The sequence below is a fragment of the Micromonospora sp. CPCC 205558 genome, assembly GCF_036902955.1.
Lineage (GTDB): Bacteria > Actinomycetota > Actinomycetes > Mycobacteriales > Micromonosporaceae > Micromonospora.
Map to the genome: position 1 here is coordinate 1 of NZ_JBAKHR010000005.1, position 57,671 is coordinate 57,671.

Consider the following 57,671-nt stretch of genomic DNA (forward strand, 5'->3'; position numbering starts at 1 on the left):
GCCCGGGCGCGCCGAACCTGTTGCCCTACGTGGGCACCGGCAGCACCCCCCCGCCGCCCACCGCAACCCGGCCCCAGCGCCCCCAGAACGAAGACAAACTCAGCCGACGACGGCGAACAACCGCCGCCGCGCCCCCAGCAACGCGACGGAGGCCAGCACCAGCCCGACCCCCATGGTGACCAGCAGCGGGCTGGGGTTCCCCGGCAGCAGCCCGGCCACCGACCGGGACGCGGTGCCCAGGGCGAGGTAGAGACCGGCCCAGGCGGCCGCGCCGAGCGTCGCGCAGCCGAGAAATCGACGGTACGACATCCGCAGCCCGCCGGCGGCCAGTGGCAGCAGCGCGTTGAAGACGGGCAGGAACGGCGCGACGAGCATCATCCGACCGCCTCCGCGGCGCAGGATTCCCTCTGCCGCAGCCCAACGAGGCTCGCCGATCCAGCCGCCGACGCGGCTGTGGCGCAGCCGGTCGGAGTAGCGACGGCCGATCAGGAAGCTCAGCGACCAGCCGGCCAGGCAACCGACCAGCACCGCGGTGAACGTGGCCAGCCCGGTGCTCGGGCGGCCGACTCCGACGGCGGCGAGGATCGCGACGTCGCCGGGGATGAGGACACCCAGCAGAGGTACGGCGTCGAAGAGCATGACGAGCCCGAGCGCGCCCATCAGCAGCAGAACCGGTAGTTCTCCGATCTGGGCCAGCCATTGCGTCATGCGTCGACGCTATGGCCGTCGCGCCACTTCGGACATCGGGTCGTAGCCCCCAGCGACCCCTGGTATCCGTCTCGGGGTCGCCCCTGAGTCGAGGGCCGCTCAGTCGGGGCGCAGCACCTGCACGTGGCGTAGCGACGAGTCGACCGAGGGCTCGGTGGTGGGCACCGGGTAGTCGGCCAGCACGGTCAGGCGGTCAGCCGGTAGGTGTCCACGGCCGGGGTCGCCGACCAGCACGTCGGCGCCGGTGGCGGCGGCCCGCTGCAGGAAGGGCAGCATCCGGTCGGCCATTGTGCGGTCGTAGAAGACGTCCCCCGCGACCACCAGGTCGACCTTCGGCTCGGCGCTGTCGAGCAGGTCGTCCCCGGTGGCGCCGACGGCGACGTGGTTGGTCCGCGCGTTGAGGGTGACGGCGGCGACGGCGTACGGGTCGATGTCGTTGGCGATCACCTCCGCGGCGCCGGCCAGCGCGGCGGCGATGGCCACCAGCCCGGACCCGGCGGCGAGGTCGAGCACCCGACGACCGGCGACCAACTCCGGGTGGTCCAGGAGGTGGCGGGCCAGAGCCTGCCCTCCGGCCCAGGCGGACGCCCAGTACGGCGCCGGCAGCGGATGCCCGGCGGCTGCCTCCATCCTGGCCCACCAGACGATCGCGTCCTCGGCCAGGTGCAACCGCACCTCGGGGACGAACGGAGTGGGCGTCAACCGGAGCCGGTCCAGACCGGAGCCGGGCGTGGCGACCTCGCGTTCCAGCTCGGTCAGCGCGTCGGCTTCGGCACCCTTCATCGGCGCAAGCATGCCCCAGCGGCGGTCGGTCGGGGCGGGTTTCGCATGCCGCCGCGCAGAGTTCACCCGAGTTCGACCGAAGACCTACGGCACTTCGGCCAGCGGATCGGGGTTTTGCCCGTTACTGTCGAACAGGTACGGGCGATCATCGGCCAGAGGCCGAGGGTCAGCCGCTTTGAACAGGGAGAGATGCATGGCAACCGGCACGGTTAAGTGGTTCAACTCGGAAAAGGGCTTCGGCTTCATCGAGCAGGATGGTGGAGGGCCGGACGTGTTCGTCCACTACTCCGCCATCGCGACGAGCGGCTACCGGGAGCTCAACGAGGGCCAGAAGGTCGAGTTCGAGGTGACCCAGGGGCAGAAGGGTCCGCAGGCGGACAACGTCCGCCCGATGTAGCTCCGTGCCGGTGACGGCGGCCGGTCTCCGGCCGCCGTCGCAGTGCACTCAAGACGCCGCCGGGGCGGCGGGCAGGTCCCGCCGCCTCCGGAGTGGCCCGACCAACAGAATCAACGGGGTGAGCGCCAGCCAGGCGGTCATCCCGACAATCGCTGTCTCGACGCCGTAACGTGCGCCGATCGCACCGGCCAGCACGGCCGCCAGTGGGATCGTGCCGTAGTTGAGCAGGTGCATGCTGACCGTCACCCGTCCCAGCAGGTGGTGCGGTGTGTAGGTCTGCCGGAAGGCGCCCTTGACGACGTTGCCGATGGCCACCCCGAGGCCGATCAGCAGACCGCCGAGGGCTGGCCAGGCCAGCCCGACGCCGGGTGCGGCGAGCGGGATGAGCAGCGCGGGTGGGCCGGTGAGCACCGCCCCGATCAGCAGCGCCCGCGCGGTGCCGCAGCGCCGGGCCACCGTGGTGGCGAACAGCGCGCCGACGATCCCGCCGGCGCTCATCACCCCGACGAGCCCGCCCACCAGGCCCGGCTCGAGACGCAGTTCGCGCACCAGAAAGACCACCAGGACGGCCTGGTAGCCGGTCAGCCCGATGTTGCTGGCCGCGCCGAAGACCGTGAGCACCCACAGGTACGGGTCCCGGATGACGAAACGCAGCCCTTCGGCGATGTCCCGGCGCAGCGATCGGGACCGCCGCGACCGGCGTACCCGGGGTTCACGGGTGTGGATGCGCAGCAGGAACACCGCGGAGAGCAGGAACGTGAGCGCGTCCAGCAGCAGCGCGGCGACGGCACCGACGAGCTGGGCGATCAGGCCGGCGAGGCCGGGTCCGACGACGTAGCTCACGGTCTGGGTCGCCTGGAGCTTCGCGTTGCCCTCCGGCAGTTGCGCGGGCCGCAGCAGCACCGGCAGGTAGACCTGGTCGGCAGTTTCGAAGAAGACCCGCGCGACGCCCGCGCCGAGGGCGACCACCAGCAGTTGCCAGACGGTGAGCCGACCCAGCACGGCGGCGATCGGCACGCTGAGGAAGGCGGCCGCGCAGAGCAGGTCGCAGACCACCATCACCGGCCGACGGGGCAGCCGGTCGACCCACGCGCCGGCCGGTAGGCCGATCAGCAACCAGGGCAGCCAGGCCGCGGCGGTGAGCACCGCCACCTGGAAGGTGCCGGCGTCGAGGACGGCGACCGCGACCAGGGGCAACGCGACGGTGGTGACGTTGCTGCCGACGCTGCTGACCGCCTGACCGGCCCAGAGCAGCCGGAAGTCGCGGTGCCGCAGCAGCCCTCCGGTCGGCCGTACGTCGGTGGGGTCGCTGCGGGTGGTGGTGGTCACGGTCGGGCCGGCACGCCGTGGACGAACACGAAGACCGGCCTGCGGTCGGCGTCGTCGTCGGGCACGTCCCGGTCGGCCCAGCGCGTGAGGACGCCGATCATTTCGCGGCTCAGCTCGGCCAGTTCCTCGGGCGTGAGGTGTAGCCAGTGGTTGGTGGAGAACGGCGCGTCGTTCCAGCTGGCCTGGGTGGTCTCGTCGGTGGCGTGCCAGGCGCGAGCCAGGGCGACGTGCCGGTCCAGGTTGAGCGAGGTGGCGGCGTCGGCGACCGCTCGGGAGGCCGGGTCGGCGTCGAAGTCGGTGTTGGACCAGCGCAGCCCTCGGGTGACCAGTCGCCACCACCGCTCGCGCCGGTCCCGGGCCAGCTCGGGCGCCTCGGTGACCAGGTCGGCGGCGGCGAGGACCTTGAGGTGGTGGCTGACGTTCGCGGGGGCCTGTTCGGTGCGCTCGGCGAGCAGCCCGACGGTGGTGGGCCCGTGGACCTTGAGCACGTCCATCAGCCGGCGGCGCAGCGGGTGGGACATGGCGGCCAGCACCCGGGAGTCGGTGACCTGGCGTACGTCGGAGCTCTCCATGACCACAGCGTGACATCCGCAACGAATATTGCGCAAGACTTATTGCTCAACACTTGTTGCGGAATGCGCCGAGGGGGGCGGCCCGGCGGCCACAGGCCGCCCCCTTGTTCAGGCGACCAGCCGGCGGGCCAGTTCGTCGGCGACCTGCTTGGCCATGTTCGTCGGGATCGCTGCGGCGATCTTCTCCGGCGTCAGCGAGGCCAGCACGCCCGCCACGATCGCCGGCTCGTCGGTGAAGTCCCGGTTGGACAACGCGGTCAGCGCCGTCTGCAACGCGCTGATCTGGGCGCCGAGCGACTTCAAGGTCGGGTGCGCCGACGTGAAGTTCGGGACCGTGGCATCCTCACCCATCGCCATCCGGGTGTAGATCTGCCCGACCGGGTTGCGGCCGTCCAGCACGGTGAGGTTCTTGTGGACGGTGGCCAGCCATTTGTGTTCTTCGGGGGTCATGTCGTCGTCCTCCAGGAGTCCGATGGAGCTGAGGTAGCGGCGGAACAGGGGCCGCTGGTCGCGGCCCGCCTTGATGGCGTCGCGGAAAAAGCTGATGTGGGTGTGCCAGCGGTGTGAGCTGTCGCCGGTGGTGCGCTTGCCGAGGCGATCCCACCGCTTCACCGTGCTGCCATCGAGGCTGTAGATGATCTCCCGGATGTCCCGGGTGTCGGCCGCGTTCGCGGTGCACTGCGCCACGCACCAGGCCGAGAAGCTGCGCAGGGTGTTCGTCCGACCGCCGGAGCGGACATCGAACTGGCCGACGTCCAGCGCCGCCGCGTCGAGGGTCAACCCGGCCCGGTCACGGGGCGACTCGACCACCGAGTAGTCGTTCGGCACCACCCGGTCCGATCCGCAGTGGTAGCCGCCCCGGTGGGCCGGGTCGCCGACGATGCCGACCTCGCCCGGTTCCAGATCGTCTGGCCCGGGGGCGTTGTCGAGGTGAGTGAGGAGCAGGCTTCGGACGGCCAGAAGGTTAGCCGGGGCCCGAGTCATGAGGTCCCCCTTTCAAGAGGCGAGGACCGGGCACGACGTCACACCGCGTACGCGGTGCTGGGCTTCGGACGAGCCCGGCCTACTGGTGCACGGCGCCGGGCGTTGACTCAACCATAGCCCGCGTTTCAGGCAAACGACCAGCTCAGGAGGGGTCTGTTCAGATTGGAGGTTGCGACGGGGCAGAGTGGACGATCGGCAACAGCAGCACCGAGGGGTGATCCGGGTCGTGCAGAATCTGCCGCCAACCAGCACGCAGCGTCACCGCCGCGCCGAGGGGTTCCCCGGTGCCGGTGTTGCGGGCCCACCGTGGATGGGCTCCACCGGAGACCTGCACCCGCAGTCGGTGCCCGGCGGCGAACCGGTACGCGGTCGGCCACAGCGGCACCGGAACCCGCAGCGACCCCGAAGGATCGGCCGGGAAGCGCTCGGGGGTGACCCGCACCAGACCGTCACACACGTTCCACGAACGACCCTTGCGGTCCACGTCGCACAGCCGAACGAAGACGTCCAGGTAGGGCAGGTCGCTGCGCACGTGGATCTCCGCGCGAACCGGGCCGATCACCTCGACCGGGCCGGTCAGCGGTGCGCTGGTGTAGGTCAGCACGTCGGGGCGGGCCTCGACGCGCCGGTTGTCCACCGGGCCGGCCCGCTGGGCGACGAGCAGTGGCCCGCCCAGCGACGGGGTGGGGTCGGCGGGGTCGTAACGGAACCGGTCCGGGGTCGACGCCACCGGTGGGCGGGCCGCCAGCTCGCCACCGGGTTGCAGATGCCAGGCGGTCTCGACCGCCGGTGGTGGCCAGTCCGGCAGGTCCCGCCAGCCGCCGCCGGCACCGCTGACGTACAGCCGGACGGGTGCCACGGCGGGTCGCGCCGGGCCGCGCGGTCGGGGCGCTTCCGGCAGGTGCTCGTCGAGCCAGGCCAACCCCTCGCGCAGCGCGGCCACGAACAGTCCGGGGCTGCCGTGCGTCCACGGGCCGATCACCAGGCGTGGCGGTACGCCGGCGGCGCGCAGCACGGCGTGGTCGTCGAGCTGGGCGGGCAGGAAGATGTCGTGCCAACCGGTGACCATGACCACCGGCGCCCGTACCTTCGCGACGTGGTCGGCGAAGACCCGGGTCCGCCAGTACGCGGCCTGCGGGGTGTGGTGGCGCAGCCACTCCTGGAAGAACGGGATGGTCACGCCGGTTGCCACCCGGTCGGCGTCGGCCAGCGGAAGGTGCTCCAGCGCGGCGGCCAGGCGAGGTTGCCCGCGTTTGAGCTCCCACTGCCGGGCCAGCCACGGGACGGTCTGCGCGTGCAGCAGCTCCGCCCAGGTCAGCACGGTGTCCAGGGCGAAGGACTCCCCCGCGTACGTCGAGTCCCGGGTGGCCGAGGCAGTCACCACCGCGACCATCGCGCGTAGCTCCTCGCCGGCGTCGGCGGCCAGCGCCCACTGCGCGAAGCCCTGGTAGCTGACCCCGAACATGCCGAGCTGGCCGGACCACCAGGGTTGGCGACGCAGCCACTCCAGGGTGTCCACGCCGTCGTCACGCTCGTGCACCAACGGGGCGAACGTTCCACCGGAGCCGCCGGTGCCCCGGCACGACTGGATCACCGCGTGTTGGCCCCGCGCGGCGAGCAGCCGACCGAGCAGCCGCAGCGGGCCGCCCCGCCCGTAGGGGGTACGGATCAGCACGGTCGGCGCGTCGCGGACGTCCGTGCCGTAGTGATCGGTGCGCAGCACCACACCGTCGCGGGTGCGTACCGGGAGGTCACGGGTGACCCGCACCGGGCCGGGGCGGGTCGGTGGCAGGCGCAGCGCGGCGCCGGCGAGGCGGGTGACGAGCCGGCCCGGCACGGTCAGCCCGTCGGGCGGCGGGGCGACTCGGGTCGGGCGGCGCGCACCGCGTCCCGGTGCGTCCGCAGCGACTCGCTCATCTCCGCCATGAACCGGTGCACCACCGCCAGCTCGTCCTCGCTGAAGCGGTCCATCACCGTGTCGGTGCGGGCGCCCAACGGCCGAAAGAACTCCCTGGCCAGGGTCATGCCCTGGTCGGCGTAGTGCAGCAGCACCTTGCGCCGGTCGACCGTGTCGCGGTCGCGGCGGATGTGGCCGGCCCGCTCCAACCGGTCGATCAGGGCGGTCACCGAGCCGGAGGAGAGGTTGAGCTGCTCACCGAGACGGCCGGGCGTGATCGGGTCGCCGAGCAGCTCCGCGTCCATCACCGCGAGCAGGGCGCTGAGGTCGGTCGGGTTGAGGCCGTGCAGATTGGCGAAGGCGTGGCTCACCTGCTGGGCGTCCACCGCGTACCGCCGCAGGTTGTCGGTGATCTCCGCGACCAGCTGTTCGCGGTGCGTCTCGCGCCGCCGGTACATGCCGTGAGTCGCCACCTGGTGCCGCTTCTCCCCGTCGTCGGTTCTCGGGTTGCAGCATAGAACAGCCGCCGATAATCTCGATTATCGAGATACTTGGCGCTCGAAACAATTTGGGGTCACCTGATGTCCGTCTTCAGCAGAGTCGCCCGCGGCCGGTTCGCCGCCTGGCTCACCGTGGCCGCCGCGATCGTCGTCGGCGCGGCCGTCTTCGGGCTACCCCAGCCGGACAACCCGGCACCGGTCTCCGCCAGCGGCCTGTCCCTGCAATGGCAGTCGACCCAGGTGGAGCGGTTGCAGGACCAGCTCCCGTCCAGCGAGGTCCAGCCGGCCATCGTGGTGGTCAGTCGCGGCGACGGCGCCGCGCTGAGCGAGGCCGACCGGGGTGCCGTCACCGCCCGCTCCGGCGACCTGGGCCGCCTCGCGGTGGGCGGGCAGGTCAGCCCACCGCAGGTCTCCCCGGACGGCACGGTGGCGCTGGTCGCCGTGCCGCTCAGCATCGCCGGCGGTCAGGACGAGGTCATCGAGCAGGTCGACCAGGTACGCGCCGCACTGGCGAACCTGCCCGACGGGCTGACCGTCGAGGTGACCGGTGCGCCGGCCTTCACCGCCGACCTGTCCTCGGTGTTCGACGGCGCTGACATCACCCTGCTCGCGGTGACCGCAGCCGTGGTCGCGGTGCTCCTGCTGATCACCTACCGCAGCCCGTTCCTGTGGATCGTGCCGCTGGTCGTGGTCGCCGCGACCGAGCAGCTCACCCTGCGCGCGGTGGACGTGATCGTGCCGGGCGTCGGCATCAACCTCCAGCAGGGTCAGGTCACCGGCATCGCCAGCGTGTTGGTCTTCGGCGCCGCCACTGACTACGCGCTGCTGCTCATCGCCCGCTACCGGGAGGAGTTGCGCCGCGAGGAGGACCGGTTCGCGGCGATGCGCGCCGCGCTGCGCCGCACCGCGGAGCCCATCCTCGCCAGCGGCAGCACCGTCGTGCTCGGCGTCCTCACCCTGCTGCTCAGTGAACAGGAAACCAACCGGGCACTGGCGGTGGCCTGCGCCACCGGTGTGGTCTTCGCCATGCTCTCGGCCCTGTTCGTGCTCCCCGCCGTGCTGGTCCTCTTCGGTCGTGGCCTGTTCTGGCCGTTCGTGCCCCGCGTCGGCGGTCCGGTCCGCGAGGGGCGGCTGTGGGGTCGACTCGGCGCCGTCGTGCAACGCCGCCCGGTGGTGGTCGCGACGCTGGCCACCCTGCTGCTCGGCGGCCTGGCGCTGGGTGGGCTCGGCATCCGTACCGGCCTGTCCGAGACCGAGCAGTTCCGGGCCGAACCAGAGGCGGTGACCGGGGCGCAGACCCTGGCCAGGGCCTTCCCCGCCGGCAGCACCCAACCCGTCGCCGTGATCACCACCCCGGCGGCGGTGCGGGCGGTCACCGAGGCCGCCTCCGCGGTACCCGGCGTCGCCTCGGCGCGCCCCGGCGACGCCGGAGCTGCCGTCGCCCAGGTCGACGTGGTCCTCGACGCCGAACCCGGCACCACCGCCTCGGACCGGGCGATCGAGGCGCTGCGCGAGGCCGTCGCCGCCGTTCCCGGCTCCGCGCCGCCGGCCCCGGCCGGCGCCGACACCCCGTCCGGAGCGGTCGTCGGTGGCTCCGTGGCCGCCACCTACGACTCCGATGAGGCCAACGCCCGGGACCTGCGACTCATCCTGCCGATCATCCTGCTGCTGGTCGGCGGTGTGCTCGTGCTCCTGCTGCGCGGCCTGCTCGCACCCCTGCTGCTGGTGCTCACCGTGATCGCGTCGTTCTTCGCCAGCCTCGGCGGGGCCTGGCTGCTCTTCGACCACGTGCTGGGCTTCCCCGCCCTGGACAGCGGTGTGCTGCTGCTCGCCTTCGTGTTCCTGGTGGCGCTCGGGGTGGACTACAACATCTTCCTGGTCACCCGCGCCCGGGAGGACGCCCGCGACGCCGGCACCCGCGCCGGGATGCTCTCCGCCCTGCGGGTCACCGGCGGCGTGATCACCAGCGCCGGAGTGCTGCTCGCCGCGGTCTTCGCCGTGCTCGGCGTGCTGCCGCTGATCACCCTGACCCAGATCGGCATCATCGTCTGCATCGGTGTCCTGCTCGACACCCTGCTGGTCCGCACGGTCCTGGTGCCGGCGCTGGCGTTCCTGCTCGGCGACCGCTTCTGGTGGCCCGGCCGGATCACGAGCGATCCGGTGGAGGCCAGCCCGCGCTCGCCCGAACCGGTCGCCGCGCACGACTGACCGACGCGTCGGGGCCGTGCCGAAATCCGTCCCGGCCCCGACGAGGTCAGTACTCCAGGCAGACGCACTCGCTCATCAACGCCCGCACGTTGCGCACGTACGACGGGTTGGGAATGGCCAGCGGCTTCCCCTCCTGCGCCACCGCACCGTGCCCGAAGTTGTACGCGGCGATGACCGCGTTGAGCAGGCAGGAATTCAGCTCGCTGGTGCACAGGGCCGGGTCGAGATCGAAGACGGACTCGAAGTACATGTCGCCGATGTACTTCGTCGCCCAGGCCAGGTAGGTGGCGCCGAGGTAGGCGTTGTCCCGGTAGGCGTCGATCTTGTAGCTCTTCTCGAACCGCTGGTTCATCCAGCTCGCGGTGGCCGGCATCACCTGCAACAGCCCGACCCCACCGTCGCAGGCGTAGATGTTGGACTGCCAGCCGCTCTCCTGCCACGCGGTGGCCTTGAGCAGGGTGAGCGGGATCTTGATGTCCGGCGCCGAGACCGGCCAGTACTGGCGGTTGGCCGCCTCGGTCAGCGCCGCCTTCACCTCGGCCCGCGACGCCTGGGTGCCCTTGTAGGTCGGCTTGCAGGACGTCGGTGCCGGCTTCGGTGGCGCCGGCGGAACCTCGGTCTCGATGGGCGGCTTCGCCACCGCACGCGGCTTCGGCGCCGTACGGGTCGGCTTCTTCGTCGGCTTCGGGGTCGGGGTCGCGCTACGACTCGGCGCGGCGCCCATCGACTCCACGGCGCTCACCGACGGGCTCGGCTCCGCGCTGACCTCGTCGGACGGGGCATCCGTCGGCACCTCGGTGGCGGCGACCGGCGCGGCCAGGCCCGCCGGGCTCTCCCCCTTGGCAGCACAGCCGACCAACGCGCCCGCCAACAGGAGCCCGGCGAGCACCGCGCCGCCCAGCCGATCGGTCCGTCGAACCATGCCGTTGCCTCCCCCGGTGTGATCGTCGCCGCACCCTAACAAGGCTCGACCGGTCGGCGGTGCCCCTGCGACGGCCGCCCGGACTGGTCCACCGGCGGCTGAGGATCCCCCACCGCCCGGTCCCGGGTGGCCCAGGCCACCATGAACACCACAGTCCAGAGCACCCCGAGCAGCACCGCCGCTGCGGTCCCGCTCGCCGTGTCCAGGCCGAGGTAGAGCCGCGCCGCGCCGACCCCGAGCACCGCCGCCGCGGCGGCGGTCCAGGCGGCCACCGCCACCGGCCAGTGGGCGCTGCGCGACACCAGCCAGGCCAGGGTGCAGAAGCTCGCCGCGACCACGGCGCTCTGGGTCGAGAGCGGCGCCACCTCCCCACCGCCCGGGGCGCTCCCGTCCGGGCCGGTCAGCTCGGCCACCACGGCCAGCACCACCAGCGGCACGAACGCGCCGACCGTGCCGACCACGCTGAGCAGATCCGCCCGCCAGGGCCGGTTGCGCCACGCCAGAACCGCCGCCACCAGCGCCACCAACAGGATCAACACCGACCCGCGTACCACCGACACCACGACCAGCGTGGCATCGGCGGCGCCCGGGGTACGCCGGTCGGCGAACCACCCGGCGATGGCGCCATCCAACGCGGCCAGCCCGCTGTTGCGGACCGCCAGCGCGAGCAGACCGGCGATGGCCAGCCCCGCGGCGAACAACAGCAGCAGCCCGGCGGCCAGATTGAGCAGCAGCGTCCAGGCCGGGCCGACCCGCACGGCCACCAGGAAGAACAGCACCCCGTAGCGGGCGGTGAGCCACCGCACCGGGGGCAGCGCGCCCGCCCGGGACAGCAGCGCGCGCACCGGATCGGGGTTACGACCCAGCCACCGGCCGACGAGCACCACACCCACCAGGCCGGCCAGCAGCAGGAACGCCACCCCGGAGGCCCGCCCGAGCAGCCGGGAGACCGTGTCGTACGACTCACCGGCGAGGTGACCGAGCAGCACCGAGCCGCCCACCCAGGTCACCACCCCGGCCACGTTCCACAGGGCGAACCGCCGGTACGGCATGCCGGCCGCACCGGCCAACCGGGGCACCAGGGTGCGGGCGAAAGCCACCCATCGGGCGGCGAACACCCCTCGCCCACCGAGGCGGGCGAGCATGGTGTCGGCACGGGCCCACCGCTGCGGCCCGACCCGGTGCCCCAGCCCGGCGCGCAGCCGAGGGCCGTACCGCCGTCCGGCGCGAAAGGCCAGCCCATCGCCGAGGACCGCCGCGACGATCATCGCGATCAACGCCGGCCCGAGCCGCAAGGTACCGTTGTAGGTGAGGAAGCCGACGAGCAGCAGGGTAGCCTCACCCGGCACGAGCAGGCCGAAGATCACCGCGGTCTCGCCCGCCACGATCAGCGCGGCGACCAGGTAGATCCACAGGGTGGGCAGACCTTGCACCCAGGTCAGCAGGTCGTGCACTCAGGCCCCCGGGACACGGGAGCCAGCATGCCAGCCGGGGGAACCACCGGCACAGCGGTTTCACCATAGATCAGGGGCACCTGGGGGTGACCCCGACGCAGCCTGCGCGAGCGCAGGCGGAAGGATAGAGGGTATGCAGCTTCGCACCGACCTCCGCAACGTCGCCATCATCGCTCACGTCGACCACGGCAAGACCACCCTGGTCGACGCCATGTTGCGGCAGGCCGGCGCGTACGGCGCACGCGGCGAGAACACCGAGCGGGTGATGGACTCCGGGGACCTGGAGCGGGAAAAGGGCATCACGATCCTGGCCAAGAACACCGGCGTGCGTTACCTGCCGGCGGACGGCTCCGACCCGGTCACCATCAACATCATCGACACCCCTGGCCACGCCGACTTCGGCGGCGAGGTGGAGCGCGGCCTGACCATGGTCGACGGTGTGGTGCTGCTCGTCGACGCCAGCGAGGGCCCGCTGCCGCAGACCCGCTTCGTGCTGCGCAAGGCGCTGCGGGCTCGGATGCCGATCATCCTGGTGATCAACAAGGTGGACCGTCCGGACGCCCGGATCAAGGAGGTCGTGGACGACACCTACGAGCTCTTCCTCGACCTGGACGCCGACGAGGAGCAGATCGACTTCCCGATCGTCTACGCGTGCGCCCGCGACGGCATCGCCTCGCTGACCCAGCCCGCCGACGGCTCGGTCCCGGACGACAGCACCTCCCTGGAGCCGCTGTTCCGCACCCTGCTGGACACCATTCCGGCACCCGCGTTCGAGGACGACGCGCCGTTGCAGGCCCACGTCACCAACCTCGACGCCTCGCCGTTCCTCGGCCGGCTGGCGCTGTGCCGGGTCCGCCAGGGCACCATCAGCAAGGGTCAGACGGTGGCCTGGTGCCGCACCGACGGCAGCACCCAGCGGGTCCGCATCTCCGAGATGCTGATGACCGAGGGCCTGGAGCGTAAGCCGGCCGAGACCGCCGGCCCGGGCGACATCATCGCCGTCGCCGGCATCCCGGAGATCATGATCGGTGAGACGCTCGCCGACGTCGACAACCCGGTTCCGCTGCCGCTGATCACCGTCGACGAGCCGGCCATCTCGATGACCATCGGCACCAACACCTCGCCGCTGGTCGGTCGGGTCAAGGGCTCCAAGGTCACCGCGCGGATGGTCAAGGACCGGCTCGACAAGGAGCTGATCGGCAACGTGTCGCTGCGGGTCCTCCCCACCGAGCGACCGGACGCCTGGGAGGTGCAGGGCCGCGGCGAGCTGGCGCTGGCCATCCTGGTCGAGCAGATGCGCCGGGAGAGCTACGAGCTGACCGTCGGCAAGCCGCAGGTGGTCACCAAGGAGATCGACGGCAAGACCTGCGAGCCGGTCGAGCGGCTGACCATCGACGCCCCCGAGGAGTACCTGGGCGCGATCACCCAGCTCCTCGCCACCCGCAAGGGCCGGATGGAGCAGCTGGTCAACCACGGCACCGGCTGGATCCGGATGGAGTGGCTGGTCCCGGCGCGCGGCCTGATCGGCTTCCGCACCGAGTTCCTCACCGACACCCGGGGCACCGGCATCCTGCACCACGTCTTCGAGTCGTACGAGCCGTGGTTCGGTGAGCTGCGCACCCGCAACAACGGCTCGCTCGTCGCCGACCGCTCCGGCGCGGTCACCGCCTTCGCGATGATCAACCTGCAGGAGCGCGGCCAGCTCTTCGTCGAGCCCACCACCGAGGTGTACGAGGGCATGATCGTCGGGGAGAACTCCCGCTCCGACGACATGGACGTCAACATCACCAAGGAGAAGAAGCTCACCAACATGCGGGCGTCGACCTCCGACGAGACGGAGAAGCTGATCCCGCCGCGCAAGCTCTCCCTGGAGCAGGCCCTGGAGTTCTGCCGCGAGGACGAGTGCGTCGAGGTCACCCCGACCGCGGTGCGCATCCGCAAGGTGGTGCTCGACCAGCAGCAGCGGGGCCGCGCCGCCGCCCGCCGCAAGCACGCCGGCTGACCCACCAGCACCCGACACCGGGCGCGTCGGCCGCTTGCGGCCGGCGCGCCCGTCCGCTTTCCCGCCACGGGTACGCGAATCCGCCCACCCGTGATCCGCTACGGTCACCGGCATGACCTGGGATGATCTCGACGCCCACCTGGACCGGGTGCCCGGCACCGTCTCCGCGTACGTGGGGCGGCTCGACGCCCCACCGACCTGGACCCGCCACCCGAACGCCGCCCACTACGCCGCGAGCACCATGAAGGTCGCGGTACTCGCCGCGCTGCACCGCGCCGCCGAGGCCGGCACCCTGGACCTGGACGCCCCGGTCCCGGTCGTCAACGACTTCGACTCCGCCCAACCCGGCGCACCCCGCTTCGCCTGCGCGCAGCACTACGACAACGACGACGCGGTCTGGGACCGCCTCGGCGGCAGCGCGCCGCTGCGCTGGCTGGCCGACCGGATGATCGTGCGCTCCAGCAACCTCGCCACCAACCTCGTCCTCGGGCACGTCGGGCTGCCCGCGGTCGCCGAGGTCTGGGCGCTCGCCGGCGCCCGCACCAGCGTCACCGGCCGCGGCATCGAGGACTTCGCCGCCCGCGAGGCCGGCATCACCAACACGGTCACCGCCGCCGACCTGGCCGCGCTGCTCGGCGCGCTGGCCGTTGGGGCCAACGCCCCTGGAACACTCGCCTCACCGGCTGCCTGCGCCACCATGCTGGACGTCCTCCTCGCTCAGGAACACCGCGAGGACCTCGCCGCCGGCCTACCCGACGGGACCCGCATCGCGCACAAGAACGGTTGGGTGAGCGGCGTCCGCCACGGCGCCGGCGTGGTCCTGCCCGACGACGCCCCGCCGTACCTGATCGCCGTCTGCACCACCACCGACCTGGCCGACGGCGACCAGGTGGAGGACGACGCCTGTCTGCTGCTCGCGCACATCTCGGCGCAGGTCTGGGCCGCCCGCCACCACCTCTGACGCCACCGCCTCGGCGGCGAGGCCAGCACCGGGATCGACGCCCGCCGACTCCGACTAGGCTGCTCGCACCCCCCACCCCGGAGCCGCCGATGCCCCGCAGCCGCACCGTGCTGATCGCCTTCCTCGTCGTGACGGCGGCGAACCTGCTCGCCAACGCCACCGGCGGCGGCCTGCCCTTCCTGCTCACCAAGCCGCTGCTGATGCCGCTGCTGGCCGCGTACCTCTGGCGGGTCAGCGCCGAACGCGGAGCCCGACCGGACCGGCTGCTGCTCGCCGCGCTGGCCTTCGCCACCGGCGGCGACGTCGCCCTCATGATCGACGGCACCGGCTGGTTCATCGCCGGCATGGTCTGCTTCCTCGGCACGCACCTCTGCTACCTCGCGGCGTTCACCCGACGCGGCGCCGCGTCCGCGCTGCGGCGTGCGCCGCTGGTCGCCGTCCCCCTGGGGTACGCGGTGCTGACCGTCGTCGCCCTGACCTGGATGTGGGCCGGGCTCACCGACGCCGGGCTGGCCGTGCCGGTGGCCGGCTACGCGCTCGCGCTGGCCGCCATGGCCAGCACCGCCACCACCCAGGGTTGGCGCGTCGGTCTCGGCGCCGCGCTTTTCCTCGGCTCCGACCTGCTGATCGCAGCCGGGGTGGCCGGCGTGGCCCAGCCGCCCGCGGCGCCGGTGCTGGTCATGGCGAGCTACGCCGCCGGCCAGGCACTGATCGTCACCGGCTGCGTCGCCCGCGCGCCGATCACTCCAGCAGTTGCGCCCGCAACGCGCTGAGGGTCTCGTCGGTCAACCCCAGCCCATCGCGCAGGTACGCGTCGAACGAGCCGTGCACCCGACGCACCTCGGCGTAAGCGGCGTCGAGGTACTCGGCGCGGACCTCCAGCACGGGCAGCACCGCATCCACGTCCAGCTCGGGATTTCGACGTCGCATCGCCTCGACGATCACCGCCCGCAGGCTGTCGGTCAGCTCGTTGTTGCACAGGTAGTCGGCGCGGATCGCCGCCTCGTCCACCCCGAGCGCGGTCAACAGGATGACGGTGAGCCAACCGGTGCGGTCCTTGCCGGCAGAGCAGTGGTAGAGCAGCGGCAGGTTCTCCGGCTGGGCCGCCAGGCGCACCGCCTCGGCGAACCCGACCCGCGCCGACTCACCGGTGACGAACCAACGGTAGATCGCCGCCATCGCCCCGGCCGTGCCCTGCCGGGCCAGCTCCGCGTACGCGTCCAGGTCGTGACCGAGCAGCACCGCCGAGACGTACGTGAAGACCGGATGCTCCGAATCGTGCACCGGAAGGCGCACCACCTGTGGCTCACCGGCGAACCGGTCCGGCGGGGCGACCGCGATCTCCGTGCTGTCACGCAGATCCAGCACGCACGCCGGCCCCAGCTTCGCCAGCACCGGTAGGTCCTCGTCGGTCAGCCGACCCAGCGCCGGGGTGCGGATCAACTGGCCGACCCGCACCCGCAGCCCGTCCGCGCCGACGAGCCCGCCCAGGTCACGCGCGTTCGGCGCACCCACCAGCTCCCAGCTCTGCCCGGTCATCCGGTCTCCCCTCCCGCCGTGAACCTGCATATAGAGTGCCCCACATGACGATCTCGGCGGTACGCACCCACCGGGTTTCCGCCCCCTTACACACCCCGTTCGTGACCGCGCTGCGCCGTACCACCACAGTGGAGACTCTGGTCGTCGAACTCGTCGACAGCGACGGGCGATCCGGCTTCGGCGAGGCGCCCCAGGTCTGGCAGGTAACCGGTGCGTCGGTCGCTGGGGCACAGGCGTGCGTCCACGAGTTGCTCGGCCCACAGCTGGTCGGCCGTGACCCGGACGACCTGGTGGCCCGCTGCGCCGAAGTGCAGCGCGCGGTGGTCGGCAACGAGGCCGCGAAGGCGGCGGTGGACGTCGCCCTGCACGACCTCGCGGCGCGGCGGCTGGGCGTACCCCTGGTGCGGTTGCTCGGGGGCACCTCGCTGCGGGTCCCGACGGACGTCACGCTGGCGGCGGGTGACGCGGTCGACCTGGCGGCGGCGGCGCGGCAGCGGCGGGCCGACGGCTTCGGTGTGCTCAAGTTGAAGGTCGGCACCGACGCGGCCGGTGACCTGGACCGGGTGCGCGCGGTACGCGCGGCCGTCGGCCCCGGCACCCAAATCCGACTGGACGCCAACCAGGGCTGGACGCCCCGGGAGGCGGTCCGGGTGATCCGCGGCATCGAGGATGCGGGGCTCGACGTGGAGCTGGTCGAGCAGCCGGTGGCCCGCTGGGACCTGGATGGGTTGGCCTGGGTCAGTGACCGGGTGTCCGTGCCGATCCTGGCCGACGAGGCGGTCTTCGGGGTCCGTGACCTGGTGGAGGTGATCCGCCGCCGGGCCGCCGACCTGGTCAACGTCAAGCTGGCCAAGTGCGGTGGGCTGCACCCCGCTCGCACCCTCCTCGACCTGGCGACCGCCCATGGGCTCGGCACGGTGGTCGGCTCGATGATGGAGAGTCAGGTCGGCATCGGGGCGGCGGCGAGCCTGGTCGCCGCGTACGGCACCACAGCGGTCGCCGACCTGGACGCCGCCTGGTGGCTGGCCTGGTCACCGGTGCAGGGCGGAATACGTTACGACGGCGCGACCGTCGTGTTGCCGGACGCCCCTGGCCTGGGCATCTCCGGCCTAGCTGAAGCAAAGGTGCAGGCTGCTAGTTGATGGTTGGCGGTTTCTTTCATAGGGTTCCCCGTGGACAGCCGACACGATCTGGGAGTTGACGTGGAGCTGCAACCGGGCCGCGAGGCCCTCGTCCGGGTCGCCGTGGCGACGCTGTGGACCTCCCCCGAGGCAGTCCGCCCGGTCGACCGCCCAGCACTGACCGCCGGCGCCGACATCCTGACCTGGATCTCCGGACTCGACACCGATCAGCAGGTCGGCGACTGCGTGCTGAGCCAACTCCTGCTCGGCGAGCGCGTCCTCGTCAGCGAACTGCGCCCGGACGGTTGGGCCCGGGTCGTCGCCGTCGAACAGCCGGCGGCCAAGCTGGACCCCCGCGGCTACCCGGGCTGGCTCCCCACCGACCAACTGACCACGCTCGACCCGGCCCACACCAGCACCGATCCCCCACTGGTGGTAGACGCCACCGTCACCGGGCTGCACACCGCCCCGAACGGGCCGGTGGCGCTGCCCGGCGTCGTCGTCGGCACCCGCCTCGTCCCGGCCGGCCCCGCACTCGACGACTGGCGGCCGGTGCACGTCCCCGGCCGGGCCACGCCGCTCTGGCTGCCCGACGGTCACCTGGTCCCGGCGTCGGCCACGTCGCCGACCGCCGAGCAGGCGCTCGCGGTGGCACAGCGGCTGCTGGACGTGGCCTACATCTGGGGCGGTCTCTCCGTGCACGGCATCGACTGCTCGGGGCTGGTGCACCTGGCCTGGCGGCGGTTCGGGGTGCTGCTGCCCCGCGACGCCGACGACCAGGCCGCCGCCACCACCCCGGTGCCGTTGGGCGCGGAACGCCCCGGCGATCTCTACTTCTTCGCCCGACCCGGCCGCAAGATCCACCACATCGGCATCGTCACCGCCACGCCCGGCGACGGCGGCCAGCGCCGGATGCTGCACGCCTGCTACCGGCGGCGGCGGGTCATCGAAGAACCACTGCCGGCCGACCGGGTCGCCACGCTGGTGGGCGCGCACCGGGTCTGACCGGCCGGGCGCGTTCCCGCACCCGGCCGGCGAACGGGTCAGCGTCGGGCGTCGGCCAACTCGCGACGCCGGTCCCGGGAGGACTTGATCAGGCTGGCGGCGGTGGCGATGCCCAGGGTGCCGATGATGACCAGCAGCGACAACCAGATCGGGATGTGCGGCGCCCAGCCGACGTGCTCACCACCGTTGATGAACGGCAGGTTGTTGTCGGCGAGCGCCTCCAGCACCAGCTTGACCCCGATGAAGCCGAGCACGACGGCCAGGCCGTAGCTCAGGTAGATCAGCCGGTCGAGCAGACCACCGAGCAGGAAGTAGAGCTGGCGGAGGCCCATCAGCGCGAAGACGTTCGCGGTGAAGACCAGGTACGGCTCCTGGGTGATGCCGAAGATCGCTGGGATCGAGTCCAGCGCGAAGATCAGGTCGGTGGTGCCGATCGCGATCATCACGATCAGCATCGGGGTGAACAGCCGCCGGCCGGCCACCTGGGTGGTGAGCTTCGCGTCGTCGTAGTCCTTCGAGATCGGCAGGGCCTTGCGGCTCCACCGGATCAGCACGTTCTCGGAGAACTCGTCCTCGTCCGGCTCGCCCTGCCGGGCCAGGTTCACCGCCGTGTAGATCAGGAACGCGCCGAAGATGTAGAAGACCCAGGAGAACTGCGAGATCAGCGCCGCGCCTGCGGCGATGAATCCGCCCCGCATCACCAGCGCCAGCACGATGCCGACGAGCAGCACCTTCTGCTGGTACTGCCGAGGCACCCCGAAGCGGGCCATGATGATCACGAAGACGAAGAGGTTGTCCACCGAGAGGCTGTACTCGGTGAGCCAGCCGGTGTAGAACTGGCCGGCCGCGCTGGCCCCGGAGGCCAGCCAGACCCCCACGCCGAAGATCAGGGCAAGCCCCACGTAGAAGGCGACCCAGAGGCTCGACTCCCGCACACTCGGCTCGTGCGGGCGCCGACCGATGATCAACAGGTCGACGATCAGGACCGCAGTCAGTGCGACAAGCGTCCCCGCCCACACCAATCCGGACACGTCCAACGTTCATTCCTCCGGCAGACACGCGGCGTCGGGCACACCGTACGCCCCCGCGAGGGCCGGTGTGCCGCTGTCGCTCACTCTGGTGACTGTCGGAGGTCTCTTCCGCCGTCGCCCCGCAAAAGGGGCGGCGACCTACGGGGCCGGGTCGGGCCGCCGTGGATCCGGCGATCGACCGTGCTGACGACTCCGTTGCGGGGGAATACTCCCCTCCTCGGTGACCATTGTTGCCCACCACGCCCCGTGTTCACACCCCGGGCACCCGGTGGCGTCGGCCACCGGTTCGACGCGTCACGTCGGCCAGGGCTTCCTAGGAGGCTAGTGCAGGTCGGGTGCGACGATCGGGTCGGTCAGCGACCAGCCAGCGGCGAGCAGGTCGTCGCAGGCCCGCACCGCCCGGGCCAACCGCTCGGCGTGCGAGCCTCGCAGCTCCACCACCGGGACCCCGCACCCCGCCAGCTCGGCCCGGAACCGGTCGGTCATCCAGGCCCGCAGGTGCTCACCGTCACGCAACCCGTCATCGGCGAACGGCACCTCCCGGTGATCCGTCAGCAGATACAGCGCCGGGCGGCGGGCCGCAGCCCGCACCTGCTCCGACGCGCTGCCCAGGTAACGCTCCTCCCACACCGCCGTCGCCCGCGCGTCGGTGTCGCAGACCAACAGCGGCCCACTCGTCCGGGCCGCCGCGTCCTCCGCCGCCTGCTGCTCGCGGACCACGGCGCGGAAGTCGTCCCGGTCCCAGGTGACGTCGAAGACGGTCGCCTCCGGGGATCGTTCGCGCAACCGGGCCAGCTTGCGAGCGGTCAACTCCCGGCCGTACTCCGGCACCCAGGACGTGCCGTAGTGCCCGGCGAGCGCCGCCGCCATCGTCGTGGTGCCGGTCGACTCGGCACCGACCACCACCACCCGCCGGACGAACCACGCCCGCACCGGCGGGCTCAGCCACCGCCAGTGACCCGCCGGATCCGCGCGCACGGCCGTCCCGGACACCGGCACCGTCCGCCGATCCGGATCCACCGACACGGGTACGGCGTCGAAGCGGCGGGCCAGCTCGACCCCGTACGCCTCGGAGGAGAAGACCGCATCCACCGGCCCCGACCCGACCGCCTCGCGGAACACCGCGCAGTGCGCGTCCCAGACGGCCGGATCGGCGTAGTCCACCGGGTGGTCGTCGTACCGTCCCACGAACCGAACCCACGGCGTGTCGGCATGCACCTCCCGCAGCCAGTCGAGGCGCAGCGAGAGCGGGATGGACTCCCTACGCGAGGGCGCCACGACGACGGTGACCTCGGCGCACCGGCCGGCGGCAGCCCGGATCAGCGCGTGGTGCCCGGCGTGCGGTGGATAGAACTTGCCCACCACCATCCCGTGCCCGAACTCGGAAGCGTTCGAGCGCGCCGGCACGCGTGGCGCCGGCGCACGACCGGACGCCTCGGCGCTCACGCGGTGACCGGGGTCGAAGCGGGCGGGACCGCGCTCGACCGGTCGGCCCGACGCAGGTCGGCCCGCCAGGCCCGCAACCCGAGTACGCACAGGGCCAGAAAGACCACGTAGAGGGCAGCGGTCAGGTGTAGCCCCTTGTACACGTACAACGGGATGTAGATCAGGTCGGCGGCGATCCAGATCCACCAACTCTCCACCCGTTTGCGGGTCTGCCCGTACGTGGCCAGCAGGGACAGCGCCGTGGTCAACGCGTCCGGCAACGGCACGGTCGAGTCGGTGGCCCGGTCCAGCAGCACCCAGAGCGCGCCGGTGAGCAGCGCCCCGACGGCGGCCAACGCCAGCCACTCCCGTCGCCCCGTCCGGCTCACCGTGAGCCGGCTGCGCCGCTCGCCACCGAACAACCAGTGCCACCAGCCGTAGCAGCCCAGGGCGACGTAGACGACCTGGAGCCCCGCGTCGGCGTACAGCCCGGCGGTCCAGAACAGCAGCATGAGCAGCAGGACGTTGGCGATGCCGATCGGCCAGTTGGCGATCTTCTGCCGGGTCACCAGCCAGACGTTGAGCACGCCGGTCGCGAACCCCAGCAGCTCCGCCCAGGTGGTGCCCGTACCGGCCACCTGAAACGCGGTGCCGGTGAGCCAGTCAATGATCATGAAGCCACCCTAGGGGCGTCACAGACGGCAGAACAGACCCCACGACACCGACCGCCCCGACCGCCGTGGGAGGCTGTCGACATGGTGCTTGAGGTCGCGCTGATCGACGTACTACCCGGACACGAGGACGCGTTCGCCGCCGCGTACGCCGAGGGTCACCCGGTGCTCGCCGGCGCGACCGGCTGCCGGTCCGTGCGGATGACCCGAGGAATCGAGTCACCGACCCGCTTCGTGCTGCTCGTCGAATGGGACTCGGTCGAGGCGCACGAGCAGAACTTCCGGGCCACCGAACGGTTCGAGCAGTGGCGGGCGCTGATCGGGCCCCACTTCGCCGGGCCGCCCGTTGTCGAACACTTCCTCGACGTACCGGCCTGAGCCTGTCTGTCGTACCCCGCGGTTATGGTGCCGGGCGCACGCGCCGGCCGCCGGTCCCGACGGGCTCGGGGGCGCCGGGCCCGGTGGCCGCGCGGCGCATCATCGTCGGCACCCTCGACGGTTACCCGCCGACGCGGCGGGCCAGCACGGTGACGGTCTCCTCCGGTGACAGCGCCGCGGCCAGCAGCGCCTCGGTCATCCGCTCGTAACGGTCGACGTCGAGCACGGTGGCCAACCGGACGTCGGTGGTCAGCGCTTCGAGCATCACCGTCCGCGGGTCCGCCGGGTCGGGAAAGGCATAGCAGGAATACGGTGTGAGCGGATGCAGCCCGCCACCCGCCGCCCCGCGTGGCAGCAGTCGTACCGTGACGTGGGACAGCCCGGTCACCGCGACGAGGTGCCGCAGTTGCTCCCGCCAGACCGCCACCGGCAGGTCACCCTGGTCGCAGACGGCCTCGGCGAGCACCGCCGTGTAGCGCGGCGGGTAGGCCCGCCGCAGCACCTCCTGCCGTAGCGCCCGGGCGCGCACCTCGGCTTCGACGTCGACCTCCGGCGTGAGCTGGGCACCGGCCGCGACCAGCACCCGGGAGTACGCGGGCGTCTGGAGCAGCCCCGGCACCACCGACGGCTGGTACTCGACGATGTCGGCGGCGCCCGCCTCCAACTCGGCGTAGGTGCGCTGGCGTTCGCTCATCTCGCCCAGCGTCTTCCACCAGCCTCGACTGGTCGCCGCGTCCCGGGCGATGACGATCAGCGCCTCCCGGGCGGGCGTCGGCACCTTGTAGACGTCCAGCAGATCGAGCACGTCGGCAAGGTCGGGGCGACTCTGGCCCAGCTCGATGCGGGACAGCTTCGACGTCGAGGCCCAGCCCAACCGGTCGCAGACCTGCTCCAGGGTCAGCGACTCGCGCCGACGGAGCTGGCGCAGTTCTGCGCCGAGACGTGCACGTCGAATGACAGGACTTGTTGGCAGCGGCATCCCGGCCTCCCCACCGAGGGAGACTACGCAGGACGATCACCCAGTGCAATAGTTCGCTCGCAGAACGCAATCAGGGCATTCGGTGTCGCCGCCCAGACAGGCCGGCACGCCCGTACCGTCTCCGCAGGTCAGCGGCGGTCGCTGGCCGAGTGGCCCGATCCCCCACAGGGTTCGGGCCACCGATCGGCTCGGCGGGGCTCAGGGTCGGTACGTGCCGAAGGACCAGACGTTGCCGGCCAGGTCGCGCGCCGTGTAGTCACGTGAACCGTAGTCGGTGTCGAACGGCTCGCGGATGATCTCGGCGCCGGCCGCCCGGGCCCTGGCGCAGTGCGCGTCGACGTCCGGCACGGCCACGTAGACCGACCAGTCGTCGTCGGCCGGGCGGGGCACGGAGTCAGCCCGACCATCCAGCATGATCATGCCGGTGTCGAGGACCAGCTCGGCGTGCGCGACAGTGCCATCCGGCGCCTCGTGCACGGCATGCACCTGGAAGCCGAAGGCGACGCCGAGCCAGTCGATCGCGGCGCGAGGATCGGGATAACGGAAGATCGGATAGATGGTTCGCATGACCCGATTCTGCGGCCGACGGCGCGAATCCGGATTGGACGAATGCGACCTCGGCGGGTCGCCGTCGCGGCAGCAGGTCAGCCGGCCATCGTCACCGGGCGGCGAGCAACGCGGCTGGCGTCGCCCCGGCGAACTGGTGGAAGTCCCGGATCAGGTGCGACTGGTCGTAGTAACCGCAAGCCGCCGCCACCGCGGCCCAGTCGACGGCCCGCCCAGCCGCGCCGAGCTGGAGCGACGCGGTGTGAGCCTGCTGGAAACGCAGCAGCCGGGCGGCCATCTTGGGTGGCAGCCCGACCTCCTGCCGGAACCGGGACGCGAGGTGCCGCCGGCTCCAGCCCAACTCGTCGGCGAGCACGCCGACGCTCCCCCGCCCACCGCTGGCGGCCAGCCACCGCCATGCCCACGCAAGCCGCGGATCCACCGGCGGGGACGCCACCAGCCGGGCGGCGAGCACCCTGTCGAGCAGGGCGAAGCGCTCCGGCCAGCCCGGGGCCTCGGCGAGCCGGACGCGCAGCCGATCCAGCCAGCCGCCCGGAAGCTGCCCGACGCCGACGGCCCGATTGGTCAGCTCACTCAGCGGTAGGCCGAGGAGCCGGCGGGCGGTCAGCGGGGCGAGCAGCAACTCGACACCCTCCCCCACGCCGACCGTGCTGGTGGTGCACCAACTGTCGAAGGTGCCGGCCACGAACGAGTCGACCGCGGTGACACCGCGCTCCGCGCTCCGCCGGTCGGTCACGTCCAGCGGAGCGCCCCAACCCAGGATCAGCACCACGAAGACGCCCGCCCGCTCCCGGCGGACCAGTGGCACGTCCGCCCGTTCCCGGTAGCCCACGTACCGGTCGACGAACGGACGCAGGCTGGCCTCGGGCAGCCCGAGGACCATCTCGCCAATTGGCGTCACCGCTGTCAACCGTGCCCGCCCTTCGCGTTTCCCCGGTCGGCCGGGCCCAGGCGCGGCGCTGGGCGTGGCCGACCGGGGGTCGTCACTTCACGCCGGCCGCATCCATGCCGCGCAGCTCCTTCTTCAGATCGGAGACCTCGTCGCGAATGCGGGCCGCCAACTCGAACTGCAGCTCGCGGGCGGCGGCCAACATCTGGTCGTTGAGCTCCTGGATGAGCTGGGCGAGGTCGGCACGGGCCATGCCCTCTCGCGAGGTGGTGGCGGCGGCGGAGCGGCCCCGGCTGCGGGTCTCCTTGACCGGCGCCTTGCCTCGGGAGAGCTGACGCACCGCACCCCCGACCCGGGAGTTCTCGGTGTCCTCCGCCTCGCGGTAGATGTCGTCCAGGATGTCGTGGATCTTCTTGCGCAGCGGCTCCGGGCTGATGCCGTGCGCCTCGTTGTGCGCGATCTGCTTGGCCCGCCGCCGATCGGTCTCGTCGATCGCCGCCGCCATCGACGGGGTGATCTTGTCGGCGTACATGTGCACCTGACCGGAGACGTTACGGGCGGCTCGCCCGATGGTCTGGATCAGCGACCGGCCGCTGCGCAGGAAGCCCTCCTTGTCAGCGTCGAGAATCGCCACCAGCGACACCTCGGGCAGGTCCAGACCTTCGCGGAGCAGGTTGATGCCGACGAGCACGTCGTAGTCGCCCTTGCGCAGCTCGCGCAGCAACTCGACCCGGCGCAACGTGTCGACCTCCGAGTGCAGGTAGCGCACCCGAATGCCGTTCTCCAGGAGATAGTCGGACAGGTCCTCGGCCATCTTCTTGGTCAGCGTGGTGACCAGCACCCGCTCGTCCCGGTCGGTCCGAAGCTTGATCTCGTGCATCAGGTCGTCGATCTGGCCCTTGGTCGGCTTGATCACGACCTCCGGGTCGACCAGACCGGTGGGTCGGATCACCTGCTCGACGAACTCACCCTGGGCCTGATCCATCTCCCACGTGCCGGGGGTCGCGGAGAGGAACACCATCTGGCCGACCCGCTCCAGGAACTCGTCGAAGCGCAACGGCCGGTTGTCGGCCGCGCTGGGCAGCCGGAAGCCGTGGTCGATGAGCATCCGCTTGCGCGACGCGTCACCCTCGTACATGCCGCCGATCTGCGGGATGGTCACGTGCGACTCGTCGACCACAGTGAGGAAGTCGTCGGGGAAGTAGTCGAGCAGGCAGTGCGGCGGGCTGCCGGGCAACCGCCCGTCCATGTGCATCGAGTAGTTCTCGATGCCGGAGCAGAAGCCCACCTGCCGCATCATCTCGATGTCGTAGGTGGTGCGCATCCGCAGCCGCTGCGCCTCCAGCAGCTTGCCCTGCCGCTCCAGCTCGGCGAGCCGCTCGGCCAGCTCGACCTCGATGTCGCGGATCGCCCGTTCCATCCGCTCCGGACCCGCCGCGTAGTGCGTGGCCGGGAAGATCACCAGCTGGTCGACCTCGCGGACCACGTCACCGGTCAACGGGTTGAGGTAATAGAGCTTCTCCACCTCGTCACCGAAGAGCTCGATGCGGACCGCCAGCTCCTCGTACGCCGGAATGATCTCCAGGGTGTCGCCCCGGACCCGGAAGGTGCCGCGCTGGAAGGCCATGTCGTTGCGGGTGTACTGGATGTCGACCAGCCGGCGCAGCAACTGGTCGCGGTCGAGCTCCTGGCCGACCTGCACCTTCACCGCCCGGTCGAGGTATTCCTCCGGGGTGCCCAGACCGTAGATCGCCGAGACGGTCGCCACCACGATCACGTCGCGGCGGGTGAGCAGCGACATCGTCGCCGAGTGCCGCAGCCGCTCCACCTCCTCGTTGATCGAGGAATCTTTCTCAATGTAGGTGTCGGTCTGCGGGATGTAGGCCTCGGGCTGGTAGTAGTCGTAGTAGGAAACGAAGTATTCGACAGCGTTGTGCGGCAGCAGCTCGCTGAACTCCTTGGCCAACTGCGCACAGAGCGTCTTGTTCGGGGCGAGCACCAGGGTGGGGCGTTGCAGCCGCTCGATCAGCCACGCCGTGGTGGCACTCTTGCCGGTGCCCGTCGCGCCGAGCAGCACGGTGTTGCGGTCGCCGCGCCGAACCCGACGCTCAAGATCGTCGATCGCGGTCGGTTGGTCGCCAGCCGGCTGAAACTCACTGACGACCTGGAAGCGGCTGTCGAGCCGGGGAATGTCGAGCGCCATGACACCAACGGTACGCCGGAGGGCCGACAGGAACGGCCGTCACGCCAGGTACGTGATCGGCTTCAATATTCCCATTGTGTGGCCCATGTCACCGGGACTACCCTCATCCTGTAGGCCGCTCGCGGCGGCCGACCGGGCCGGTGGCCAGGCCAACATCACGGCCGGTCACCCCCGGCACTGCGGTCGCAGCACCCGGCTCGTCCGGCGTGCGCACCCGTGTGGTCGCGCTCGAGGCGCAGACCGGCCGCCGCGAGCGCCCCTGCTCGTCACCTCGGTGCCACCCCGGCCGTTTCCACTCCGTGGACACCTCCCCGACCCCGACGCCCGACACCGCCCGCGCTGCCACACCCCGGCCGGGCGACACGAGCGCCGCCAACGGCCCCGGCAGCGGCGACCGCGACGGCTCAGCCAACAGCGCCACCACCACCAGCCGGACCACCAGCGGCGCACGCCGAGCCACCGCCGGCCGCAAGCCCACCGCCGGCCGGGCCGCCACCCCGCGGAACATCGTGGAGGACCGCGAGGCCACCCCCCGCGACGACCTGCCGGACACCCCCGACACCGCCGGCCCGGCCCCGGCCGGCCGTCGTCGGCGCACCCTGCTGCTGTTGCTCGGTCTGACGGCCGTGACGTCCGCGACGGCGTTGGTACTCGGGTTGTTGAGCTGGGCGCCCGACCCGCCCGAGCCAACCCGGCCGCTGACCGTGTCGGAGAGCGAACGGCTGGCCGCTGTACGGGTCACCAACCTGCGCGACCTGCGCGCTGGCGTACGCGTCACGGCCGGCACCGACGCTGCCCGCATCGAACTGGTGGGCTGGGTGGACTGGTCCCGGTCGCTGCTCTATGTCGACGTGGGCGGGCCGGGTGCGGGTGCCGAACGCGGACTGTTGCAGAAGAGCGGACCAGTGCTGGTGATCCGGCCCGATCCGGCTGCGGTGCCCACTCCCGCCGCACCACCACTGATGCCCCCGGCGGATCGGTGGCGGCTGCACCGACTGGCACCCGGGGCGCACCTGGCACCGGTGCTCGACCTGCTCCTCGACCTCGCCGCCGACCGCCCCGACCCGACCGGGACAGCACCGTTGCGCGGGGCTCGCTGGATCGCCCGGGACACCGTGCCGGCCGGCCCACTGGACGTCATAGAGGCACCACTGACCATCGGCGCGCCGGCCGCCAGCACCGCGCCCGGCACCCCCAGCGCCGCGACGCCGGCCACGGACGGACAGACCCGGTACTGGCTCGACCAGGACGCCCGGCTGCACAAGCTGGTGACCCGGCTGCCCGGCGCCGGCCCGGTCACGATGATCTTCAACCGTGCGGACCGGCCGACACTACGGCCGGTGGACGCACTCGGCGGCCGACCCGGTCTGCCCCGGGCGCTGACCGACGCCGAGCAGCGACGGCTCGACCGGCTGCCGGCCCGGCTCCGCGCGCAGGGTGGTGCCACGCTCACGCTGACCGCGCCGACGGGCACGGACACGAACCTGCGGGGCGCCGGCTGGTTGAGCTGGACCGCGCGCACCGCGTACCTCGCGGTCGCCGACCTCGGCGTACCGGATCGCCGGACCCTGCTGCGACGCGACGCCGCCGGCCTGGCCCGGGCGGACCTGCCGGCGGTCGCCGCCGGCGGCGGCACAGCGGAGACGCCGGCCCGGCCGCCGCTGCCGGCCCCGGCCGGGGCCTGGCGGGTCTCCCGACCCGGCGGGGACGACCTGGGCACGCTCGTCGACGCCGCGGTGACCGCCGGGTCGGTCGGGCACCGCGGCACGGCCGTGCGGGTACGCGAGGATGTCGCCGCCGGGCGAACCGTGGACGTCATCGAGGCGGGGCCGGCCGAAGCCCGGCTGCGCTACTGGATCGACCGGGGGGACGGGTCGCTGCGCCGACTCGAGTTGCGGACCGACGCCGGCGCGTGGGCACACCTGGATCTCCAACCGGCCGTCGTTCCCCGACTGGCCGCCAACCCTCGACCCGCCGCCCCCCGGCCCGGCACCCGCAAGCCCTCGGCACCTCGGCCCGGCACCCGCTGACCGGTGCCCTCAGGGCCGCCAGCCGGTCTGCGCGGCCCACTGCTCGGCCCGCAGGTACTCCTCGTCGAACCACGGGTTCCGGGCCGTACCGGAATCGCCGGCGTCCGGAGCCGCGGCGACCAGGTCCCGCTTGAGCCCCAGGTACGCGGCCCGCTGATCCGGGTCGGCACGCAGGTGGTCGCGCATCAGCAGCGCGTACCGCCAGCCTGGTGAATCCACCACCCGCACGTGCAGACGTACCGGGCGGGCCGGGTCGGCACTGCCGTGCAGCCGCTTCTCCCAGCGACCCCGGCCGGCCGGGCGCGGATCGTCCCACCACTGCCCCGGAACTCGCGGGAACCCGGCGCCCGCCAGCCGATCGGCCAACGGCCCGTCGGCGTCGGCGAGGCTGGCGACCGCCACCTGTACGTCGATGACGTTCTCGGCGGCGAGGCCGGGCACCGCCGTCGAACCGATGTGATCGATCCGCAGGGCGTCCGAGCCGAGCACGTGCTGGATCCGGGCGGCCAGCCGCGCGTACTGCTCCGGCCAACTGGCGTCGGCCCCGGCCAACTCGCCCGGAGCCGGCAGGACCACCCGCCGCTGGCGCAGGTTGTCCTCGTAGGGCACCAGCCGCTGCTTCCAGAGCATGTCGACGGCGTCGTGCAGCGCCGTCAGGCTCCCGTCATTGGTCAGCACCACGTCCGCCACCGCCCGGCGGCGGGCGTCGTCGGCCTGCGCGGCGATCCTCCGCTCGGCCTCCGCAAGCCCCATCCCCCGGTCGCGCGCCAGCCGCTCCAGTCGGGTCGGCACGGCCGTCTGCACCACGACCACCAGGTGGTACGTCGGCGCGAGACCCACCTCGACCAGCAGCGGCACGTCGTTGACGACGATCGCGTCGGGTGCCGCCGCGGCGGCCAGCTCCGCGGTGCGGGCCCGGACCCGGGGGTGGGTGATCGCCTCCAGCCGACGCCGGGCGGTCTCGTCGGCGAACACCACAGCTCCCAGTGCGGCACGGTCCAGTGCGCCGTCGGCGTCCAGCACCGTGTCGGAGAAGGCGGCAACGATCTCGGCCAGCCCGGCCGTGCCGGGCGCCACCACCTCCCGGGCCACCCGGTCGGCGTCGATGAGCACCGCGCCCCGCTCGACGAGCCGCGCGGCCACCGCGCTCTTGCCCGACCCGATCCCGCCGGTCAACCCCACCCTCAACACCCGAACAGTCAACCGGATCCACAAGCCCACCGCCAAACCCGGCCACGGCCCGGCAGCCTCCCAATCACCCCGCCCGCAACCCGCTCGCGCCCCGACGCCCCGCATCCGGCCCCGCCTCGCGCCCGCGCCCCACGCCCACGCCCCGCGCCCCGCGCCCCGCGCCCCGCGCCCCGCGCCAAGATCGTGCTCGAACCAGGATTTAGTGGTGTGCAGCGCCCGGGAGGCCCCTACATCATGGATCGAGCACGATCTTGGCGGTCCACACCAGCCGCCGGACTAACCGCGCCCGCACAAGCGCCCCGGACGCCGCGCACCACGCCCGCAACTCGCGCCGCCCGCAACTCGCGCCCCCCGCAACTCGCGCCGCCTGCCGCGGGTACGGCGAAGGCCCCGCCCCCAGCGATCCGGAGATCGCGGGGACGGGGCCCGTCGTCGTTCAGCGGGTCACTTACCGCCGGCGAGCTTCTCCCGCAGTGCGGCGAGCGCCTCGTCGGTGGCCAGCGTGCCGGCCGGCTCCTCGGCCTGCCGGCTCGGGGCCGGGCTGGACGAAGAGGTGGTGCCACCGCCACCGCCGCCGCCAGCGGCCGGGACGACCGGAGTCGGGTTGGCGGCAGCCTCGGCGTCGGCGGCCCGAGAGGTCTGCACCTGCTTGGTGTGGGCCTCCCAGCGCAGACGAGCCTCGGCGTACTGGTTCTCCCAGGTCTCGCGCTGCTTGTCGTACCCCTCGAGCCACTCGCCCGTCTCCGGGTCGAAGCCCTCCGGGTAGATGTAGTTGCCCTCGGTGTCGTACGTCGCGGCCATGCCGTAGAGGGTCGGGTCGAAGTGCTCCTCGCCCTCGACGAAGCCCTCGTTGGCCTGCTTGAGCGACAGCGAGATCCGGCGGCGCTCCAGGTCGATGTCGATGACCTTGACCATGACCTCGGAGCCGACCTGAACGACCTGCTCCGGGATCTCCACGTGGCGCTCGGCCAACTCGGAGATGTGCACCAGACCCTCGATGCCGTCGTCCACCCGGACGAACGCACCGAACGGAACCAGCTTGGTGACCTTACCCGGCACGATCTGCTGGATCGCGTGGGTGCGGGCGAACTGCCGCCACGGGTCTTCCTGGGTCGCCTTCAGCGACAGCGAGACCCGCTCGCGGTCCAGGTCGACGTCCAGGACCTCGACCTCGACCTCCTGGCCCACCTCGACGACCTCGGACGGGTGGTCGATGTGCTTCCAGGACAGCTCGGAGACGTGCACCAGACCGTCGACGCCGCCCAGGTCCACGAAGGCGCCGAAGTTGACGATCGAGGACACGACGCCCTTGCGGACCTGGCCCTTCTGCAGCTTGTTGAGGAACTCGGTGCGCACCTCGGACTGCGTCTGCTCCAGCCAGGCCCGGCGGGACAGGACCACGTTGTTGCGGTTCTTGTCCAGCTCGATGATCTTGGCCTCGAGCTCCCGCCCGACGTACGGCTGCAGGTCGCGCACACGACGCATCTCGACCAGGGACGCGGGCAGGAAGCCGCGCAGCCCGATGTCGAGGATGAGGCCGCCCTTGACCACCTCGATGACCGAACCGCGGACGACGCCGTCCTCGTCCTTGATCTTCTCGATCGTGCCCCAGGCCCGCTCGTACTGCGCCCGCTTCTTGGAGAGGATCAGACGACCCTCCTTGTCCTCCTTCTGGAGGACCAGGGCCTCGATGTGGTCGCCAACCGTCACAACCTCGGCGGGGTCCACGTCGTGCTTGATCGACAACTCCCGAGAGGGGATGACACCCTCGGTCTTGTAGCCGATGTCGAGCAGGACCTCGTCCCGATCGACCTTGACGACGGTGCCTTCGACAATGTCGCCGTCGTTGAAGTACTTGATGGTCTCGTCGATCGCGGCGAGGAAAGCCTCCTCGGAACCGAGATCGTCGTGGGTGACCCGGGTGGCGCTCGAGGGGGCCTCGATGCTGCTCGTCATGTGGGCGGTTGCTCCGGTCGGTGGGTTGTCACAGCAGGCTGGTGTGTCGCAGTGACCTGTTCGCGCCAGCGGATCCGTCGCCGGGCACACCGAACGATCGCCTAGTGAGATCATGATGTGGCTCCGTCGACCGCGCACCTGCTCCCTGCCGAGGCAACGCGATCCGCGAGCGCATCGTCTAGCCTACCGTGCGCATTACCACAGCGTGCAAGCCCTCCCGGGTTCTCTCCGCGCGATGACCTGCGAAAGCCGAACAATCGCCCGGAAAACACCCCTGCTGTCTCGTGCGTCACAACTACCCCACGGGCCCCGCCGGCCGCGGGTGCTCGACTCGGGTTCCTGGCGCGTCCCACCCGCCCCGGGGCGACCGCGACCTTCGACGATGAGGAGCCGAGCAGGGCCGTCGCGGAGATCTCGGCCGCGCCGTCGTACCCAATGAGGCGGGCGGGGCCTAGCGTGAGCGCGTGGATGACGACAGCCGGGTTACCCGGCGCCGGGTGGGTGACGCCGAGGTCCGGCACGCCAACCGCGGCTGGTGGGACACCGACGCAGACGACTACCAGGCCGAACACGGCGCGTTCCTCGGCGACGTGGACTTCGTGTGGTGCCCCGAGGGCCTGCGCGAGGCCGACGCCCGGCTGCTCGGCGACGTGTCGGGGCGACGGGTGCTGGAGGTGGGCGCCGGAGCGGCGGCCGCCGCCCGCTGGCTCGCCACCCAGGGTGCCCGGCCGGTCGCCTTCGACCTGTCCGCCGGCATGTTGCGCCACGCCGCAGCAGCCGCCGACCGCACCGGGGTACGCGTACCGCTGGTGCAGGCCGACGCGCTCGCCCTGCCGTTCGCCGACCGGTCGTTCGACGTCGCCTGCACCGCGTTCGGCGCGATCCCGTTCGTGGACGACTCGGCGGCGCTGTTCGCCGAGGTGCACCGGGTGCTGCGCCCGGGTGGCCGGTGGGTGTTCTCGGTGACCCACCCGATGCGGTGGATCTTTCTCGACGACCCCGGCGAGGGCGGCCTGACGGCCGTGCACTCGTACTTCGACCGCTCCCCCTACGTGGAACAGGACGAGACCGGGGTGGCCACCTACGTCGAGCAGCACCGCACCCTCGGCGACCGGATCCGCGAGCTGGTCGGCGCCGGGTTCCGACTGCTGGACCTGGTGGAGCCGGAGTGGCCGGAGGGACACGAGGGGATCTGGGGGCAGTGGAGCCCGCTGCGCGGCCGGCTGTTCCCCGGCACCGCCATCTTCGTCACCGAGAAGCCCGCCGGGTGAGCGCGTCGCACCCGCCGTCCGACCTGCGACCCATCGATCGCCGCTAGGCTCGAACCATGAGCGCCGAGCCCATCCCGACATCACCTGGCCCCTGGTGTCCGGATCCGATGCGGCAGCAGCGTGCCGACTACACGCTGGAGGACCTGCTCACCCTGCCGGACGACGCCCCCCGGGTCGAACTCGTCGACGGAGTTATCCAGGTGACACCCTCCCCCACCCTGGGCCATCAAGACATCTCGCTGTTGCTGGCGCACTGGCTGCTGCAACACGTACCGGCCGACCTCCGGGTCGTGCAGGCCGTCGGAGTCGGGCTGAGTCCCAATACCAGCCGGCAGCCGGACGTGCTCCTACGGCGGGCCGGAGTGGCTCCCACCAAGTCCACTCTCCGGCCGGCGGACGTCGTGCTCGCCGTGGAGATCGTCTCGCCGGGCACGCGACGGATCGACCGGTTCGCGAAGCCCGGTGAGTACGCCGCCGCCGGCATCCCGTTCTACTGGCGGATCGAGCAGGATCCGGTGCACGTCTACGCGTACCGGATCGGCGACCGGGTGGGGCCGGGCGGTGAGCGGCAGTACGAGCTGGTCGCCGACGGTGCTGACGTGATCGAGCTGACCGAGCCGTTCGACATCAAGCTGCCGGTCGCCCAGATCACCCCGTAGTCGTTTCTCCCCGGCCGGGTCGGGTAGCCGAGCGTCATGAGCAGAGGTGACGATGGCCGGGACACCTACCGGGAGTTCACCGAGGCGGTGAACATGAAGCCCGGCGAGCTGTCCACGTGGCTGGAGACCGACGAGTCGAAGCAGGTCGGCTGGCACAAGGGCGGTCGCGCTGGTGGTGGCGAATCCGTCGGGCACGAATCCGGCCGGAAGATCATCAACCTGCTCCGCCGTAAACGCGATGACCTGTCCGAGGGCGACTACAAGCACATGCGCAAGGTGGTCGGCTACGTACGCCGGCACATGGCGCAGCGCCCCTCCGGCGACGTCCGCGACACCAGGTGGCGCTGGTCCCTCATGAACTGGGGCCGCGACCCCCTCAAGTAACCACCACCCAGCGATTCCAGATCAACCCTCACGGCGACGGCCGCGATCCCACAGGACCAACGGCCACGACCAGGGCAACCCGGTCAGGGTTTCCGGGGCAGCCCGACCCGCGCAGGGATCAAGCCTGACCGCCCGGAGCGGGTCGGGCTGCCCCGGAAACCCCCCACCGCAACAACCGAAAAATCAGTGATCAGCGCTGTTCCAGTCCCGGCCCAGACCGACCGACACCTCCAACGGCACCGACAGCGGGTACGCCTCGCCCATCTCCCGCCGGACCAACGCCTCCAACGCCTCCCGCTCACCCGGCGCGACCTCGAAGACCAGCTCGTCGTGCACCTGCAACAGCATCCGTGAGCGCAGCCCGGCGTCGCCGAGCGCGGTGTCGACGTGCAGCATCGCCACCTTGATGATGTCGGCGGCGGAGCCCTGGATGGGGGCGTTGAGCGCCATCCGCTCGGCGATGTCCCGGCGCTGCCGGTTGTCGCTGACCAGGTCGGGCAGGTAGCGGCGGCGGCCCAGGATGGTCGAGGTGTAGCCGTCCTGGCGGGCCCGGGCGACCACCTGCTGGAGGTAGTCGCGCACTCCACCGAAGCCGGCGAAGTAGTTTTCCATCAGCCCGCGCGCCTCTTCGGTGCTGATGTTGAGCTGTTGGGACAGGCCGAACGCGCTGAGCCCGTACGCCAGGCCGTAGTTCATGGCCTTGATCTTGCGGCGCTGGTCGGGGGTGACCTCGTCGAGCGGCACCCCGAACACCGACGAGGCGGTGGCGGCGTGGAAGTCGGCGCCGGAGTTGAACGCGTCGATCAGCGCATCGTCCGAGCTGAGGTGCGCCATGATGCGCATCTCGATCTGGCTGTAGTCGGCGGTGAGCAGGCTCTCGTAGCCCTCGCCCACCACGAAGGCCCGGCGGATGCGCCGGCCCTCCTCGGTGCGGATCGGGATGTTCTGCAGGTTGGGCTCGGTGGAGGAGAGCCGACCGGTGGCCGCCACTGTCTGGTTGAAGGTGGTGTGGATCCGGCCGTCGTCGGAGACCGACTTGAGCAGCCCGTCGACTGTCGACTTGAGCTTGGCGACGTCCCGGTGCCGCAGCAGGTGGGCCAGCACCGGGTGGGGCTGCTGCGCGTAGAGCCACTGCAGGGCGTCGGCGTCGGTGGTGTAACCCGTCTTGATCTTCTTGGTCTTCGGTAGACCCAGCTCGGTGAAGAGGATCTCCTGCAACTGCTTGGGCGAGCCGAGGTTGAACTCCCGGCCCACCGCCTCGTACGCGCCCTGCGCGGCGGCCTTCACCTCGGCGGCGAAGTGGGCCTCCAGCTCGGACAGGTAGTCGGTGTCGGCGGCGATGCCGGTGCTCTCCATGGTGGCGAGCACCCGCATCAACGGCAGCTCCACGCCGGCCATCAGCCGGGCGGACTGCTCGCCGTCGCGGGACAACTCGGCGTCGATCGCGTCGGCCAGGTCGAGGGTGGCCCGGGCCTGCAGCATCAGGTTCTGCTCGACCACGCCTTCGTCGCCGAGGCCGTCGAGGGTGAGCTGGCCGGACTCCGGGACGTCCACCCGTAGCTCCCGGTGCAGGTAACGCAGCGCCAGGTCGGTCAGGTCGTAGGACCGCTGGTCCGGACGGGCCAGGTACGCGGCGATCTGGGTGTCGCGGACGATGCCGGTGAGCTGCCAGCCGTGCGCGGCGCACGCCAGCACGGCCGGCTTGCTGTCGTGCAGCACCTTGGGGCGCTGCGCGTCGGCCAACCAGCCGGCCAGTGCGCCCTCGTCGGTCGGGTCGAGCCGCGCCGGGTCGACCCAGGCCGCCGCCCCGCCGGCGGTGGCCAGCGCGAGACCGGTGATCGAGGCGGTGTGCCGGCGGTTGGGGCCGGTGTCGAGTTTGACCGCCAACCCGACCGGGGTGCCGGTCGGAACGTACGTGGTCAGCCACCCGGCCAGCGCACCGGGCTCGGTGAGCACCTCGCCGACGAGGTCGAACCCGGCCTCGGCCTCCGGCTCGACCGCTTCCAGGTACTGGTAGAGCCGGTCGCGCAGGATGCGGAACTCCAGGGTGTCGAAGACCTGGTGCACCGCCTCCCGGTCCCAGCCCGTCCAGCGGGTGTCCTCCGGCCGCAGCGGCAACTCCAGGTCGGAGACGAGCCGGTTGATCTCGTAGTTGCGGATCACGTCGGCGAGCCGCTCCCGCAGGCTGTCGCCGGCCTTGCCCTTGATTTCGTCGGCCCGGGCGATCACGCCCTCCACCCCGCCGTACGTGGTGATCCACTTGGCTGCCGTCTTCGGGCCGACGCCCGGGATGCCGGGCAGGTTGTCGCTGGTCTCGCCGACCAGCGCGGCGAGGTCCCGGTACTGCTGTGGTGTGACGCCGTACTTCGCCTCGATCGCGGCCGGGTCCATCCGGGCCAGGTCGGAGACGCCCTTGCGCGGGTAGAGGACCGTGATCTGGTCGTCGACCAACTGGAACGCGTCGCGGTCACCGCTGCTGATCAGCACCGACATGCCCTGGTCGCGGGCCTGGCAGGCGAGCGTGGCGATCACGTCGTCGGCCTCGAAGCCCTCCTTCTCGACCACCGGGATCTGCAGCGCGGCCAGGACCTCCTTGACCAGGCTGACCTGACCCTTGAAGTCGGTCGGGGTCTCGCTGCGGCCGGCCTTGTACTCCGCGTACTTGTCGGTGCGGAAAGAACGGCGGGAGACGTCGAAGGCCACCACGATGTGGGTGGGCTGCTCGTCGCGCAGCACGTTGATCAGCATTGAGGTGAAGCCATACACCGCATTGGTCGGCTGCCCCGTCGTGGTGGAGAAGTTTTCCACAGGAAGGGCGAAGAAAGCCCGGTATGCCATGGAATGTCCGTCGACAAGGAGCAGGCGCGGCGTCGTAGCTGTCACGGCAGCGACTCTAGTCCGTGGGTCCGACTAGGTGAGGATGCCGGCCTGCGGCGCCGTCAAGATGTCGTCGATGGCGGCAACGTCAGGGGGAGCTACGCGAAGCAGCGCCCACGGGGTGACGAACCAGCGAGGCGCGCCCGCATCTCGTCGGCTCGAGGATGACGCAGCTCGGTCAGGATGGTCAGCGACCTGGTCCAGTGATCCTGACCTGCATGGGGATCACCGGCAGCGTGGTGCGTGTCACCCAACCGGGCCAACGACAATGCCTCGGCGAAGCGGTCACCCACCTCATGAAACAGGTCGGCAGCGCGCCGGAAACAGCGTGCGGCGGGACGGTACCGCCCGAGGCCGTGGTTGGCGTAGCCGATGCTGTCCCAGCTGTCTCCCGCACCGCGACGGTCGTCGAGGCGCTGGTGCAGCCGCAACGCCCGCCCGCAGTAGGTCAGAGCCCGCACGTTGTCGCCCAGCAGCGCGTGGCACCACCCGACAGCGTTCAACGCGTTGGCCCGGCCCGGGCGGTGGTCGGCCCGTTCGTAGAGGTCGAGAGCACGTTCCGCGTGCTTCAGCGCCTCCTGACCTCGGCCCTGAAGCGCGGAGGAATCGGCCAGGCTCATCTCCGTGGCGGCCCGGCCAAGGTCGTCGCCCAACAGCCCGTATCGGATCACCGCCTGCCTCAGTTGCCGACTCGCGTCGGCGTGCTGGCCCAGTCGTGAGTACGCCCGGGCGAGTCCGCGATGGGTACGGGCCTGCACCGACTCGTCCCCGAGCCGACCCGCTGCCGCCAGGGCAATCCGCTGCACCTTTGCCTGATCAAGCCACTGGGCCCGACGGTCGAGAAAGGAGGTGACGCTCCACGCCAGCTCGCACACGGACCGATCGAGGCCGGTCGAGGCCGCCTGGTTGATCACCGCGAGCAGCACCTGGCACTCGGCCGCGAACCACGCCAGTGCCGTCTCGGTATCGCCTGGCGGCTCGATGCCGAGGGAGGCCGGTAGTTCGTCGGTCCGGGCGGCACCGGGTGGAGCCTGTACCGGCTGACCTTGAGACCGGTACGGCGAAATCAGCTGGTCCGCCATCCTCGCCCCGGCCAGATAATGATCGGTGAACCGGCGTACGGCCGCCTTCCGTAACGGCTCCGGGTCGAACCTGCGGGAGAGGTCGGCGGCGTACACCCGCAGCAGATCGTGGCAGGCGTAGCGTCCAGGCCGGTGCTCGACCATGAGGTGAGCCCGCGTCAGCTGGTTCAACGGCCCACGGACATCGTCGACCGTTGCACCGGCCAGGGCTGCCGTGGCAGCAACCGAGATGTCCGGCCCGGGATGCAGGCCGAGCAGGCGGAACAGCGCGGAGGCGTCGGCGGAAAGGGTGCGATAGGACCAGGAGAAGACCGTACGGATGTCGAAGGACTCGTCCTCGTCGGCGAACGCCGTGAGGCCACCCGAACCCTCCGAGAGTTGACTGGTCACCGCCTCCAGCGGCAGCTGGGGCTGGGTGCTGGCTCGGGCTGCCACGATGGCCAGCGCCAGGGGCAGTCGAGCGCACGCCGCGACGAGCCGGTCGACCGCTTCGGGGGCTGCCGCGACCCGCTGCGAGTCGATCCGGCTGGTCAGCAACTGCCGCGCCTCCACGTCAGTCATCAGGCCGACATGAAGCGGCCGGGCACCGGTGACCACGAGGCCGCGCAGATCGTTGCGGCTGGTGACGACGACGAGGCAACCGGCGGAACTGGGTAGGAGTGGACGGACCTGGTCGGCTCGTCGCGCGTTGTCGAGGAGAACCAGCACGCGCCGGCCGACGAGCAGACTGCGGTAGAGGCCGATCTGGGCGGTCAGTCCCGCCGGGATCTGCTCCGGGGCTACCCCGAGGGCCGCGAGGAAGCCGCGTACCACCTCGTCAGCCCGGACCGGACCGACTCCTGCATCGAATCCCCGCAGGTCGGCGTAGAGCTGCCCATCGGGAAAGCACTTGGCAACGCGGTGCGACCAATGCACAGCGAGGGTGGTCTTGCCGACGCCAGCCGTCCCCGTCAGCACTGCCACCGGCGACCGGCCGCTGGCCTCGCCCGTCACCATCTCGTCGAGCCACCGCAATTGCTCACTTCGGCCGACGAAGGCGACCGCGTCGGGCGGCAGATGGGCCGGCACGACCGGCTGCCGCGTAGGAGCCTCGGTCGAGGAGCCGTTCGGGGTCACCGGGGAGAGAGCCGGCCGACTCGCGGCGAGCGCGTACCGCTCGGGTTCGAGCAACTCCCGATAGGCATCGGTGAGCATGGCATTCGGGTCGACTCCCAGCTCGGCCACGAGGCGTCTACGGGTTGCTTCGAAGACGGCGAATGCCTCTGCCCGCCTCCCGAGGGCCATGTAACACCGCATCAGGTCCGCCTGCGCCTGCTCGTCCAGTGGCCGGGCGCGGGCCTCTTTCTGGACCATCGTGAGCACCTCCTCCGCCCAGCCGGCGCTGATCGCGGCGTCCAGCCGCCAGGAGATCACCGGATGCGCTTCCATGGTCATTGCCGCAGTCCGGGGGTGCTCGGAGAGCATCGGTACGTCCGCGAAGGGCGGTTGCCACAGGTCAAGTGCCTTCCCGGTCAGCTCCCAGACGCGGCCCTGGTCGTCGGCGCCACGCGCGGTACGGGCCTCCGCCACCAGCCGCCGAAATCGGAAGAGGTCAACGCCTACCGGATCGACTGCCAGCCGGTAACCGGTACCTACGGACGGAAGCACCTGGCTCGGTTGTCGCGCCGGCCGTCCCGGCTCCAACACCCGGCGCAGGTGCTTCACGTGGGTCTGTAGAACGTTCGTGACGCACCTTGGTGGCTGCTCCGGCCACAGCGCGTCCACCAGGTCGTCCCGACCTACCGGCTGGCCCTCGGCCAGCACGAGCAACGCCAGTACCGCCCGCCGCTGAGGCGGACCTGCCGGCAGTTCGGCCGTTCCCCGCCAGAGGCGGACCGGGCCCAACAGGCGTATCCGCAGCACTGCTGTTCCAGAGTCAGACATGTTGCCCCCGTTCGCCGTGGTCGCCGTACGTGTCGGCGCCCTGACGCTGGCGTCCATTCTGCATCCAGTCGATAGCCAACCGAAAGATCCACGATGTTCGTCAACAGAGATTCAAGGAGGTGAAAACGAATGATTCGGATCATCAACTCCATGGGTGACCGCCTGCTCGGCTTCGTCGCCCCGAAGGCGACCGCCTCGGCCGCCGACTGCGGGAGCCCCAAGACCGTGTATCGGTGCAACAACGGCGCATACCAGGTCGGAGCCTGCTGGACCAACAGCAACTGCATCTGCTCCTGGACCACCTTGTACCGCGGGTGCTGATGCCGGAAAGCGCAGGTGGTGGGTTCAGCTCCTTCGCCTGCTCAGGGCGATAGCCCCTCACAAGTCCGGCGGTCGGCCATGCACCGGCCGGCCGCCGGGCTACCCGCCATCCGATCCCCACGCCGGTGCTTCGGCCGCCTGGATCGGCCCGGACCGACGAACTGGAGTGGCATCGTGCCGTATCTCATCACCGCCGTGGTCCTGGCGCTCGCGCTGGGCATGCTGAACCTGTTGCTCCTCCTCGCGGTCATCCGCCGGCTACGGGAGCACACCGCAATGCTTGCCGGGCGCTCGAGCGACGACGACCCGGGCCTCATCAAGGCTGGCGACGCGCCCGCCGACTTCTCGGCAACCGACACCGACGGCCGGCCCGTACGCCGGCAGGACCTGACCGGGGATGTCCTGGTCGCCTTCTTCTCACCGAACTGTCCGGCATGCACGGAGGCACTGCCCCGGTTCGTCGAGCACGCAGCCGCGTTTCCCGGTGGCCGTCAGCAGGTCCTCGCGGTGGTGAGCGGTGACGAGCCGGAGGTGCCCGCGATGGCTGGCCTGCTGACCTCGGTGGCTCGTGTGGTCCTCGACGGCGTCGACGGCAGCCTCGCCAGGGCGTTTGAGGTTCACGCCTTCCCATGCTGGTGCCTGCTCGACCCGACGGGCACCGTTCAACGCAGCGGCAGCGGCTGGAGCCTCCTGCCCGTCCCCGCGCCAGCGTGACCCTGCCAGACGCCCGCCGTCGGGTGGACCGTCCACTGGTCGCCGCCGCGATCGGGCTGGCATACCGGTCGGCGCCCGGAACGGCTGTGACGCAGGCGCTGTTGGCGATCGTTTCGGGTGTGACCCCGGTAGGCGTCGGCTTACTCACGAAGTTGATCGTCGATCGGCTCGCCGGAGCGGACGCTGGGGCGCTGGCACCAGTAATCGGAATCGCTGTCGGGCTCGCCATGGCCGGGGTGGCCGTCGCCACGTTGCCGCACCTGCTGCGGCACGTGGAGGCCGAGTGGCAGCGGGCGGTCGCAATCCGGGCGCAGGCCGAGATGTACGCCGCGATCAACCGGCTACCTGGCCTCGGCCGGCTGGAGGAGCCGGCCTTCAGGGACCACCTCAACATCGCCGATGATGCCGGCCGGAACAGCCCGACCGCCGTCGCCGGGGGCGGTTTGGATCTTCTGCGGGGCCTGGTCACCATCGCCGGATTCGCTGGCACCCTGGCCCTGCTCAACCCCTGGATGGTCGGCCTTCTCGCATTGTCGGCCGTTCCTGCTGCCCAGGCAGAGATACGACTGTCCCGTCAGCGCGCCGAGTTGATGTGGCAGACGACGCCGACCGAGCGACGCCAGTTCTTCTACGCGGAACTGCTCACCGGTCTGTCCGCAGCCAAGGAAATCCGGCTGTTCAACCTCGGAGGGCTCTTCGGGCGTCGGATGCTCACGGAACTGCGCGCGCTCAACGCGGCCAACCGGCGGATGGACCGCCGAGAGGTACTGGTACAGGCCGGGCTGGCGGTGGCCGGCGCCCTGGCGGCGGGCATCGGTCTGGTCTGGGCCATCCTCGCCGCTCGCAGCGGCCATCTCAGCATCGGTGATGTGGCGCTGTTCATCGCGGCGGTCGCTGGTGTGCAAGGGGCGGTCGCGACTGGGATCGGGCGATTCGCCCATGCTCACGCGGCACTGCTGCGCTTCGCCCACTACCGGGAAGTCCTCACCACCACGCCGGATCTGGCGCTTGCCGCCGACCCGGTGCCGGTGCCGCCGCTGCGCCAGGCCATCGAACTGCGCGACGTCTGGTTTCGGTACGGCGACGGACACCGCTGGGTGTTGCGCGGTCTCAACCTGACCATCCCGTATGGCCGTACGGTGGCCGTCGTCGGGCTCAACGGAGCGGGCAAGAGCACGCTGGTGAAGCTGCTGTCCCGGTTCTACGACCCGAGCCGGGGCGGCCTGCACTGGGATGGCGTCGACTACCGCGAACTGGACGTCGACCAGTTGCGCGACCGGATCGGTGCGACGTTCCAGGACTTCATGTCGTACGACCTCTCCGCATCGGAGAACATCGGCCTCGGCGACACCAGCGCCCTTGATGACCCCGCGCGGATCGTTACGGCGGCGAAGCGGGCTGGAGCCCACGACGCGGTGACAGCGCTACCCCACGGGTACGCGACCCAGTTGACCCGGCTCTTCGCCGACCCGGCCGACCGCGACGACGTCAGCACCGGCGTACTGCTCTCGGGTGGGCAGTGGCAGCGTCTCGCCCTCGCCCGGTCGTTCCTGCGCGCCGACCGTGACCTGCTGATCCTCGACGAGCCGAGCGCGGGTCTGGACGCGGAGGCGGAGGCCGATCTGCATCAACGGCTCCGCCTGCTGCGGGAGGGGCGTACGACCCTGCTGATCTCCCATCGGCTGGGCACGGTCCGCGACGCCGACCACATCGTGGTGCTGCGCGACGGGGTGATAGCCGAACAGGGCAGCCACGACGAGTTGCTCGCGGCGCAGGGCGCGTACGCCCGGCTGTTCACCCTGCAGGCCGCCGGCTACCAGCCGGCCGCGAGTTGAGAGGTGGATGGCTGATGTTCCTCGCGGTGCTCGGCGCGACGATCGTACTGCTGGGCGGCCTGCTGATCTGGCTACGGCGCTCGTGGGCGCTCATCACGGTGGAGGGGCAGTCGATGGCACCGACGCTCCGCCCGGGTGAGCGGGTGCTGGTCCGCCGCATCGCAGCCACCAGCATTCGCACTGGTGACATGGTGGTTGTCGAGAGGCCCGTCGAGGGCGGCTGGCGTACACCTCCGTTGGAGGCCGGGGCCGTGCCGACGGCGGCCCGGCGGTGGATCGTGAAGAGGGCGATCGCCGGACCGGGAGACCCGGTGCCGGCAGATCTCCTCACCGCGGACAGGGCAGATTTCGGGTCAGGGGCCGGCGAGGTGACTCTCGTGCCGCCCGGGCATTACGTGCTTCTCGGCGACAACCGCCAGAACAGCGTCGACTCCCGGATCTTCGGCTTCGTCCCGGGAGCACGGATCCTCGGCCCGATCCGCCGAGGTGTGCGCCCGACCTGACCTGCTCCTGGGCCGGCAGGCATCGGTCGGGCAGGAATGCCCGGCGCGGCAACGCCTCACCTGTGCCTGGCCGCACGGGCGGCCTCAAAAGGTGCGGCGTCATGGAAATGGTCCTGACTATCGGGGGGACAAGCAGTGTCCTACGTGGAAGCGTTCAGTCGAGGTCTTGTCGTGATGGTCTTTCTCGTCGCGGTCCTGAGCAAGGTCCGTGACGGGCGGCACTTTCGGGAGTTCGCAGATTCGGTGGCCGCACTGCGACTTCTGCCGGCGGGCATGGCCGGGCCTGTCGCGGTGCTGGTGGCCGGAGCCGAGCTCATGGTGTGCGCGCTGCTCGTCGCGCTGCCAGCGCGGGCCGCGACGGCCTGTGGGCTCGGCCTCGCCGCAGCGATGCTGGGCGGCTTTGCGGCTGCCATCGCCACAGGTCTTCGGCGAGGGGTGACGGCTTCCTGCCGCTGCTTCGGTGGAAGCCTGTCGGCACCCTTCGGCTGGCACCACGTGATCCGTAACGTCACCTTGGGTCTGATCAGCCTGTCTGGCGCGTACGCAGTCTTACAGCAACCCACCACGGACCTCGCCGCCCTGGCCGTCACGGCTCCGTTCGCGCTGCTGGTGGCAGCGTTGACAATCCGGCTGGACGATCTGGTTGAGCTGTTCAGACCGGTGTCCACCAGCGGCCGGTGACGACGTTGCCAGTACCGTGAAGTGCCCGCCGCGACGGCGACGGCCGGCCACCCACACGGGATGACCGGCCGCCACAACGTCACTCAGGCAACGCCGAGGTACGCCTCCTTGACCGCCGGGTCGTGCAGGAGCTCCTGGCCGGTGCCCTCCTTGACGATCCGACCGGTCTCCAGCACGTACCCCCGGTGGGCCCGGGACAGCGCCTGCTGGGCGTTCTGCTCCACCAGCAGGATCGTGGTGCCCTGCTCGTTGATCCGCGTGATGATCTCGAAGATCTGCTGGATCAACTTCGGTGCCAACCCCATCGACGGCTCGTCCAGCAGCAGCAGCTTCGGACGGGTCATCAGCGCCCGGCCCACCGCCAGCATCTGCTGCTCACCGCCGGAGAGCGTGCCGCCGGCCTGCTTACGCCGCTCGTGCAGCCGCGGGAACAGGTCGAACACCATCGTGAGGTCCTTGGCGATGTCGGCCTTGTCCTTACGGGTGTAGGCCCCCATCTCCAGGTTCTCCAGCACGGTCATGCCGGGGAAGACGCCACGGCCCTCGGGCGACTGCCCGATGCCGCGGATCACCCGCAGGTCGGCACGGAGCCGGCTGACGTCGGTGCCCTCGAACTTGATGCTGCCGCCGGAGATGGCGTGCAGCCCCGAGATCGCCTTCATGGTCGTGGTCTTGCCAGCGCCGTTCGCGCCGATCAGCGCCACGATCTCGCCCTGGTCCACGTGCAGGCTGATGCCGTGCAGCGCCTCGATCCGGCCGTAGAGCAGCTTCAGATTGTCGATCTCAAGCAGCATCCTCGACACCTCCCAGGTAGGCCGCGATCACCTTGGGGTCGTCGCGCACCTCGGCCGGCGACCCCTCAGCGATCTTCTGCCCGAACTCCAGAACCACCAGCCGGTCCACCACGCCCATGACCAGTCGCATGTCGTGCTCGATCAGCAGGACGGTGATGCCCGAGTCGCGGATCTTGCGGATCAGCTGAAGCAGCGCCACCTTCTCGGCCGGGTTGAAGCCGGCGGCCGGCTCGTCGAGGCAGAGCAGCTTCGGGTCGGTGGCCAGAGCCCGGGCGATCTCCAGTCGACGCTGGTCACCGTACGACAGGTTGCGGGCCAGGTCGCCGGCGCGGCCCTGGATGCCCACGAACTCCAACAGCTCGTGGGCCTTCTCCTTGCCCTGCCGCTCCTCGCGCCAGTGCCGCGGCAACCGCAGCAGGGCGCTCGGGACGCTGGTCTTGTGGTTGGCGTCCGCGCCGACCTGCACGTTCTCCAGTGCCGTCATCTCCGGGAAGAGACGGATGTTCTGGAAGGTACGCGCGATGCCCAGCTTGGTGATCTGGAACCGCTTACGACCGCTGACCTTCTGGCCCTGGAACCGGATCTGCCCGGTGGTCGGGGCGTACACGCCCGTCATCGCGTTGAAGCAGGTGGTCTTGCCCGCGCCGTTCGGGCCGATCAGCCCGAGGATCTCCCCCTCGTAGAGGGTGAAGTTGACGTCGTTGAGGGCCACCACGCCGCCGAACCGCAGCGTGACGTGGTCGACCTCCAGCAGCGGCTTGCGATCGCTGGTCGGGGTCGGCTCGCTGACCGCCTCGTCCGGCGTCGACGAGGTCTCCGGCGGGCTTCCCACCGTCGTCCGGGCGTCGACCGCCATGTCGCGCTCGCTCGTGACGTCGCGCTCGCTACCCATCCGTGGCTCACTCAACGACAGCCACCTCCTTCTGCCGGTCCTGGAGCTCGGCGGCCCGCCGCCGGTTCGGCCAGAGACCCTGCGGTCGGAAGATCATCACGATGATCAGCAGAATCCCGAAGATGAAGTAGCGCAACGACGTCGGGCTCACGTCGAAGTCGTTACCGAAGACGGTGGCCGTCTCCGGCAGGCCGAACACGTCACCCACCGACCGTAGCCACTCCGGAATGTAGATGACCAGGAAGCCACCGAGGATCGCGCCGCCGATGCTGCCGGCACCGCCGAGCAGCACCGCCGCCAACACCAGGATCGAGTTCTCCAACGAGAACGTCGAGGAGTTGACGAAGTTGGCCTGACCGGCCCACAGCGTGCCGGACAGACCACCGACCGCCGCGCCGATCGCGAACGCCCACAGCTTGAACCGGAACGTCGGCACACCCATCAGCTCCGCCGCGTCCTCGTCCTCACGGATCGCGACCCACGCCCGACCCACCCGGCTGTTGGCCAGGTTACGGATCAGGAAGACCGCACCGATGATCACGGTGAGCAGCAGCCAGTAGTACGGCTTGAACTCGAACTGGAAGATGGCGGTCCCGTCCGGGTACTTGCCCGGCGGGTGGGCCACCTGCGGGATACCGCGGTCACCGTTGAGGATCCAGTCCTGGTTCTTCGCGATGATCCGGATCATCTCCGCGAAGCCGAGCGTCACGATCGCCAGGTAGTCACCGCGCAACCGCAACGTCGGGGCACCGATCAGCACACCGGACAGCAGCGCCAGGGCGATCGCGATCGGAATCGTGACCAACCACGGCCACGGGCTCTCCAGCCAGTTGTACTCGGTGATGAGCTTGCTCTCCGGCGACGTCAACAACGCCACCGTGTAAGCCCCGACCGCGAAGAAGCCGAAGAACCCCAGGTCCAGCAGACCCGCGTATCCCACCACCACGTTGAGGCCGAGCGACAGCAGCACGATCCACGCGCAGTAGAACAGCACCGCGGCCATGTCGTTGCGGGTGGTGTACAGCGGAATCCACAGACCCGGAATGTTCAGGTACTCGTAGAACCACTTGTTCGGCAGGACGTAGAGGAAGGCGACGAAGGCCAGCAACCCGGTGATCCGGGCGGACTTCGGCAGCCCGTCGACCCGCCGACCGATGGCACTCGAAGCGGAGTGCCAGCGCTCTCGCAGAGCGGTCATGCCCGCGCCCTCCCCAACGACTCGCCCAGCAGACCGGTCGGCCGGAACATCAGCAGGACGATCAGCACGACGAACGCGATGAGGTCCCGCCACTGCGAGCCGAACAGCGCCGACCCGTAGTTCTCGACCAGACCCAGCAGCACGCCGCCGATCGCCGCGCCCCGCAGGTTGCCGATACCGCCCAGCACCGCGGCGGAGAACGCCTTGAGCCCGAGCAGGAAGCCGATGTTGTACCGGGTGTTGCCACTCTTCATGTCGCTGAAGACGGCGGCCACACCGGCCATCAGACCACCCAGCACGAAGACCAGCGCGATCACGCGGCTCTTGTTGACACCCATCAGCGCGGCGGTGTTGGCGTCCTGCGCGACCGCGCGGATGCCCTTGCCGAATCGGGTGCGGTTAACGAACCAGTCGAGCCCGACCATCATGACGATGGCCACGCTCAGCGTCAGCATCTGCACGGGCGTGACGCTCCAGCCGCCGATGCTGAACAACGTGTCGGTCGGCAGCAGGGCCGGCGACCCGACCTGGCGACGCCGGGTCAGCGTCCCCATCAGCTCCATCAGGGCGTACGACGCACCGATGGCGGTGATCAGGAAGGCCAGCGGTGGCGCGTTGCGGCGCCGCAGCGGCCGGTAGGCGGTGACCTCGATCAGCAGCGCGACGCTGCCGGACAGCAACGCGGCCGCCACGATCGCGAGGGCGATCACGAGCAGCGCGCGCCCCACCGAGGGTGCACCGCTGTTGCTATTGAGCCCGAAGGCTGCCCAGGTCCAGATGGCACCGAACGTGCCGATCATGAAGACCTCGGAGTGCGCAAAGTTGATCAGGCGAAGAACGCCGTAGACGAGGGTATAGCCGAGGGCGATGAGCGCGTAGATCGCACCCTGCACCAACCCGGTTGTGGTCAGTTCCGGGAAGCCCCGGACGAGTTCTGCAAAGTCCACCGATGCTCCGAAGGGTGTTGCGTTGAGCCGATGCGGCCGGGGTTACGCACCCCGACCGCATCGAAAACAACTCTGTTCGTCACGCCCTCAAACCTGTGACCCCGACGGGATCAGGCCTTCGGGATCTCCACATCCGGAGCCCACGCACCGGCGGTCGCCTTGAAGGCCCACACCTTGACCTGCGCCGGGTCCAGCTCGCCGTTCGGCTCCCACTTGTAGGTCACGCCAGAGGCGGAACCAGCCTTGTTGTAGGAGGAGAGGAAGGCCTGGATGTCGGCGCGGGTGATCTTGCCGGCCTGGATCGCCTCGAGGTAGATGTTGGCCAGGTCGAACGCCACGTCGGCGTACACGCCCGGGTCCGCGTTGTACTTGGCCTTGAAGTCGGTCACGAAGGTGCCCTTGGCCGCGGTCGCCGGGCCACACGGGCAGGTCGCGATGGTGCCCTCGACGTCCTTCTGACCGGCCACCGACAGCATGTTGGCGTCGTTGATGCCGTCGCCACCGATGAACGTGCCGGTCCAGCCCGCAGCGCGCAGCTGCTTGAGGAACGGCGCCGCCTCCTCGGTGTAACCCGCGTAGAACAGCACCGTCGCGCCGCTGGTCTTCACCTTGGAGATCTGCGCACCGAACTCCTGCGCGTTGTCGACGACCTTGTCGGTGCCGATGACCAGGGAGCCGAGGCCCTTCTTGGCCTCGTCGGCCAGACCCGCGCCGTACGCCGACTGGTCGTCGATGACGAACGCCTTCTGCGCCTTCAGCACGTTCTTGATGTAGCTGGCGATCGCCGGGCCCTGGGAGAAGTCGTTACCGACGCCCCGGTGGAAGACCTTCCAGCCCTTCTCCGAGAGGCTCGGCCGGGTGGCCGACGGGCTGATGCTGGGCAGGCCCGCGGTGTCGAAGATCGGCAGAGCGACCTCGCTCTCACCGGAGAACGCCGGGCCAACCATGCCGACGATCTTCGCGTCGGCCGCCGCGCTGGTCGCCAGACCACCGGCCAGGTCGGCCTTGCCCTGCGAGTCGAACGCCTGCACGGTGATCTTGCAGTCCGCGTTCGCCGCGTTGTACTTCTCCACGGCCAGGTCGGCACCCTGCTTCATCGGGGTGACCAGGCCGGCGTCGGCGCCGGAGAGCGCACCGAAGAAACCGATCTTGAGGTCGCACGCCTTGTTGGCGGAACCTTCCGACGTGCCCTCGTCCTTCTTACATGCGCTGGCGCCGCCGGCAACAAGCGCCAAGATGGCGACGCTGCCGAGGACGCGCACGAAGTTTTGCCTCAAGGCTGGAACCCTCCTCCGTCCAGAAGCCCGATGTCGCCTGGCAGAGCGCCTCGACGTCAACGGACCGGACCGTTCACCCGGTCTGGGGCGGGACGTTATCCCAGAAGCACTACTCACCGTAAGGTGTCGTAGGCGGCATTGACTCAACCGTTACCAGACGCGGAGAACCTCGCGTTCAGTTGTCACATCGGCGGCTGTCGACAACCCGTCAGAGAGCCCGCGAGGGCGCGAACCAGACCCTCGCCGCCACCCCGTCATCGACGGTGACGACCACCCGGCCAGCCAGCACCGCGACCGCCGCCGACGTGTCCCCACCAGTGGCAACGTCCGCCGGAAGCACCACTGGCAGCCACGACGAGGCACCCGCTGCGGACCGCCACAGCCGATGCCCACCCGCCGCCACCGTCATCGCCACCAGCCCGTCGACACCACCGGCCACCGACTCCACACCGGCCACCGCGCCCGCGCCCGTCGCACCGAAACGACCCACCGCCCGCCACGTACCGGCACTCGTGGCCCCACCGGCCGGCTCGCTCACCCACGCCTGGAACGCGCTCCCCCGCACCCCCACCGCGTAAACGGTCGACCCGACCCGCGCGAGACGCTGCACGATCTCGTCGTCTCCGGTCGCCGGCAACGCCAACCGCGTCCACGACCGGCCGTCACCGGAGAACCAGACGAACGGATCACGATCGGCCCGGCCCGCCGGCCGCCCGCCGCCACCCACCAGCCAACCATCCGGCACCGACACCGCGTCCGTGGCGAGCGTCGTCAGGCCCGCATCGCTGGCGAGCGCCGCAGCGCGGTCGACCAGCCGGAAGTCGGCCGCGTCCGGGGAGAGCCACACGGCCGCCCCACTCGTGCGCGCGCCCGCGATCAACCACCCGCCGGAGCCACCGACCATGCGGCTCGCGCTCACCGCCTCCGGCCCGCCGTACAACTCGAACTCCGCCGGCACCTCGGTCAGACCGCCGTCGTCGGCGTCCTGCCGCCACGTCCGCACCCGCGGATTGCCGTGTGCGCCGCCCGCCCTCGCGCCGACGACGGCGACCCGACCCTCATGACAGCCAACGGCATAGAGGATCGCGCGCTCACCGTAGTAACTGATCGGACGCAACGGCAGCGGCGCCCAGGTGCGGCCATCCGCGCTGCCCCACGCGGCCGGGCGGGTCGCGCCATCCGGACCACCCACCGCGCCGACCACGTACCACCGACCCGCGCAGGCGGTCACGTCACGGACGATCAGCCGACCCGCAGAACCCGGCGGAACCGGCAGGACCGACGCCTCCCAGCGCGGCCGGACCGGGTCCCCGGGCCCTTCGCCACGGCCGGCCCGACAGCCCGCGAGCAGCGTGACCACCACTCCGCACACCGCGATCGCGCCCCGGACCGACACGCATGTGATGCTATCGATCCGGCCGACCCGACGCGGCCCTCGCCGTGCCGGTCAGACCGTCGGCTGCTGCGACACCTCACCGCCGGCGGTCTCCGCGAGGATCCGCTCGGCGACCTCTTTCATGGTCATCCGGTGGTCCATCGCCGTGCGCTGGATCCACTTGAACGCCTGCGGCTCGGTCATCCCGTACGTGGTCATCAGCGCGCCCTTGGCACGCTCCACCGACTTACGGATCTCCAGGCGGTCGGTCAGGCTCGCGACCTCCGCCTCCAGGGCCGCGACCTCCGAGTAACGCGACAGCGCGATCTCCACCGCCGGGACCAGGTCGCTCTTCTGGAAGGGCTTCACCAGGTACGCCATCGCGCCCGCCGCCCGCGCCCGCTCCACCAGATCACGCTGGCTGAACGCGGTCAGAATGATCACCGGGGCGATCCGGGCGCCGGCGATGCGCTCGGCGGCGGCCAGCCCATCCATGATCGGCATCTTGATGTCGAGGATGACGAGATCGGGCTTCAACTCCTCGGCGAGGCGGACGGCTGTCTCACCGTCACCGGCCTCCCCCACCACCTCGTAACCCTCTTCGACCAGCATCTCGGCGAGGTCCAGCCGGATCAGCGCCTCGTCCTCGGCGATCAGTACGCGCCTGCGCTCGGCATCCGTCGGCGTCTCAGCCACCAGCCCTACCCCCACCATCGATCACTGCACGGCTACCACCCATGCTCCCGCATGAGAGTAGTCGGGTACAGTAGGCGCCACCCGCCGGGATGGTGGAACGGCATACACGGAAGTCTCAAACACTTCTGCCCGAAAGGGCTTGCGGGTTCGAATCCCGCTCCCGGCACTCTTGTCATACACCTGTTCGACCATGTGGGAGTGCATCCACCGCAGATGCGGGCACAGGCCCGCGCACTCCGCGTTCGCGGACACAGCATTCGTTCCGTAGCTCGGAAGCTCTCGTTGCCGTACGTAACCGTCTGGCACTGGTGCGTCGATCGACCTGAACCGGTGCGGCGCGGCACCGAACTGCGCTGCTTCCGATGTCGGCCGGATGTCGACAATCCGACCGACCCTGCGGCCTACGCCTACCTGCTCGGTCTCTACCTGGGCGACGGCCACCTCGTGACAACGGCACGTGTTCCGGTGTTGCGCATCTACTGTTCCGATGCTTGGCCGAGGCTGGTCGAGGCGTGCGATGTGGCCATGCGAGCCGTGTTGGCCTCGAAGGTGCAACGGGTCCAGAAGCAGGGTTGCGTGGGCGTGCAGAGTTACGGCCTCCACTGGCCCTGCCTGCTCCCGCAGCACGGTCCCGGCAAGAAGCACGAGCGACCGATCGTCCTCGCCGACTGGCAAAGGCCGATCATCGAACAGCATCCCGGCGACTTCCTGAGAGGGCTGTTCCACTCCGACGGCTGCCGCGTCGCCAACCGGGTGACCGTGCGCGGCAAGGTGTACGTCTACCCGCGCTACATGTTCGTCAACGAGTCGGCCGACATCATGGGGCTCTGTCAGTGGAGCCTCGACCTGCTCGGCGTCGCCTGGCGGATGAACCGGCACAACTCGTTGTCGGTGGCGCGACGCGACGCGGTCGCCACGCTGGACCGGCACGTCGGCCCGAAGTCCTGACCGGTCAGGCGATCGTGTCGAGCGCGTCCGCGAGGTCGGCGCGCAGGTCCTCGGGGTCCTCCAGTCCGACCGAGAGGCGCAGCAGGGCGGCGGCGGGTTTGGCGTCGCCCTCGACCGGCCGGTGGGTGAGGGAGGCGGGGTGCTGGATGAGGGTGTCGATGCCGCCGAGGGAGACCGCGTGGGTGATGAGGCGGCAGGCACCGGCGACGGTGGCTGCGGCGGGCGCGCCGCCGCGTACCTCGAAGGCGAGCAGGCTGCCGGGTCCGGCCATCTGCCGCCCGACCAGCGCCGCCGGGTCGTGCACCGAGGGGTGGTGCACCCGGTGTACGGCGGGGTGGTCGGCGAGCCAGCCGGCGAGTTTCTCGGCGGTGGCCTGTTGGGCGCGGACCCGCAGCGGCAGGGTTTGCAGGCCGCGGTGCAGCAGGTAGCCGCCGAGGGGGTGCAGGATCGCGCCGGTGACCGCGCGGACCTGGCGTAGGCGTGCGGCCCAGGTGTCGTCGCAGGCGACGACACCGGCGAGGACGTCGCCGTGCCCACCGATGCTCTTGGTGGCGCTGTGCAGGACGAGGGTGGCGCCGTGGCGGGCGGGTTGTTGCAGGACGGGGGTGGCGACGGTGTTGTCGACAAGCAGTGGGATGTCGCCGGCCGCGGCGGCGAGGGCGGCGATGTCGACCAGGTCGAGGGTGGGGTTGGCGGGTGTCTCGACGATGACCAGTGCGGTGTCGGGGCGGATGGCGGCGGCGACCTCGTCGGGGCGTGTCCAGGTGACGGTGGTGCCGAGCAGGCCGGTGGCGAGGACGTGGTCGGTGCCGCCGTAGAGGGGTCGGACGGCGACGACGTGCCGGCGGTCGTCGCGGGCGGCGGCGAGCAGGGTGGCGGTGAGGGCTGCCATTCCGCTGGCGAAGGCGACGGCCTGGGCGGTGCCTTCCAGCTCGGCGAGGGCGGTTTCGAAGCGGGCGACGGTGGGGTTCCAGAGCCGTTGGTAGACGGCGCTGCCGTCGGCGGGGAGGGTGCCGCCGGTGGCGAGTTGCTCGTACGCGGCACCGCCGTCGTCGACGGACGGCAGTGGGTTGGTGGTGGACAGGTCGATGGGCGGTACGTGCACGCCGAGGGTGCGGAGGTCGTCGCGGCCGGCGTGTACGGACCGGGTATCCATCGTGGTCATGGCGGTAGCGTCGAACATCGGGATACTGATAGGCAACGATTCGGCAGATCATTCTAAATATCGGCTTGGTTCCGTGTTGGATTCGGACGAGGATGACGCAATGCCCCCTGAGCCGAATGATGTGCGGCCGTATCCGGCGCTGGACGAGGTGGACCGCGCGATCCTGACGGAGTTGGCGGCGGATGGCCGACTGCCGAACAACGCCCTCGCCGAGCGGGTGGGGGTGGCGCCGTCGACGTGCCTGACCCGGACCCGGGCGCTGCGCGAGCGCGGCGCGATCCGTGGCTTTCACGCCGAGGTCGATCCGGCGGCGCTCGGCCTGCCGTTGCAGGCGTTGGTGTCGGTTCGGTTGACCGCGCACGAGCGGGCGGCGGTGGACGCGTTCCGGGCCCGGTCGGTGCGGCTGCCGGGGGTGGTGTCGGTGTTCCACGTCGCCGGTGCGGAGGACTACGTGTTGCATGTGCGGGCGGCGTCCGGCGACGCGTTGCGGGACTTCGTGCTCGACCACCTGGCGGTGGACCCGGCGGTGCAGCACACCCAGACCAGTCTCATCTTCGAGCAGGCCCGCGGGATGGGCTGAGCGGCGGGTGAGGTGGCCGACGAAAACGCGGATGCCGGAACAAAGCCGGTCGGTGACGGGTTGGCTGACCTTGTGATCACCGTACCGTTGTCTGTTCTCGATCTTGCCCCGGTCGCCAAGGGCACCACCGCTGGCGCGGCCTTGCAGGCCACCACCGAGCTGGCCCGCCGCACCGAGGAGTTGGGCTACCACCGGTTCTGGGTGGCCGAGCACCACAACATGCCGGCTATCGCCAGCTCCGCGCCCGCGGTGCTGCTGGCGCACCTGGCGGCGAACACGTCGACGATCCGGTTGGGGTCGGGCGGGGTGATGCTGCCCAACCACGCGCCGCTGGTGGTGGCCGAGCAGTTCGGCACCCTGGAGGCGCTGCACCCCGGCCGGATCGACCTGGGAATCGGCCGAGCGCCCGGCACCGACCAGATGACCGCGCTGGCGTTGCGGCGCACCATGGAGGGCCTGTCGGCGGAGGGTTTCCCGAACGAGCTGGCCGACCTGATGAACTACTTCAGCGGGGACAAGCCCGGGCAGATCATCGCCACGCCGGGTCGCGGTGAGCAGCCGGCCGTCTGGCTGCTGGGCTCCAGCGGTTTCAGCGCCCAGCTCGCCGGCCTGCTCGGTCTGCCGTTCTCCTTCGCGCACCACTTCAGCTCGGCGAACACCCTGCCGGCGTTGGCCCTGTACCGGCAGAACTTCCGGCCGTCGCAGTGGCTGGACAAGCCGTACGCGATGGTCGCGGTCAACGCGGTGTGCGCGGAGACCGACGAGCGGGCCGAATGGTTGGCCGGGCCGAGCGCCCTGTCGTTCTTGAAGTTGCGCTCCGGGCGACCGGAGCCGCTGTCGACGCCCGACGAGGCGGCGGCCTACCCGTACTCCGAGATCGAGCGGGAGTTCGTCGTGGCACGCCGCGACGGTCAGGCGATGGGCTCGCCGGAGACGGTGCGCCGGCAGCTGACCGAGTTGCAGGAGCGCACCGGCGCGGACGAGCTGATGCTGACCACGCTGGTGTACGACGTGCAGGACCGGGTGCGGTCGTACGAGTTGATCGCCGAGCAGGTGGCCGGGGGTCTGCGCCAGCCGGCGTGAAACACGATCTTCACGTCAGCGTCACCCCGCCGACCCGGACGGTGCCTAATGTTGGTGCCGGTGGTGGTACGGCATTCCCGGTCGGGACGGGTTGGGAATGCCGCGGTGTGGCGCACCGGGCCGGAGCTGAGCGGATTCCGCGGCTGCGGCCCGGTGCCTGCCACCCTAGGCGACCCCGATCGGGACCGCCAGGGGTTGCATCAACGTAGGTGGATGTCCGGCGTCGGTGGGATGCCCATTCCGTTGCCGATGAAGAACCCCGGATGCGGCGGTTGGTTGTAGGCGGTGTTCTGCCACGCGATCGCCACCCGATACTGCGGGTCGTGCATCAGCGTGTAGATCCGGGTGCTGGTCGGAGTGGGTGTGCTGTAGATCCGCAAGGCCCGGCTGTCGGTGGTCCGCCAGATCACCTCCTCGCGCCAGTCGCCGAGGATGTCGCCGGAGAGCGCCGGCGTGGACTTGGTGCCGTTGTTGGACGCCACCCCGCTGCCGTCGAGCAGCCGGGTCTCGCCGCCGGTGCCGTACTTGTCGATCTTCGTGCCGTCGAGCAGCTCCCGCACCGGGTCGCCGTCCCACCAGGCGAGGAAGTTGGCCGAGGACGGCTTGCGGCCGACGTTCTGCCCCCTGGTGTTGGCCAGTCCGGCGACCGCTGACGACCACGACTCCGCGCCGGGGCTGCCCGCCCAGATGTCCGCGGAGACACCGCGGCCGTTGTCGCCGGACGCCGGAGTGGACCAGAGGACCTGACCGGTACGGGCGTCCGCGAAGTAGGAGCTGGGCTTGCTAGCGTCCTCGTCGACCTTGAACACCTCCAGGCCGGAGCGGCCCGGGTCCAGGTCCCCGACGTGCATGGCGTCACCGTGGCCGTTGCCCGTGGAGTGCAGCAGCCGGCCGTTGTCGTCGATGGTCGCGGCGCCGTAGACGATCTCCTGGCGGCCGTCGGCGTCGACGTCGGCGACGGAAAGCTGGTGGTTGCCCTGACCGGCGGCGGCGCCGTTGCCGGAGGAGTTCGAGTCGAACGTCCAGCGCTTGGTGAGTGCGCCGTTGCGGAAGTCCCAGGCCGCGATCACCGCGCGGGTGTAGTAGCCCCGAGCCATGATCAGCGAGGGGCGCTGCCCGTCCAGGTACGCGGTGCCGGCGAGGAACCGGTCCACCCGGTTGCCGTACGAGTCACCCCAGGACGACACGGTGCCGCGCGGCGGGTCGTAGCTGACGGTGGAGAGGATCGCGCCGGTCTGACCGTTGAACATGGTCAGGTACTCCGGGCCGGACAGCACGTAGCCGCTGGAGTTGCGGTAGTCAGCCGACGACGAGCCGATGAGCTGACCGGTGCCGGAGCGGGTGCCGTCGGCGGTCTTCATGGCGACCTCGGCGCGGCCGTCGCCGTCGTAGTCGTACACCTGGAACTGGGTGTAGTGGGCGCCGGCCCGGATGTTGCGGCCCAGGTCGATGCGCCACAACCGGCTGCCGGTGAGGGTGTACGCGTCGACGTAGACGTTGCCGGTGTAGCCGGACTGGGAGTTGTCCTTGGCGTTGGACGGTTCCCACTTGAGCACGATCTCGTAGCTGCCGTCGCCGTTGAGGTCACCGACGGAGGCGTCGCTGGCGCTGTAGGAGTAGCTCTCCCCGCTCGGGGTGGTGCCGCCGGCCGGGACCTGCAACGGCACGTCCAGGTAGCCCGCGCCGAACTGCAACGCCGACGCCGACGCCGTCTGCTCGACGCCGCCCACCACGGCCCGCACGGTGTACGCCGACCCGGCCGCCGCGCCGCTGTCGAGGTAGTTGGTGGCGCCGGTGATCGGGCTGCTGTTGACCTTGGTGGATCCCCGGTAGAGGTTGAACGCCACCCCGGAGGTCTCGGTGCCGAGCAGCCGCCAGGACACCAGGTTGCCGCTGCCGGAGCGGACGCTGATCAACCCGCGGTCCAGGTTCTCCATCTGCACCACGCCGGTCGCCGGCGGTGGCGTGGTGGGCGGTGGCGTGGTGGGCGGTGGCGTGGTGGGCGGTGGGGTCGTCGGGGGCGGGGTGGTCGGCTCCTCGGTGGGTGGGGCGCCGGTGCAGGTGGTGCCGTTGAGCGCGAAGCTGCTCGGCACCGGGTTGCTGCCGGTCCACGAACCGTTGAAGCCGAACGACGCGCTGCCGTTCGTGGCGATGGCGGCGTTGTAGTCGACGTTGCGGGCGGTGACCTGCGCACCGGACTGGGTGACGGTGGCGCTCCACGCCTGGGTGACCTGTTGGCCGGCGGCGTACGACCAGGTCAGGGCCCACCCGTTGACCGGGTCGCCGAGGTTGGTGACGGTGACGTTGGCGCCGAAGCCGCCCTGCCACTGGTTCGTGATCTGATAGTCGACCCGGCAGCCGACGGCGGCGGCCGAGGCGACGACCGTGCCGAGGGTGCCGGCCACGACGGTGGCCGCCGTGGTGGCGGCGAGCAGGGTCAACCGATGTCTGGACGGGTGCATGCGCTGCCTCCGGGGATCCGGTGGTGATCGCCACGACCCACCGGCCCTGCCCGGGAAGCACGGTGGACCTACCCCTACCGCGACGGCGGCGGACGGCGATCTGATCGGGGGTGAAACGCCCTGGAACTCACGGATCCGGCTCACCGCGCATCGTATGGCAAGCGCTTTCCGGCACGCAACATCGATGGACGTCGCAGAGTTCACGCCGCTGCCCGCCGCCGAGATGTGCTCGATCCTGGTTGTAGTGGCCTCGAACACGCCGCAAGCCACTACATCCACGATCGAGCACGATCTTGAGGTTC

51 protein-coding genes and 1 tRNA gene (1 of these 52 running past the window's edge) are annotated in these 57,671 nt (G+C 70.8%); 21 read left to right on the plus strand and 31 right to left on the minus strand.

Annotated features, from left to right (window positions below; translation table 11 throughout):
* Positions 1–99: 99 nt before the first annotated feature.
* Together V6U86_RS05075 and V6U86_RS05080 are read right to left on the minus strand one after the other, a co-directional pair.
* A complete protein-coding gene (locus V6U86_RS05075; RefSeq protein ID WP_334498958.1) occupies positions 100–708 on the minus strand; it encodes a DedA family protein in 609 nt (202 codons plus the stop codon).
* Between the two features lie 99 nt (positions 709–807).
* Positions 808–1,491: a class I SAM-dependent methyltransferase gene (locus V6U86_RS05080; RefSeq protein ID WP_334498961.1), complete on the minus strand. Its 684-nt coding sequence runs from the start codon at positions 1,489–1,491 to the stop codon at positions 808–810.
* A 193-nt stretch (positions 1,492–1,684) separates the two neighbouring features.
* Here V6U86_RS05080 and V6U86_RS05085 point away from each other — a divergent pair, with 193 nt between their 5' ends.
* A complete protein-coding gene (locus V6U86_RS05085) occupies positions 1,685–1,888 on the plus strand; it encodes a cold-shock protein (protein ID WP_007072071.1) in 204 nt (67 codons plus the stop codon).
* Positions 1,889–1,936: 48 nt separating this feature from the next.
* On the opposite strand, the gene V6U86_RS05090 is transcribed toward V6U86_RS05085, so the two are convergent.
* The 5 genes from V6U86_RS05090 to V6U86_RS05110 form a co-directional block, all read right to left on the minus strand.
* Positions 1,937–3,217, minus strand: coding sequence for an MFS transporter (locus tag V6U86_RS05090; RefSeq protein WP_334498969.1), 1,281 nt, complete (start codon positions 3,215–3,217; stop codon positions 1,937–1,939).
* Positions 3,214–3,789, minus strand: a complete 576-nt coding sequence (locus V6U86_RS05095; protein ID WP_334498971.1) for an ArsR/SmtB family transcription factor — start codon at positions 3,787–3,789, stop codon at positions 3,214–3,216. The genes V6U86_RS05090 and V6U86_RS05095 overlap by 4 nt, the downstream gene beginning before the upstream one ends.
* A gap of 108 nt (positions 3,790–3,897) precedes the next feature.
* Positions 3,898–4,773: a hypothetical protein gene (locus V6U86_RS05100; protein WP_334498973.1), complete on the minus strand. Its 876-nt coding sequence runs from the start codon at positions 4,771–4,773 to the stop codon at positions 3,898–3,900.
* A 157-nt stretch (positions 4,774–4,930) separates the two neighbouring features.
* The gene (locus V6U86_RS05105; RefSeq protein ID WP_334498976.1) at positions 4,931–6,610 is read right to left on the minus strand and encodes a CocE/NonD family hydrolase; all 1,680 of its coding nucleotides are present in this window, start codon (positions 6,608–6,610) and stop codon (positions 4,931–4,933) included.
* 2 nt (positions 6,611–6,612) lie between these two features.
* On the minus strand, positions 6,613–7,128 hold the full coding sequence (locus tag V6U86_RS05110) for a MarR family winged helix-turn-helix transcriptional regulator (protein WP_334499866.1): 516 nt from the start codon (positions 7,126–7,128) through the stop codon (positions 6,613–6,615).
* Positions 7,129–7,251: 123 nt separating this feature from the next.
* On the opposite strand from V6U86_RS05110, the gene V6U86_RS05115 reads away from it, so the two are divergent.
* Positions 7,252–9,378: an MMPL family transporter gene (locus V6U86_RS05115; RefSeq protein WP_334498978.1), complete on the plus strand. Its 2,127-nt coding sequence runs from the start codon at positions 7,252–7,254 to the stop codon at positions 9,376–9,378.
* Between the two features lie 46 nt (positions 9,379–9,424).
* Here V6U86_RS05115 and V6U86_RS05120 read toward each other — a convergent pair whose 3' ends face one another.
* Together V6U86_RS05120 and V6U86_RS05125 are read right to left on the minus strand one after the other, a co-directional pair.
* Positions 9,425–10,300 (minus strand): lytic transglycosylase domain-containing protein, encoded by an 876-nt coding sequence (locus tag V6U86_RS05120; protein ID WP_334498980.1) that lies wholly within the window; start codon positions 10,298–10,300, stop codon positions 9,425–9,427.
* A gap of 35 nt (positions 10,301–10,335) precedes the next feature.
* Positions 10,336–11,754 (minus strand): DedA family protein, encoded by a 1,419-nt coding sequence (locus V6U86_RS05125; RefSeq protein WP_334498982.1) that lies wholly within the window; start codon positions 11,752–11,754, stop codon positions 10,336–10,338.
* Positions 11,755–11,887: 133 nt separating this feature from the next.
* On the opposite strand from V6U86_RS05125, the gene typA reads away from it, so the two are divergent.
* From typA to V6U86_RS05140, 3 genes are all read left to right on the plus strand, one after another.
* Positions 11,888–13,756 (plus strand): translational GTPase TypA, encoded by a 1,869-nt coding sequence (gene typA / locus V6U86_RS05130; protein ID WP_334498984.1) that lies wholly within the window; start codon positions 11,888–11,890, stop codon positions 13,754–13,756.
* 112 nt (positions 13,757–13,868) lie between these two features.
* Positions 13,869–14,717, plus strand: a complete 849-nt coding sequence (locus tag V6U86_RS05135; protein WP_334498987.1) for a serine hydrolase — start codon at positions 13,869–13,871, stop codon at positions 14,715–14,717.
* A gap of 89 nt (positions 14,718–14,806) precedes the next feature.
* The gene (locus V6U86_RS05140; RefSeq protein ID WP_334498989.1) at positions 14,807–15,490 is read left to right on the plus strand and encodes a lysoplasmalogenase; all 684 of its coding nucleotides are present in this window, start codon (positions 14,807–14,809) and stop codon (positions 15,488–15,490) included.
* Here V6U86_RS05140 and V6U86_RS05145 read toward each other — a convergent pair.
* On the minus strand, positions 15,459–16,256 hold the full coding sequence (locus V6U86_RS05145) for a tyrosine-protein phosphatase (RefSeq protein WP_334498991.1): 798 nt from the start codon (positions 16,254–16,256) through the stop codon (positions 15,459–15,461). The two genes, V6U86_RS05140 and V6U86_RS05145, sit on opposite strands and share 32 nt — an antisense overlap.
* Positions 16,257–16,300: 44 nt before the next feature.
* Between V6U86_RS05145 and V6U86_RS05150 the strand changes: the two genes are divergently transcribed.
* Positions 16,301–17,398 (plus strand): mandelate racemase/muconate lactonizing enzyme family protein, encoded by a 1,098-nt coding sequence (locus V6U86_RS05150; protein ID WP_334498993.1) that lies wholly within the window; start codon positions 16,301–16,303, stop codon positions 17,396–17,398.
* Between the two features lie 60 nt (positions 17,399–17,458).
* Entirely contained in the window at positions 17,459–18,382 is a 924-nt protein-coding gene (locus tag V6U86_RS05155) for a C40 family peptidase (protein WP_334498995.1), read from the plus strand.
* Between the two features lie 38 nt (positions 18,383–18,420).
* Here the strand turns inward: V6U86_RS05155 and V6U86_RS05160 are convergent, their stop codons facing one another.
* From V6U86_RS05160 to pnuC, 3 genes are all read right to left on the minus strand, one after another.
* On the minus strand, positions 18,421–19,419 hold the full coding sequence (locus V6U86_RS05160; protein ID WP_334498997.1) for a TerC family protein: 999 nt from the start codon (positions 19,417–19,419) through the stop codon (positions 18,421–18,423).
* Positions 19,420–19,734: 315 nt separating this feature from the next.
* Positions 19,735–20,859, minus strand: a complete 1,125-nt coding sequence (locus V6U86_RS05165) for an AAA family ATPase (RefSeq protein WP_334498999.1) — start codon at positions 20,857–20,859, stop codon at positions 19,735–19,737.
* Positions 20,856–21,512: a nicotinamide riboside transporter PnuC gene (pnuC, locus tag V6U86_RS05170; protein ID WP_334499002.1), complete on the minus strand. Its 657-nt coding sequence runs from the start codon at positions 21,510–21,512 to the stop codon at positions 20,856–20,858. Before pnuC ends, V6U86_RS05165 begins: the two co-directional genes overlap by 4 nt.
* Before the next feature lie 81 nt (positions 21,513–21,593).
* Between pnuC and V6U86_RS05175 the strand changes: the two genes are divergently transcribed.
* On the plus strand, positions 21,594–21,887 hold the full coding sequence (locus V6U86_RS05175; RefSeq protein WP_272612593.1) for an antibiotic biosynthesis monooxygenase family protein: 294 nt from the start codon (positions 21,594–21,596) through the stop codon (positions 21,885–21,887).
* Positions 21,888–22,008: 121 nt separating this feature from the next.
* Here the strand turns inward: V6U86_RS05175 and V6U86_RS05180 are convergent, their stop codons facing one another.
* From V6U86_RS05180 to uvrB, 4 genes are all read right to left on the minus strand, one after another.
* The gene (locus V6U86_RS05180; RefSeq protein WP_334499006.1) at positions 22,009–22,866 is read right to left on the minus strand and encodes a helix-turn-helix domain-containing protein; all 858 of its coding nucleotides are present in this window, start codon (positions 22,864–22,866) and stop codon (positions 22,009–22,011) included.
* 198 nt (positions 22,867–23,064) lie between these two features.
* Positions 23,065–23,433 (minus strand): VOC family protein, encoded by a 369-nt coding sequence (locus V6U86_RS05185; protein ID WP_334499008.1) that lies wholly within the window; start codon positions 23,431–23,433, stop codon positions 23,065–23,067.
* A 91-nt stretch (positions 23,434–23,524) separates the two neighbouring features.
* Entirely contained in the window at positions 23,525–24,334 is an 810-nt protein-coding gene (locus V6U86_RS05190; RefSeq protein WP_334499010.1) for a helix-turn-helix domain-containing protein, read from the minus strand.
* An 82-nt stretch (positions 24,335–24,416) separates the two neighbouring features.
* Positions 24,417–26,525, minus strand: a complete 2,109-nt coding sequence (gene uvrB / locus V6U86_RS05195) for an excinuclease ABC subunit UvrB (protein WP_334499012.1) — start codon at positions 26,523–26,525, stop codon at positions 24,417–24,419.
* A gap of 299 nt (positions 26,526–26,824) precedes the next feature.
* Between uvrB and V6U86_RS05200 the strand changes: the two genes are divergently transcribed.
* The gene (locus V6U86_RS05200; RefSeq protein ID WP_334499014.1) at positions 26,825–28,555 is read left to right on the plus strand and encodes a hypothetical protein; all 1,731 of its coding nucleotides are present in this window, start codon (positions 26,825–26,827) and stop codon (positions 28,553–28,555) included.
* 9 nt (positions 28,556–28,564) lie between these two features.
* Here V6U86_RS05200 and coaE read toward each other — a convergent pair whose 3' ends face one another.
* Together coaE and rpsA are read right to left on the minus strand one after the other, a co-directional pair.
* Positions 28,565–29,746 (minus strand): dephospho-CoA kinase, encoded by a 1,182-nt coding sequence (gene coaE / locus V6U86_RS05205; protein ID WP_334499017.1) that lies wholly within the window; start codon positions 29,744–29,746, stop codon positions 28,565–28,567.
* Positions 29,747–30,190: 444 nt separating this feature from the next.
* Positions 30,191–31,702, minus strand: coding sequence for a 30S ribosomal protein S1 (gene rpsA / locus V6U86_RS05210; RefSeq protein WP_124774754.1), 1,512 nt, complete (start codon positions 31,700–31,702; stop codon positions 30,191–30,193).
* Positions 31,703–32,166: 464 nt separating this feature from the next.
* On the opposite strand from rpsA, the gene V6U86_RS05215 reads away from it, so the two are divergent.
* The 3 genes from V6U86_RS05215 to V6U86_RS05225 are packed head-to-tail and all read left to right on the plus strand — an operon-like array spanning position 32,167 to position 34,016.
* Positions 32,167–32,973: a class I SAM-dependent methyltransferase gene (locus V6U86_RS05215; RefSeq protein WP_334499022.1), complete on the plus strand. Its 807-nt coding sequence runs from the start codon at positions 32,167–32,169 to the stop codon at positions 32,971–32,973.
* 56 nt (positions 32,974–33,029) lie between these two features.
* A complete protein-coding gene (locus V6U86_RS05220) occupies positions 33,030–33,632 on the plus strand; it encodes a Uma2 family endonuclease (RefSeq protein ID WP_334499025.1) in 603 nt (200 codons plus the stop codon).
* Between the two features lie 36 nt (positions 33,633–33,668).
* Positions 33,669–34,016, plus strand: coding sequence for a DUF3140 domain-containing protein (locus V6U86_RS05225; protein WP_334499029.1), 348 nt, complete (start codon positions 33,669–33,671; stop codon positions 34,014–34,016).
* A gap of 183 nt (positions 34,017–34,199) precedes the next feature.
* On the opposite strand, the gene polA is transcribed toward V6U86_RS05225, so the two are convergent.
* Both polA and V6U86_RS05235 read right to left on the minus strand, forming a co-directional pair.
* Positions 34,200–36,899, minus strand: a complete 2,700-nt coding sequence (gene polA, locus V6U86_RS05230) for a DNA polymerase I (RefSeq protein ID WP_334499031.1) — start codon at positions 36,897–36,899, stop codon at positions 34,200–34,202.
* 92 nt (positions 36,900–36,991) lie between these two features.
* Positions 36,992–39,898 carry an AfsR/SARP family transcriptional regulator gene (locus V6U86_RS05235; RefSeq protein WP_334499033.1) on the minus strand — a complete coding sequence of 969 codons (2,907 nt, stop codon included), beginning with the start codon at positions 39,896–39,898 and terminating at the stop codon, positions 36,992–36,994.
* Between the two features lie 129 nt (positions 39,899–40,027).
* Between V6U86_RS05235 and V6U86_RS05240 the strand changes: the two genes are divergently transcribed.
* From V6U86_RS05240 to V6U86_RS05260, 5 genes are all read left to right on the plus strand, one after another.
* On the plus strand, positions 40,028–40,219 hold the full coding sequence (locus V6U86_RS05240; protein ID WP_334499035.1) for a hypothetical protein: 192 nt from the start codon (positions 40,028–40,030) through the stop codon (positions 40,217–40,219).
* A 174-nt stretch (positions 40,220–40,393) separates the two neighbouring features.
* On the plus strand, positions 40,394–40,933 hold the full coding sequence (locus V6U86_RS05245; protein WP_334499037.1) for a peroxiredoxin family protein: 540 nt from the start codon (positions 40,394–40,396) through the stop codon (positions 40,931–40,933).
* Positions 40,930–42,768, plus strand: a complete 1,839-nt coding sequence (locus V6U86_RS05250; protein ID WP_334499040.1) for an ABC transporter ATP-binding protein — start codon at positions 40,930–40,932, stop codon at positions 42,766–42,768. Before V6U86_RS05245 ends, V6U86_RS05250 begins: the two co-directional genes overlap by 4 nt.
* Positions 42,769–42,782: 14 nt before the next feature.
* A complete protein-coding gene (gene lepB, locus V6U86_RS05255) occupies positions 42,783–43,271 on the plus strand; it encodes a signal peptidase I (RefSeq protein ID WP_334499042.1) in 489 nt (162 codons plus the stop codon).
* A 144-nt stretch (positions 43,272–43,415) separates the two neighbouring features.
* Positions 43,416–43,952, plus strand: a complete 537-nt coding sequence (locus V6U86_RS05260) for a MauE/DoxX family redox-associated membrane protein (RefSeq protein ID WP_334499044.1) — start codon at positions 43,416–43,418, stop codon at positions 43,950–43,952.
* Positions 43,953–44,035: 83 nt separating this feature from the next.
* On the opposite strand, the gene V6U86_RS05265 is transcribed toward V6U86_RS05260, so the two are convergent.
* From V6U86_RS05265 to V6U86_RS05295, 7 genes are all read right to left on the minus strand, one after another.
* Positions 44,036–44,746 carry an ABC transporter ATP-binding protein gene (locus tag V6U86_RS05265; protein ID WP_334499047.1) on the minus strand — a complete coding sequence of 237 codons (711 nt, stop codon included), beginning with the start codon at positions 44,744–44,746 and terminating at the stop codon, positions 44,036–44,038.
* Entirely contained in the window at positions 44,736–45,638 is a 903-nt protein-coding gene (locus tag V6U86_RS05270; RefSeq protein WP_442934881.1) for an ABC transporter ATP-binding protein, read from the minus strand. The genes V6U86_RS05265 and V6U86_RS05270 overlap by 11 nt, the downstream gene beginning before the upstream one ends.
* Positions 45,639–45,645: 7 nt before the next feature.
* On the minus strand, positions 45,646–46,836 hold the full coding sequence (locus tag V6U86_RS05275; protein ID WP_334499049.1) for a branched-chain amino acid ABC transporter permease: 1,191 nt from the start codon (positions 46,834–46,836) through the stop codon (positions 45,646–45,648).
* Complete coding sequence (locus V6U86_RS05280; protein WP_334499051.1) at positions 46,833–47,783, minus strand: branched-chain amino acid ABC transporter permease; 951 nt, start codon at positions 47,781–47,783, stop codon at positions 46,833–46,835. The genes V6U86_RS05275 and V6U86_RS05280 overlap by 4 nt, the downstream gene beginning before the upstream one ends.
* A 110-nt stretch (positions 47,784–47,893) precedes the next feature.
* A complete protein-coding gene (locus V6U86_RS05285) occupies positions 47,894–49,060 on the minus strand; it encodes a branched-chain amino acid ABC transporter substrate-binding protein (RefSeq protein ID WP_334499053.1) in 1,167 nt (388 codons plus the stop codon).
* Positions 49,061–49,268: 208 nt separating this feature from the next.
* Positions 49,269–50,456: a hypothetical protein gene (locus V6U86_RS05290; protein WP_334499055.1), complete on the minus strand. Its 1,188-nt coding sequence runs from the start codon at positions 50,454–50,456 to the stop codon at positions 49,269–49,271.
* Positions 50,457–50,507: 51 nt separating this feature from the next.
* Complete coding sequence (locus V6U86_RS05295; RefSeq protein WP_238680276.1) at positions 50,508–51,131, minus strand: ANTAR domain-containing response regulator; 624 nt, start codon at positions 51,129–51,131, stop codon at positions 50,508–50,510.
* Positions 51,132–51,214: 83 nt separating this feature from the next.
* On the opposite strand from V6U86_RS05295, the gene V6U86_RS05300 reads away from it, so the two are divergent.
* Positions 51,215–51,297 (plus strand) — tRNA-Leu (locus V6U86_RS05300).
* A 359-nt stretch (positions 51,298–51,656) separates the two neighbouring features.
* Complete coding sequence (locus tag V6U86_RS05305) at positions 51,657–52,079, plus strand: hypothetical protein (protein ID WP_334499061.1); 423 nt, start codon at positions 51,657–51,659, stop codon at positions 52,077–52,079.
* Between the two features lie 4 nt (positions 52,080–52,083).
* Here the strand turns inward: V6U86_RS05305 and V6U86_RS05310 are convergent, their stop codons facing one another.
* The gene (locus tag V6U86_RS05310; RefSeq protein WP_334499063.1) at positions 52,084–53,262 is read right to left on the minus strand and encodes a trans-sulfuration enzyme family protein; all 1,179 of its coding nucleotides are present in this window, start codon (positions 53,260–53,262) and stop codon (positions 52,084–52,086) included.
* Positions 53,263–53,344: 82 nt separating this feature from the next.
* Here V6U86_RS05310 and V6U86_RS05315 point away from each other — a divergent pair, with 82 nt between their 5' ends.
* Complete coding sequence (locus tag V6U86_RS05315) at positions 53,345–53,824, plus strand: Lrp/AsnC family transcriptional regulator (RefSeq protein ID WP_334499065.1); 480 nt, start codon at positions 53,345–53,347, stop codon at positions 53,822–53,824.
* A gap of 72 nt (positions 53,825–53,896) precedes the next feature.
* On the plus strand, positions 53,897–54,907 hold the full coding sequence (locus V6U86_RS05320; RefSeq protein WP_334499067.1) for an LLM class flavin-dependent oxidoreductase: 1,011 nt from the start codon (positions 53,897–53,899) through the stop codon (positions 54,905–54,907).
* A gap of 200 nt (positions 54,908–55,107) precedes the next feature.
* On the opposite strand, the gene V6U86_RS05325 is transcribed toward V6U86_RS05320, so the two are convergent.
* Positions 55,108–57,369, minus strand: a complete 2,262-nt coding sequence (locus tag V6U86_RS05325) for a rhamnogalacturonan lyase family protein (RefSeq protein ID WP_334499069.1) — start codon at positions 57,367–57,369, stop codon at positions 55,108–55,110.
* A 127-nt stretch (positions 57,370–57,496) separates the two neighbouring features.
* On the minus strand, positions 57,497–57,671 hold the 3' portion of the coding sequence (locus V6U86_RS05330) for a hypothetical protein (RefSeq protein WP_334499070.1). 44 nt of this gene lie beyond the right edge of the window; only the last 175 of its 219 coding nucleotides appear in the window; its start codon lies beyond the right edge, outside the window; the stop codon is at positions 57,497–57,499.

Excerpts from the sequence above, each read along its gene's own strand:
- V6U86_RS05085 (WP_007072071.1), top strand. The coding sequence starts at position 1,685 with ATGGCAACCGGCACGGTTAAGTGGTTCAACTCGGAAAAGGGCTTCGGC.
- V6U86_RS05100 (WP_334498973.1), bottom strand. The coding sequence starts at position 4,773 with ATGACTCGGGCCCCGGCTAACCTTCTGGCCGTCCGAAGCCTGCTCCTC.
- V6U86_RS05225 (WP_334499029.1), top strand. The coding sequence starts at position 33,669 with ATGAGCAGAGGTGACGATGGCCGGGACACCTACCGGGAGTTCACCGAG.
- rpsA (WP_124774754.1), bottom strand. The coding sequence starts at position 31,702 with ATGACGAGCAGCATCGAGGCCCCCTCGAGCGCCACCCGGGTCACCCAC.
- V6U86_RS05310 (WP_334499063.1), bottom strand. The coding sequence starts at position 53,262 with ATGTTCGACGCTACCGCCATGACCACGATGGATACCCGGTCCGTACAC.
- V6U86_RS05180 (WP_334499006.1), bottom strand. The coding sequence starts at position 22,866 with ATGCCGCTGCCAACAAGTCCTGTCATTCGACGTGCACGTCTCGGCGCA.
- V6U86_RS05095 (WP_334498971.1), bottom strand. The coding sequence starts at position 3,789 with ATGGAGAGCTCCGACGTACGCCAGGTCACCGACTCCCGGGTGCTGGCC.
- V6U86_RS05145 (WP_334498991.1), bottom strand. The coding sequence starts at position 16,256 with ATGACCGGGCAGAGCTGGGAGCTGGTGGGTGCGCCGAACGCGCGTGAC.
- V6U86_RS05235 (WP_334499033.1), bottom strand. The coding sequence starts at position 39,898 with ATGTCTGACTCTGGAACAGCAGTGCTGCGGATACGCCTGTTGGGCCCG.
- V6U86_RS05120 (WP_334498980.1), bottom strand. The coding sequence starts at position 10,300 with ATGGTTCGACGGACCGATCGGCTGGGCGGCGCGGTGCTCGCCGGGCTC.
- V6U86_RS05220 (WP_334499025.1), top strand. The coding sequence starts at position 33,030 with ATGAGCGCCGAGCCCATCCCGACATCACCTGGCCCCTGGTGTCCGGAT.
- lepB (WP_334499042.1), top strand. The coding sequence starts at position 42,783 with ATGTTCCTCGCGGTGCTCGGCGCGACGATCGTACTGCTGGGCGGCCTG.
- V6U86_RS05265 (WP_334499047.1), bottom strand. The coding sequence starts at position 44,746 with ATGCTGCTTGAGATCGACAATCTGAAGCTGCTCTACGGCCGGATCGAG.
- V6U86_RS05175 (WP_272612593.1), top strand. The coding sequence starts at position 21,594 with ATGGTGCTTGAGGTCGCGCTGATCGACGTACTACCCGGACACGAGGAC.
- typA (WP_334498984.1), top strand. The coding sequence starts at position 11,888 with ATGCAGCTTCGCACCGACCTCCGCAACGTCGCCATCATCGCTCACGTC.
- V6U86_RS05110 (WP_334499866.1), bottom strand. The coding sequence starts at position 7,128 with ATGTACCGGCGGCGCGAGACGCACCGCGAACAGCTGGTCGCGGAGATC.
- V6U86_RS05075 (WP_334498958.1), bottom strand. The coding sequence starts at position 708 with ATGACGCAATGGCTGGCCCAGATCGGAGAACTACCGGTTCTGCTGCTG.
- V6U86_RS05315 (WP_334499065.1), top strand. The coding sequence starts at position 53,345 with ATGCCCCCTGAGCCGAATGATGTGCGGCCGTATCCGGCGCTGGACGAG.
- V6U86_RS05325 (WP_334499069.1), bottom strand. The coding sequence starts at position 57,369 with ATGCACCCGTCCAGACATCGGTTGACCCTGCTCGCCGCCACCACGGCG.
- V6U86_RS05240 (WP_334499035.1), top strand. The coding sequence starts at position 40,028 with ATGATTCGGATCATCAACTCCATGGGTGACCGCCTGCTCGGCTTCGTC.
- V6U86_RS05185 (WP_334499008.1), bottom strand. The coding sequence starts at position 23,433 with ATGCGAACCATCTATCCGATCTTCCGTTATCCCGATCCTCGCGCCGCG.
- pnuC (WP_334499002.1), bottom strand. The coding sequence starts at position 21,512 with ATGATCATTGACTGGCTCACCGGCACCGCGTTTCAGGTGGCCGGTACG.
- V6U86_RS05275 (WP_334499049.1), bottom strand. The coding sequence starts at position 46,836 with ATGACCGCTCTGCGAGAGCGCTGGCACTCCGCTTCGAGTGCCATCGGT.
- V6U86_RS05140 (WP_334498989.1), top strand. The coding sequence starts at position 14,807 with ATGCCCCGCAGCCGCACCGTGCTGATCGCCTTCCTCGTCGTGACGGCG.
- V6U86_RS05115 (WP_334498978.1), top strand. The coding sequence starts at position 7,252 with ATGTCCGTCTTCAGCAGAGTCGCCCGCGGCCGGTTCGCCGCCTGGCTC.
- V6U86_RS05080 (WP_334498961.1), bottom strand. The coding sequence starts at position 1,491 with ATGAAGGGTGCCGAAGCCGACGCGCTGACCGAGCTGGAACGCGAGGTC.
- V6U86_RS05150 (WP_334498993.1), top strand. The coding sequence starts at position 16,301 with ATGACGATCTCGGCGGTACGCACCCACCGGGTTTCCGCCCCCTTACAC.
- uvrB (WP_334499012.1), bottom strand. The coding sequence starts at position 26,525 with ATGGCGCTCGACATTCCCCGGCTCGACAGCCGCTTCCAGGTCGTCAGT.
- V6U86_RS05135 (WP_334498987.1), top strand. The coding sequence starts at position 13,869 with ATGACCTGGGATGATCTCGACGCCCACCTGGACCGGGTGCCCGGCACC.
- V6U86_RS05270 (WP_442934881.1), bottom strand. The coding sequence starts at position 45,638 with ATGGGTAGCGAGCGCGACGTCACGAGCGAGCGCGACATGGCGGTCGAC.
- V6U86_RS05305 (WP_334499061.1), top strand. The coding sequence starts at position 51,657 with ATGCGAGCCGTGTTGGCCTCGAAGGTGCAACGGGTCCAGAAGCAGGGT.